This window comes from Finegoldia magna ATCC 53516, assembly GCF_000159695.1.
Classification (GTDB): domain Bacteria; phylum Bacillota; class Clostridia; order Tissierellales; family Peptoniphilaceae; genus Finegoldia; species Finegoldia magna_F.
Map to the genome: position 1 here is coordinate 265,001 of NZ_CM000955.1, position 57,671 is coordinate 322,671.

51 protein-coding genes and 1 rRNA gene (2 of these 52 running past the window's edge) are annotated in these 57,671 nt (G+C 32.7%); 6 read left to right on the top strand and 46 right to left on the bottom strand.

The annotated features are described in order from the left end of the window. The 3 genes from HMPREF0391_RS01200 to HMPREF0391_RS01210 all read right to left on the bottom strand — a co-directional run. A 16S ribosomal RNA gene (locus tag HMPREF0391_RS01200) occupies positions 1-378 on the bottom strand; it reaches 1,144 nt to the left of the window's first position. Positions 379-776: 398 nt separating this feature from the next. Beyond that, the gene (locus tag HMPREF0391_RS01205) at positions 777-1,271 is read right to left on the bottom strand and encodes a threonine/serine exporter family protein (protein WP_002834990.1); all 495 of its coding nucleotides are present in this window, start codon (positions 1,269-1,271) and stop codon (positions 777-779) included. Further along, on the bottom strand, positions 1,271-2,065 hold the full coding sequence (locus HMPREF0391_RS01210) for a threonine/serine ThrE exporter family protein (protein ID WP_035109063.1): 795 nt from the start codon (positions 2,063-2,065) through the stop codon (positions 1,271-1,273). The genes HMPREF0391_RS01205 and HMPREF0391_RS01210 overlap by 1 nt, the downstream gene beginning before the upstream one ends. Positions 2,066-2,109: 44 nt before the next feature. Here HMPREF0391_RS01210 and HMPREF0391_RS01215 point away from each other — a divergent pair, with 44 nt between their 5' ends. Then, a complete protein-coding gene (locus HMPREF0391_RS01215; RefSeq protein WP_002834992.1) occupies positions 2,110-2,613 on the top strand; it encodes a nitroreductase family protein in 504 nt (167 codons plus the stop codon). A 54-nt stretch (positions 2,614-2,667) separates the two neighbouring features. On the opposite strand, the gene HMPREF0391_RS01220 is transcribed toward HMPREF0391_RS01215, so the two are convergent. The 7 genes from HMPREF0391_RS01220 to ileS all read right to left on the bottom strand — a co-directional run bounded on the left by HMPREF0391_RS01220 (position 2,668) and on the right by ileS (position 11,147). Next, on the bottom strand, positions 2,668-3,783 hold the full coding sequence (locus HMPREF0391_RS01220) for an NADH:ubiquinone reductase (Na(+)-transporting) subunit F (protein ID WP_002834993.1): 1,116 nt from the start codon (positions 3,781-3,783) through the stop codon (positions 2,668-2,670). Positions 3,784-3,792: 9 nt separating this feature from the next. Further along, positions 3,793-4,377: an NADH:ubiquinone reductase (Na(+)-transporting) subunit E gene (locus HMPREF0391_RS01225; RefSeq protein ID WP_002834994.1), complete on the bottom strand. Its 585-nt coding sequence runs from the start codon at positions 4,375-4,377 to the stop codon at positions 3,793-3,795. Next, positions 4,377-4,991, bottom strand: coding sequence for an NADH:ubiquinone reductase (Na(+)-transporting) subunit D (nqrD, locus tag HMPREF0391_RS01230; protein WP_002834995.1), 615 nt, complete (start codon positions 4,989-4,991; stop codon positions 4,377-4,379). The genes HMPREF0391_RS01225 and nqrD overlap by 1 nt, the downstream gene beginning before the upstream one ends. Continuing rightward, positions 4,991-5,596, bottom strand: a complete 606-nt coding sequence (locus tag HMPREF0391_RS01235) for an FMN-binding protein (protein WP_002834996.1) — start codon at positions 5,594-5,596, stop codon at positions 4,991-4,993. The genes nqrD and HMPREF0391_RS01235 overlap by 1 nt, the downstream gene beginning before the upstream one ends. Next, positions 5,589-6,584 (bottom strand): RnfABCDGE type electron transport complex subunit D, encoded by a 996-nt coding sequence (locus tag HMPREF0391_RS01240; RefSeq protein WP_002834997.1) that lies wholly within the window; start codon positions 6,582-6,584, stop codon positions 5,589-5,591. The genes HMPREF0391_RS01235 and HMPREF0391_RS01240 overlap by 8 nt, the downstream gene beginning before the upstream one ends. Before the next feature lie 274 nt (positions 6,585-6,858). Beyond that, entirely contained in the window at positions 6,859-7,911 is a 1,053-nt protein-coding gene (locus HMPREF0391_RS01245; RefSeq protein WP_002834998.1) for a lysylphosphatidylglycerol synthase transmembrane domain-containing protein, read from the bottom strand. Between the two features lie 128 nt (positions 7,912-8,039). Continuing rightward, positions 8,040-11,147 carry an isoleucine--tRNA ligase gene (ileS, locus tag HMPREF0391_RS01250; RefSeq protein ID WP_002834999.1) on the bottom strand — a complete coding sequence of 1,036 codons (3,108 nt, stop codon included), beginning with the start codon at positions 11,145-11,147 and terminating at the stop codon, positions 8,040-8,042. A gap of 409 nt (positions 11,148-11,556) precedes the next feature. On the opposite strand from ileS, the gene HMPREF0391_RS01255 reads away from it, so the two are divergent. After that, positions 11,557-13,104: a cell wall-binding repeat-containing protein gene (locus tag HMPREF0391_RS01255; protein WP_002835000.1), complete on the top strand. Its 1,548-nt coding sequence runs from the start codon at positions 11,557-11,559 to the stop codon at positions 13,102-13,104. Positions 13,105-13,183: 79 nt separating this feature from the next. Here the strand turns inward: HMPREF0391_RS01255 and HMPREF0391_RS01260 are convergent, their stop codons facing one another. From HMPREF0391_RS01260 to HMPREF0391_RS01270, 3 genes are read right to left on the bottom strand one after another with little or no spacing between them, the layout of a single operon-like run. After that, positions 13,184-14,161 carry a CAMP factor family pore-forming toxin gene (locus HMPREF0391_RS01260; RefSeq protein ID WP_035109068.1) on the bottom strand — a complete coding sequence of 326 codons (978 nt, stop codon included), beginning with the start codon at positions 14,159-14,161 and terminating at the stop codon, positions 13,184-13,186. A 12-nt stretch (positions 14,162-14,173) separates the two neighbouring features. Then, positions 14,174-15,889: a CAMP factor family pore-forming toxin gene (locus HMPREF0391_RS01265; RefSeq protein WP_002835002.1), complete on the bottom strand. Its 1,716-nt coding sequence runs from the start codon at positions 15,887-15,889 to the stop codon at positions 14,174-14,176. Positions 15,890-15,945: 56 nt separating this feature from the next. Further along, positions 15,946-18,312: a lectin like domain-containing protein gene (locus tag HMPREF0391_RS01270; RefSeq protein WP_002835003.1), complete on the bottom strand. Its 2,367-nt coding sequence runs from the start codon at positions 18,310-18,312 to the stop codon at positions 15,946-15,948. 382 nt (positions 18,313-18,694) lie between these two features. Here HMPREF0391_RS01270 and HMPREF0391_RS01275 point away from each other — a divergent pair, with 382 nt between their 5' ends. Beyond that, positions 18,695-21,826, top strand: a complete 3,132-nt coding sequence (locus tag HMPREF0391_RS01275; protein WP_002835004.1) for a lectin like domain-containing protein — start codon at positions 18,695-18,697, stop codon at positions 21,824-21,826. Between the two features lie 38 nt (positions 21,827-21,864). Here the strand turns inward: HMPREF0391_RS01275 and HMPREF0391_RS01280 are convergent, their stop codons facing one another. From HMPREF0391_RS01280 to HMPREF0391_RS01380, 21 genes are all read right to left on the bottom strand, one after another. After that, a complete protein-coding gene (locus HMPREF0391_RS01280; protein WP_002835005.1) occupies positions 21,865-22,605 on the bottom strand; it encodes an amino acid ABC transporter ATP-binding protein in 741 nt (246 codons plus the stop codon). Then, positions 22,595-24,175, bottom strand: coding sequence for an ABC transporter permease subunit (locus tag HMPREF0391_RS01285; protein ID WP_002835006.1), 1,581 nt, complete (start codon positions 24,173-24,175; stop codon positions 22,595-22,597). The genes HMPREF0391_RS01280 and HMPREF0391_RS01285 overlap by 11 nt, the downstream gene beginning before the upstream one ends. 12 nt (positions 24,176-24,187) lie before the next feature. Then, positions 24,188-24,922, bottom strand: a complete 735-nt coding sequence (gene truA, locus HMPREF0391_RS01290; protein ID WP_002835007.1) for a tRNA pseudouridine(38-40) synthase TruA — start codon at positions 24,920-24,922, stop codon at positions 24,188-24,190. Further along, complete coding sequence (locus HMPREF0391_RS01295; protein WP_002835009.1) at positions 24,919-25,716, bottom strand: energy-coupling factor transporter transmembrane component T family protein; 798 nt, start codon at positions 25,714-25,716, stop codon at positions 24,919-24,921. The genes truA and HMPREF0391_RS01295 overlap by 4 nt, the downstream gene beginning before the upstream one ends. After that, positions 25,713-26,564, bottom strand: a complete 852-nt coding sequence (locus HMPREF0391_RS01300; protein WP_035109070.1) for an energy-coupling factor transporter ATPase — start codon at positions 26,562-26,564, stop codon at positions 25,713-25,715. Before HMPREF0391_RS01300 ends, HMPREF0391_RS01295 begins: the two co-directional genes overlap by 4 nt. Positions 26,565-26,573: 9 nt before the next feature. Beyond that, entirely contained in the window at positions 26,574-27,407 is an 834-nt protein-coding gene (locus tag HMPREF0391_RS01305; protein ID WP_002835011.1) for an energy-coupling factor transporter ATPase, read from the bottom strand. A 60-nt stretch (positions 27,408-27,467) separates the two neighbouring features. Beyond that, complete coding sequence (rpoC, locus tag HMPREF0391_RS01310) at positions 27,468-31,076, bottom strand: DNA-directed RNA polymerase subunit beta' (RefSeq protein WP_035109664.1); 3,609 nt, start codon at positions 31,074-31,076, stop codon at positions 27,468-27,470. Between the two features lie 16 nt (positions 31,077-31,092). Then, positions 31,093-34,647 (bottom strand): DNA-directed RNA polymerase subunit beta, encoded by a 3,555-nt coding sequence (locus HMPREF0391_RS01315; protein WP_002835013.1) that lies wholly within the window; start codon positions 34,645-34,647, stop codon positions 31,093-31,095. 195 nt (positions 34,648-34,842) lie between these two features. Further along, positions 34,843-35,529, bottom strand: a complete 687-nt coding sequence (locus HMPREF0391_RS01320; protein ID WP_002835014.1) for an acyl-[acyl-carrier-protein] thioesterase — start codon at positions 35,527-35,529, stop codon at positions 34,843-34,845. A 1-nt stretch (position 35,530) separates the two neighbouring features. After that, the gene (locus HMPREF0391_RS01325) at positions 35,531-37,351 is read right to left on the bottom strand and encodes an ATP-binding protein (protein ID WP_002835015.1); all 1,821 of its coding nucleotides are present in this window, start codon (positions 37,349-37,351) and stop codon (positions 35,531-35,533) included. Then, entirely contained in the window at positions 37,351-38,304 is a 954-nt protein-coding gene (locus tag HMPREF0391_RS01330; RefSeq protein WP_002835017.1) for a DNA double-strand break repair nuclease NurA, read from the bottom strand. Before HMPREF0391_RS01330 ends, HMPREF0391_RS01325 begins: the two co-directional genes overlap by 1 nt. Beyond that, a complete protein-coding gene (rsmI, locus tag HMPREF0391_RS01335; RefSeq protein WP_002835019.1) occupies positions 38,301-39,128 on the bottom strand; it encodes a 16S rRNA (cytidine(1402)-2'-O)-methyltransferase in 828 nt (275 codons plus the stop codon). Before rsmI ends, HMPREF0391_RS01330 begins: the two co-directional genes overlap by 4 nt. Further along, positions 39,109-39,822 carry a tRNA1(Val) (adenine(37)-N6)-methyltransferase gene (locus tag HMPREF0391_RS01340; RefSeq protein ID WP_002835021.1) on the bottom strand — a complete coding sequence of 238 codons (714 nt, stop codon included), beginning with the start codon at positions 39,820-39,822 and terminating at the stop codon, positions 39,109-39,111. The genes rsmI and HMPREF0391_RS01340 overlap by 20 nt, the downstream gene beginning before the upstream one ends. Before the next feature lie 50 nt (positions 39,823-39,872). Continuing rightward, entirely contained in the window at positions 39,873-40,043 is a 171-nt protein-coding gene (locus tag HMPREF0391_RS01345; protein WP_002835022.1) for a DUF362 domain-containing protein, read from the bottom strand. Between the two features lie 89 nt (positions 40,044-40,132). Then, positions 40,133-40,975 (bottom strand): PSP1 domain-containing protein, encoded by an 843-nt coding sequence (locus tag HMPREF0391_RS01350; RefSeq protein WP_002835023.1) that lies wholly within the window; start codon positions 40,973-40,975, stop codon positions 40,133-40,135. Next, entirely contained in the window at positions 40,968-41,786 is an 819-nt protein-coding gene (locus HMPREF0391_RS01355) for a DNA polymerase III subunit delta (RefSeq protein WP_002835024.1), read from the bottom strand. The genes HMPREF0391_RS01350 and HMPREF0391_RS01355 overlap by 8 nt, the downstream gene beginning before the upstream one ends. Then, the gene (locus tag HMPREF0391_RS01360; RefSeq protein WP_002835026.1) at positions 41,786-42,058 is read right to left on the bottom strand and encodes a cyclic-di-AMP receptor; all 273 of its coding nucleotides are present in this window, start codon (positions 42,056-42,058) and stop codon (positions 41,786-41,788) included. The genes HMPREF0391_RS01355 and HMPREF0391_RS01360 overlap by 1 nt, the downstream gene beginning before the upstream one ends. Positions 42,059-42,066: 8 nt before the next feature. After that, positions 42,067-42,393 (bottom strand): cyclic-di-AMP receptor, encoded by a 327-nt coding sequence (locus HMPREF0391_RS01365; protein WP_002837271.1) that lies wholly within the window; start codon positions 42,391-42,393, stop codon positions 42,067-42,069. Continuing rightward, positions 42,390-43,001, bottom strand: coding sequence for a dTMP kinase (tmk, locus tag HMPREF0391_RS01370; RefSeq protein WP_002835030.1), 612 nt, complete (start codon positions 42,999-43,001; stop codon positions 42,390-42,392). Before tmk ends, HMPREF0391_RS01365 begins: the two co-directional genes overlap by 4 nt. Positions 43,002-43,052: 51 nt before the next feature. Further along, positions 43,053-43,688, bottom strand: coding sequence for a 50S ribosomal protein L25 (locus tag HMPREF0391_RS01375; protein WP_002835032.1), 636 nt, complete (start codon positions 43,686-43,688; stop codon positions 43,053-43,055). Between the two features lie 86 nt (positions 43,689-43,774). After that, positions 43,775-44,014, bottom strand: coding sequence for a pro-sigmaK processing inhibitor BofA family protein (locus tag HMPREF0391_RS01380; RefSeq protein WP_002835033.1), 240 nt, complete (start codon positions 44,012-44,014; stop codon positions 43,775-43,777). An 85-nt stretch (positions 44,015-44,099) separates the two neighbouring features. Here HMPREF0391_RS01380 and tpx point away from each other — a divergent pair, with 85 nt between their 5' ends. Further along, on the top strand, positions 44,100-44,606 hold the full coding sequence (tpx, locus tag HMPREF0391_RS01385; protein WP_002835034.1) for a thiol peroxidase: 507 nt from the start codon (positions 44,100-44,102) through the stop codon (positions 44,604-44,606). A 164-nt stretch (positions 44,607-44,770) separates the two neighbouring features. Here the strand turns inward: tpx and HMPREF0391_RS01390 are convergent, their stop codons facing one another. From HMPREF0391_RS01390 to rpsF, 9 genes are all read right to left on the bottom strand, one after another. Next, complete coding sequence (locus tag HMPREF0391_RS01390; protein WP_002835035.1) at positions 44,771-46,846, bottom strand: heavy metal translocating P-type ATPase; 2,076 nt, start codon at positions 46,844-46,846, stop codon at positions 44,771-44,773. Beyond that, a complete protein-coding gene (locus tag HMPREF0391_RS01395; RefSeq protein WP_002835036.1) occupies positions 46,846-47,172 on the bottom strand; it encodes a DUF6110 family protein in 327 nt (108 codons plus the stop codon). Before HMPREF0391_RS01395 ends, HMPREF0391_RS01390 begins: the two co-directional genes overlap by 1 nt. 201 nt (positions 47,173-47,373) lie before the next feature. Continuing rightward, a complete protein-coding gene (gene trxA / locus HMPREF0391_RS01400) occupies positions 47,374-47,682 on the bottom strand; it encodes a thioredoxin (protein ID WP_002835037.1) in 309 nt (102 codons plus the stop codon). A gap of 9 nt (positions 47,683-47,691) precedes the next feature. Then, positions 47,692-49,062: a D-alanyl-D-alanine carboxypeptidase family protein gene (locus tag HMPREF0391_RS01405; RefSeq protein WP_002835038.1), complete on the bottom strand. Its 1,371-nt coding sequence runs from the start codon at positions 49,060-49,062 to the stop codon at positions 47,692-47,694. A 12-nt stretch (positions 49,063-49,074) separates the two neighbouring features. Then, entirely contained in the window at positions 49,075-50,910 is a 1,836-nt protein-coding gene (locus tag HMPREF0391_RS01410) for a polysaccharide biosynthesis protein (RefSeq protein WP_002835039.1), read from the bottom strand. 85 nt (positions 50,911-50,995) lie between these two features. After that, on the bottom strand, positions 50,996-52,057 hold the full coding sequence (locus HMPREF0391_RS01415; protein WP_002835040.1) for a branched-chain amino acid aminotransferase: 1,062 nt from the start codon (positions 52,055-52,057) through the stop codon (positions 50,996-50,998). Between the two features lie 53 nt (positions 52,058-52,110). Then, positions 52,111-52,335, bottom strand: coding sequence for a 30S ribosomal protein S18 (rpsR, locus tag HMPREF0391_RS01420; RefSeq protein ID WP_002835041.1), 225 nt, complete (start codon positions 52,333-52,335; stop codon positions 52,111-52,113). 20 nt (positions 52,336-52,355) lie between these two features. Further along, a complete protein-coding gene (locus tag HMPREF0391_RS01425) occupies positions 52,356-52,868 on the bottom strand; it encodes a single-stranded DNA-binding protein (RefSeq protein ID WP_002835042.1) in 513 nt (170 codons plus the stop codon). A 20-nt stretch (positions 52,869-52,888) separates the two neighbouring features. After that, positions 52,889-53,176: a 30S ribosomal protein S6 gene (gene rpsF / locus HMPREF0391_RS01430; RefSeq protein ID WP_002835043.1), complete on the bottom strand. Its 288-nt coding sequence runs from the start codon at positions 53,174-53,176 to the stop codon at positions 52,889-52,891. Between the two features lie 179 nt (positions 53,177-53,355). On the opposite strand from rpsF, the gene HMPREF0391_RS01435 reads away from it, so the two are divergent. Together HMPREF0391_RS01435 and HMPREF0391_RS01440 are read left to right on the top strand one after the other, a co-directional pair. Beyond that, positions 53,356-54,045, top strand: a complete 690-nt coding sequence (locus HMPREF0391_RS01435) for a hydrolase (RefSeq protein WP_035109081.1) — start codon at positions 53,356-53,358, stop codon at positions 54,043-54,045. Then, on the top strand, positions 54,038-54,571 hold the full coding sequence (locus HMPREF0391_RS01440; protein WP_002835046.1) for a biotin transporter BioY: 534 nt from the start codon (positions 54,038-54,040) through the stop codon (positions 54,569-54,571). Before HMPREF0391_RS01435 ends, HMPREF0391_RS01440 begins: the two co-directional genes overlap by 8 nt. A 48-nt stretch (positions 54,572-54,619) precedes the next feature. Here the strand turns inward: HMPREF0391_RS01440 and fni are convergent, their stop codons facing one another. From fni to HMPREF0391_RS01455, 3 genes are all read right to left on the bottom strand, one after another. Then, entirely contained in the window at positions 54,620-55,630 is a 1,011-nt protein-coding gene (fni, locus tag HMPREF0391_RS01445; protein ID WP_035109084.1) for a type 2 isopentenyl-diphosphate Delta-isomerase, read from the bottom strand. A 26-nt stretch (positions 55,631-55,656) separates the two neighbouring features. After that, positions 55,657-56,610 (bottom strand): LCP family protein, encoded by a 954-nt coding sequence (locus HMPREF0391_RS01450; RefSeq protein ID WP_002835048.1) that lies wholly within the window; start codon positions 56,608-56,610, stop codon positions 55,657-55,659. 123 nt (positions 56,611-56,733) lie between these two features. Continuing rightward, positions 56,734-57,671 carry the 3' end of an acyl-CoA dehydratase activase-related protein gene (locus HMPREF0391_RS01455; protein WP_002835049.1) on the bottom strand. Its footprint extends 3,268 nt past the window's final position, so the window shows 938 of its 4,206 coding nt (coding positions 3,269-4,206); its start codon lies beyond the right edge, outside the window — the gene reads right to left on this strand; it ends in the stop codon at positions 56,734-56,736.

Here is a 57,671-nt window from a genome sequence, read left to right on the forward strand (position 1 = left end):
ATTCCCCACTGCTGCCTCCCGTAGGAGTTTGGACCGTGTCTCAGTTCCAATGTGGCCGTTCATCCTCTCAGACCGGCTACTGATCGTCGCCTTGGTGGGCTGTTATCTCACCAACTAGCTAATCAGACGCGAGCCCATCTATGACCGATAAATCTTTGACCGTTAAAACATGTGTTTCTACGATTTTATGCGGTATTAATCCCGGTTTCCCGAGGCTATCCCACTGTCATAGGCAGGTTGCTCACGCGTTACTCACCCGTTCGCCACTCTCATTAGTAATCTTCCACCGAAGCTTCTGTTTACTAAATCCCGTTCGACTTGCATGTGTTAAGCACGCCGCCAGCGTTCGTCCTGAGCCAGGATCAAACTCTCAATTTAATGTTTGTTTGAAGCTAGCTTTTCAGCTGACTTTTGCTTTTTTTATTCTCACCGAATTATTGTTTGGTTTGTACTTCTCTCAAAGTATTTACTTTATTTAATTTATTAAGGTTCTATAGTTTGTTGTCTTAATGACAACTTTCTTCGCACTTTTGTAACGACTTTGTTAGTATATCATACTAACTTTTCTTTGTCAACACTTTTTTTGAAATGTTTTTTTAATCAAAATGTGTTTTCTTGAAATGTTACTTTAGTGAACTATTATAGTTTACTATCATCATTTCATTTTGTCAAGTGTTTTGTAAAACTTTTTTTATTTTCGTTTTACATGCATTACTTTCTTTTGAGTAATTTAAAAAGCACTTAACTCAAAGTGCTTATTTATAATATCAAGGTTTTTATTTTTTGTCAAGTGTTTTTTTGTTTTTTATTTTAAAAATTGAATTTGTTTGTAAATGCTCTATTGTATTGTGCTTTATAGACTTAGATGATAAGGATGCTACAAGTATTCCTAGTGCTATACTAGCTGCAAATAACATTGCATTTCTTGCATGTGAAAAAGCTAGTTTAGAATTTTGTTGTATAGTGTAGTACATTGTGTAATACATATCCGCACCTGGAACCAAAGATATTATCCCTGGTATTACAAAAACTGTAACTGGCATGTGAACTTTTCTTGAAGCTATCTCTCCTATTATTCCTACAGCTATTGATGCAAACAAAGCCGCGATAAATTTGTTATTTAAAATTATCGTTAAATATTTGTAAACGAACCACGCTACAAATCCAGATACCATAACTATTTTATAAGATCTTTTTGGTGAATCGTAAAATAGCGAAAATCCTAATGTGGCGAATGATGAAATGATTGATTCTATAATTATATATAACATTAGATTGCCTCCATCATAACCGCAAAATACAATATACTACCAACGCCTAGAGCTATACTCAACGCTGTAATCACTGCATTAATCATAGAACTTATCCCAGATAATAAATCTCCACTTAGTACGTCTCTAACAGAGTTTGTAATGGACACTCCAGGAACAAATGGCATGATACAACCTACGATAATACTGTTCATATCCAAAGCTACACTAAAGATTCCAAAAATTTTCAATGTAACTAAAGTTAGAAATGTCATAAACGCAACTGTAATATATGTATTAACAAATTGTGGATTTTCTTTTCTTTGAAAAAATCTGAATACTAACATTTCTAATATAGATATAAAGAAAGCTACGATAGGTTCAATAATACCACCCACTAATAAATGCGCAAATAATCCTGAAGCTGCAGATGCACCTAGGATATAAAGTTTTTTATCGACAGTTCTGTTATCTATTTTATTTATTATTTCTATTGACTCATCCAAAGTATACACATCTTTTACAAAATTTCTGGAAAAATTATTAATTTGATGAATCTTCCACAAATTTGTAGCCTTAGGAATTGTCCTTCTCATAGTTACAAGATCTCCAAAATCAAAACTCAAACATATAATGATACAAGTATAAGATACAAATACATTTATTTTATTGACTTTTTGAATACTTTTACTCATTCTAAAAGCCGTATCTTCTACACGATATGTTTCCGCGCCACTCTCAAGCAAAATTCTTGCAGTATCAGCGACTACATCCATTAAATCTTGGCAATCTTCTTTTGTTTTAACGAATTGCAAAATATCTCCTCCAGTATTAAAATTATAACATATAGGAGGCAATTATGGATATTATCAAAAACAGAAGATCGAGAAGAAATTTTACATCTAAAAAGGTATCAATAGAAGATATAAAACAAATCGTAGAAGCTGGAACCTTTGCTCCTACTGGAATGAACAAGCAAGACAACATTATAGTTGCTATCTCTGATGATAGTACAATGGAAAATTTATTAAAATCTATTAGAAAACATTTAAACAACGAAAACTACAACGGATTTTATAATTGCAAAAATATGATTTTGCTTTTAAGTCCTCACGATAATAGAAATAGAAAGTTTGACTGTGGATGCATAATGCAAAATATGATGTTAAAAGCTTGTGAATTAAATGTAGCGAATGTATGGATTAATCAGTTTTACGATTCCTATGATAGCGAACCTATCAAAAGTTTTCTACAATCTATAGACATTGATGACAATTATGAAATCACTTGTGCACTTGCTCTGGGTTATAGTGACGAAACTCCAAAAATCAAACCAAACAAATTTATAACTAAATTTATCTAAAAAAATAGATCGATTGAAACTGACTCATAATCAGTTTTCAATCGATCTTTTATTTTAGAAGTTATCGTAATAAATTCTGTCGTCAGTTACTCCAACTTCGTTCAATGCTTTTGTCAAAGATTCTATCATTCTTGGAGATCCGCACAAGTAAGCTGAGCTATTCTTTCCAGTTTCTTTGCAATATTTCTTGATTGCATCATCAGCATGTCCAGTTTCTCCTTCCCAATTCATTTCAGGAGTTGTTCTTGACAATACTGGAATAAATTTGAAATCGTACAAATCTTCTTCAAATTGTTTCAATTCATCTAACAAGAATAAATCATCTGGAGTTTTGGCTCCAAAGTAAAATCTTGCTTTTCTCTTAACATCATGATCTCTCATGTGGTTAAGTATAGATCTTATTGGTGCAAACCCAGTTCCAGCTGCTCCCAATATAATTTCTGTATCTTCATCGTGATAGTAGAAATCACCATAAGGACCATTGATAGTAACCTTGTCGCCTTCTTTAAGAACTTTGTGACAATAAGTTGTACAAATACCCTTAGTATAACCAATTAACAATTCGATATGTTTTTCATCTCTTATACTAGAAGCAATAGAATATGCTCTGAATACTTCTTCATCTGATCCTTCATATCCATCGCCTTTTGGATATTCTTCTGCTTTTAATTGTACATATTGACCAGGTTTAAATTTGATAGTTTCTCCTTCTGGAAGTTCAAATCTAAACTTTGTAATTCTATCAGTCAAAGGTAATTTTTCAACAAGAGTTGTTTCGTATTCTTTTACGTTAAATAATTCTTCTGGAATTTGAATCGAAATATCTTTTTTGACCTTTACTTGACAAGATAATCTGACACTATCGTTAAGTTCATCTTCTGTTAACATTGGTTTTTCTGTAGCAAGTACGGGACCTGCTCCATCCAAAACTTTTACTTTACAATAACCACATGATCCCTTACCACCACAAGCTGATGGAATGAATACTTTTTGGTTTCTAAGTGTAGATAATAAACTATCTCCACCATCTACTGTAAATTCTTTATCGTTATTAATAGTTAGTTTTACTTCACCATAATCTGCAATGTACTTATCTGCAAATGAAAGCAACAATGCAAATAACGCACATAAAACAGATACTACAATTGTTGTAATAATTATTTGTCCCATGATTCCTCCTTATGATATTTGAACTATACCAGAGAATCCGATGAAAGCCATCGCCATGATTCCAGTTATAATTAAAGTTAAAGGAGATCCTTGGAGACCTTTTGGTACAGATGAATCCTTGATTTTGGATCTAATTCCTGCCATTGATACAATTGCTAACATCCAACCAAGTCCACTTCCTATTGCAAATCCTACTGTTTGCAAGAAGTTGTAGTTTCTGATTACCATAAACAAACTTACCCCTAAAATTGCACAGTTTACTGTGATAAGTGGCAAGAATATTCCAAGAGCGTAATACAAATTTGGAACGTATTTTTCCAAAATCATTTCCAATAATTGAACAAATGCTGCTATTGAAATAATAAAAATTATATATCTCAAATATTCTATATTAAATCTTACAACTAATTTATATAAGAAAAAGTTGATTATAGTTGTAATCGTCAATACAAATGTTACAGCTATTCCCAATCCTGTTGCAGTTTCAATTTCTTTACTTACTGCTATAAATGAACACATTCCCAAAAAGTTTGAGAAAATCATATTTGAAGTAAAGATTGATGCAAAAAATATAACTAAAGGACTAATCGTCATTACTTAGCATCTCCTTCCTTTTTAAGATGAGCATTAGCAATCCACATAACTATAGGTAAAATGAAGAATGCTGCTGGTGGCATAACCATCATTGTCCATGGCACAAAACTTTCAGGCATTATTCTGATTCCGAATACACTACCGAATCCCAATAATTCTCTGATCAAAGCTATAAGCACAAGAACTACAGTATATCCTAAGCCTGATGCCACACCATCTACAAAACTACTTACAGGATCGTTGCTGATAGCAAATGCTTCTGCACGTCCCATTATTATACAGTTGGTAATAATCAAACCAACGTAAGGTCCTAATGTTTTACTCATTTCTGGCATGTAAGCCTTCAAGAAAATATCTACTATTATTACGAAGAACGCAATAATAAATACTTGAACCATCATACGAATGTGTTTTGGAGTTACTTTTCTAAGTAAACTAATCAAAAACGATGAACATCCTGTAACAAAAGCTAATGCAAGTCCCATAACTAAGGAGTTCATACATAAGTTTGTTACTGCTAATGTGGAACAAATTCCTATAACTTGAATAAGAACAGGGTTGTCATCAAGCAATCCATTTTTTAATAATTTAGTATATTTATTTGAATTAGCCATTATTTACCTCCATTCTTAATAAACTCATTCACATCTTCATTAATCATGTTCACAACAAATGTAGATGTTTGAGTTGCACCACTTATAGCATCAATATTTCCACCATTTGCTGGTTTATTAATTACAATTTTACCGTCAACAGGTTTTGAAATATCCAAATCTCTGTATTGGTTTTTGTATTCATCTTCTGTGATACGTCCACCCAAACCAGGAGTTTCGTCTTGTTTAATGAATTCTATTCCAACAAGTTTTTTCATATCTTTAGTTATTCCTACATATCCACTGATTGAACCCCAAAGTCCAGGTCCGTTAATAGGAACTGCATAAGCTTTTTCTTCACCATCTTGTTTTAAAATGTAAAGTTTGCTGTCTTTGTAGTCTTCTTCTACGACATTGTCTTTGAAAGTCTTGTCAATGTTTGATGCAGAAGTATCTTCAGGTAAGATATTAAATACATTCAAAATCTTATGTTTTAATTCGATATCTTGATTAAATTTTACTGTAGGAGTTGTAACTTGATTTAACAAAGCCAACGCTAATGTCAAAACTAGTGTCAATCCCAACATAAAAATTACTGGATATACGACTGATTTTTTCTTAGCCATTAACCTTGACCTCCTTATTTGATTTTGCTTTTTTATTAGCTTGAACTTTATTTACACAATAATCAATTATTGGTGCAAAAGTGTTACCAATAAGAACTGCAAACATAACACCACCTGCAAATAGTGCAAATCCTCTGATAATTACAGTTACAATTCCTATTATGAAACCATAAATCCATTTACCAATTGGAGTTTTTGCAGCAGATACAGGATCTGTTGCCATGAATACAGTACCGAATAAAAATCCTCCCATTAACATTCCATAAATAGGATTAGGAACAGAAGTTACACCCATTGCGTTAAAAATTAAACTTAATACGCAAAAACCTAGTACACTTCCTGCCATAATTTGCCAGCTTGCAACTTTTTTATAAATCAAATAAATTGCTCCAATAATAATCAAAACTTTGCAAGTCTCTCCGATAACTCCAGGAATTTGTCCCAAAAGCATAGTCGGGATTGTTTCAAATGCTGAGTTAACTTTGAAGGCTGTCATTGGAGTTGGTTGTGTCATAGAGTCCAATGATTGAGTTAAGTAAGTTCCAAATCCTCCTGGAAAACTACCTACAGCTTTGTTCCAATAAATAGTCATTTGTTGAGGAAAATTAACATAAATAAATACACGAGCCACTAAGGCTGGATTGAAAACATTTTTTGCAAATCCTCCAAAAACCATCTTCCCGAAAAATATACCAAACGCTATACCAACTGCTGAAATCCAAAAAGGAATTGATGGTGGTAATGTCATTGTATACAAACAGGATGTGACAATAGCTGCTTCAGATATTTTGTTTCTTTTGAATATCTTAGCATTAGCCAAATATTCGACAAGGCATGCAACTATTATGTTTAGCAAAAACAAAGCTAACACTCTTAGGCCATAAAAATATATCGCCACTAAAGCAATCGGCAAAAGCGCAAACATAACAGGATGCATCATTTTTTGTTTCATAAAATACTTATTATAAAACTCTTTCAAACCTTTCACCCCTTATAAAAATTTTTTATATATAAAACCCATAAAATACGGATTTATTTTCACTACTAAAAGCTTTTCATTATGTACTATAAAAAATATTTCTTTTATTTATCATATCATAAAGAGCACCAAAATCAATGATAAAATTTGTTATTTTTAATAAGTAGAATATCTTATGCCAAAGATATTGACCATATATAATATACCCATTTAACCATAAAAATAATTATCTCAGATAATTTTCTTCAATAAAAAAATCGACCTAAATTAATAGGCCGATCTGTTATTCTTGATTAAATTTTATAAGACTTTTGTTTTTCTGAAAATTTTTGCGATTAGTTTTCACCAGCAAAAAGTACAGCCCTGCAAAAGGCACTGCTAAGTAAAATGTCACAAATCTGTTTATAGCCATAATACTAAACGCCAAAGATTTTGGCATAAATGAAGAATACACAAGCATCATGCTTCCTTCGATAACTCCTACACCTCCAGGAATATGAACACTTTCAAACGAAATTGTAACCACCGCTTGGATTAGAACAAGAGTCATAAAATTATATGAATTCAATCCAAATGATTTGTACAAAATTGCAGGGATTGCAAATGAAAACAAAAGCATTGGAATTGATATGCACAATAATTTTGCAAAAACTTTTTTATTATTAATCAAAAATTTCCCGAAATTTTTGTGTTCTTCTATGGTTTTTGAAATATCTTCTTCAGATTTGCTGAATCGTTTCAGAATTTTAAATTTGGAAAATATCGTGTTGAAAAATCTAATTACTCTAGCCGCCAATTCGCTATCAAACATCAAAAATCCTATTCCGATTACCAGTACCAATTGACACGCTATTCCATATATAACCAAGTACTTAAACTCAGAAATCGACGCAATTTTTCCTACTAATCCAAAAATCATTGCTACAAAGAAAATAATTACCATGGACAAATGATAAATCCAATTAAAAGAAAGTAGTGAATTGATAGTAGTCAATGAATCAATGTTATCCGTTCTCATTGTGTGGTATTGCAATGGTTGACCAAGGCTACCACCTGGGGATATCATACTGAAAAAATAATCCGTAAATGTATATCCAAAGCACCTTTTAAATGATACATCATAACCTTGTATACTTAGAAGATATTTATACGATATAGCTTCCAATAGAAAAAACATAAACATGGTCATAACACATGCTGCTATGAAAACTGGTCCTATTTTTTTTATTACATCAAAAGCATCATCTGCTCCAATTTTATTTTTTATGAAAAAAATTACTCCTACACTAAATGCAAATACTAAAATTGCTCTTAAAATCGTGTTTTTGTTCTTCATGTTACACCTCATCTGATAAAAGTATACCATTAGTGTAATACAGTTTGCAATTAGTTTTTTTCATTGTTGACTTTTTGTATACTTTTGAAAGTAAAAAGCCTACCGAAATAAATCAGTAGGCTAATTAGTTATTTTCTTATAACTTCAATTTTAACATTTTCTCCATTCAAATCAACATCTTCCCCGTCCACATTTTCATCAATTATAATGTCAACTGTTAATGTTTCATCTTTTATGAAGTCTTCATATTGTTCAATTGCTTTTTTAATATCATCTGTAGGCTTGATTTTGATTATTATATTATCTAATACATCAAAGTCGTTTGATTTTCTCATTTGTTGAACTTTACTTACAAGCTCACGCGCATATCCTTCCATCAATAATTCATCAGTGATTTCTGTGTCCAAGATTACGAAATAATCTCCTTGCATTGTCACATCGAAGCCTTCTTTAGAGTTGATTCTTACATCAACGTAATCTCTCTTAATGTCGATGTCTTCATCGTCTAATTTAATATTCAAATCTGATTTGTCTAGTTTTGATACGAAATCCTTAGCGTTGATATCTTTCAAATAATTTCCAAAAGATTTGATGTGTTTACCAAGAATACTACCTGCAACTTTGAAGTTAGGTTTTAGTTCGTAATTCATAAATTCGGACAAATCTTTCTTGTATTCGATATCTTTTAAGTTGATTTCTTCTTTGATTAAATCCTTGAACTCTTCAATCTTATCCTTAAATCTTTCATCTAGGACTATTTTCTTCAATGGTTGACGAACTTTAATATTCACTTCTTCACGAGAAGCTCTTGCAAGTGTTACAAAAGTTCTTACCATTTCCATTTTTTCTTCTAATTTATTGTCGATTAAATCTTCATTTACCTTATCGAAATAAGCTAAGTGAACTGATTTTTCGCCAGTTAAATCGTGATACATTTCCTCTGCGATAAATGGAGTAAATGGAGCGATTAATTTAGTAAGTCCAACTAATATTTCGTAAGTTGTGTTGTAAACAGATTTTTTGTCATCATCCATCTCTGTTTTCCAGAATCTTCTTCTGTTACGTCTGATGTACCAGTTTGATAAATCTTCGATTACAAAGTTAGAAATTTCTCTGGCAACTTTTGTATATTCAAATTTATCCATATTTTCGAAGTAGAATTTTTGTAGATTTGTAAACTTAGACAAAATCCATTTGTCTATCACAGCTCTGTCTTTATATTCTACAAAATATTCTGTAGGATCTGTTTCATCAGTTGTCGCATACATTTGGAAGAAGTTGTAAGTGTTTCTGAATGATCTGAAGAATTTGCTTTCTACTTCTTGTAATCCACTTACATCGAATTTTGTTGGAATCCATGGTGGAGATACATAAAGTGAGTAGAATCTAACAACGTCCGCCCCGTATTTATCGAATAATTCTATAGGATCAATTGTGTTTCCTCTGGACTTACTCATCTTCTTTCCATCTTTATCCAAGATTAAATCATTTACCAATACATTTTTGTAAGGTGCTTTTCCTGTAATCATTGTAGAAATAGCTAACAAAGAATAGAACCATCCACGTGTTTGGTCAATTCCTTCGTTGATGAAATCTGCTGGGAACACTTTATCAAAATCATCTGTGTGTTCAAATGGCCAGTGTTGTTGCGCAAATGGCATAGCTCCAGAGTCAAACCAAACGTCAATAACATCTTTTTCTCTAGTCATTATTTCGCCACATTCTGGACATCTAATATGAACATCATCAACGTATGGTCTGTGAAGTTCTATATTTTCATCGATATCTTCAATCGCCAATTCTTTTAATTCTTTTCTTGAACCAACAGAAAGTGTGTGATTACATTTATCACATTTCCAGATATTTAATGGAGTTCCCCAGTATCTATTTCTAGAAATTGCCCAGTCTTTAATATTTTCAAGCCAATTTCCAAATCTTCCTTCACCAACGTGATCTGGATACCAATTTACACCGTTATTGTTTTCAACTAATTTATCTTTTAGTTTACTAACTTCAATGTACCATGATGGTTTTGAATAATAAATAAGTGGTGTGTGACATCTCCAGCAGTGAGGATAATTGTGTTCGATTTTTTGTTTTCTGAATAATTTGTTTTCTTCTTTTAATCTTTGCAACACTTCTGGATCTGTATCCATAACGTGTTGGCCATCCCAAGGACCGCCAACAAATTTTCCTTCTTCATCAACAGGATTGATTAATGGCAAATCGTATCTTCTTCCTGTTTGATAGTCATCTTCCCCAAAAGCTGGTGCAGTGTGAACAATTCCTGTACCATCTTCAACAGTTACATAATCTGCACAAGTCACATAAAATGCTTTTTTGTTAACATCATAAATAGGCAAAAGTTGTTCGTATTCCATATACTCCATATCTTTACCCTTTAATTCTTTGATTAAAGTGTAGTCTTCGCCTTCGTGACCCAACAAATCGTGTGCTTTATTTTTTGCAAGATAAATCTTTTCTCCGTCTTTTTCTGCCAAAATATAATCGATATCTGGATGAACTGTCAAACAAACATTTGATGGCAATGTCCAAGGAGTTGTAGTCCACGCTAAGAAATATTCATCTGCACCTTTTCTTTTGAATTTAACGTACGCTGTTGTAGTTTTGATATTTTCATAACCTTGTGCAACTTCGTGTGATGCAAGACCAGTACCACATCTTGGACAATATGGAAGGATTTTCGCTCCTTCGTAAATCAATCCGTCCTTATACATTTTGTCAAGCAATGCCCACACTGATTCAATGTAATTATTGTCCAAAGTAATATATGGATCATCCATATCCACATTGTATGCCATTCTATCTGACATCTCTTGCCATTTTTCTCTGTAAGAAAATACAGATTTCTTACATTCTTCGTTGAACTTTTCTACGCCGTAATTTTCGATTTCTTTTTTATCGTGAAGACCAAGTTTCTTTTCAACTTCAATCTCAACTGGAAGACCATGAGTATCCCAACCAGCTTTTTTGTAAACTTTATATCCTTGCATAGTCTTGTATCTGCAAGTCATATCCTTCAAAGTTCTACTTATAACGTGATGAATTCCTGGTTTTCCATTTGCAGTTGGAGGACCATCATAGAACACATATCTATTTTCTTCATCTCTACTGTTGTAAGTTTCATTCAAAAGATCAATCTCTTTCCAATACTTACTAGTAGCCTGTTCACGTTCCTTAACAGGTTTCTTAGAAAGTTCCTTAAACTTTTTCATAAAAATATCTCCTTATAAAATAATTAAAAAATCCCTCGGAAAATTAATTCCAAGGGACGAATAAACCGCGGTACCACCCTAATTGTGTAAACCTCTCATTTCTTGTAACGCCAAGTAATACGCACAGACCTGTTAGATCTGTGAGCTTCTTTCAGATGATTCAAATATTTTTTAATTTATCCCTCTCACCAAACAGGATTCTCTGTAAAATTAATCAAAATATTCCGTTCTGATCACAGCTTTTAATAGAATTATAATAATATATTTTTAATAATTTGTCAAATATTTATAAAAATTATACAAAATTTCACGTACCAATTCAGCTAAATTATTTTGCAAATGATATAATGAAATAAACAATTAATGAAATTTACATAAACACTTTAAATTTTAATATTAGGAGGACAAAATGAAACACTTTAAAAATTTTAAAATCATTGCATTAGCTTTTGTATTATCGGTTTCAATATCACAACCAACATCAGCTATAAAGCAAATCGAAAAAGTTTCAATCGAAGGAAAAAAACGATACGAAACAGCAATACAAATATCAAAAAAATCTTATCCAAAAACATCAGACACAGTTATAATCGTAAATTCAGAAAAAATCGCAGATTCGTTGTCAGTTGGTGTGTTGGCGCATAAAATAAATAGCCCTATACTTTTAACAGATCATGATGAAATTAACCAATCTACTTTAAAAGAAATTCAAAGACTGAAAACAACAAATATTATACTTGTAGGTGGCACTCAAAGTATTTCCAAATCACAAGAAACAAATCTAATAAACCAAGGTTATAAAGTAAGAAGGATTTATGGAAAAGACAGAATAGACACATCATTTTCAATCGCAACAGAACTTTCTAATCTCAACCAAACAAAACAATTTGATAATGCATTTGTGGTTCACGCTACCAAATCAATCGTAGATTCAGCAAGTGTAAGTGCAGCTGCATGTAGTATGAATAGTCCAATTTTATTTGTTGGAAATGACACAAAATCATTTGAAGAAAAATATTCAAACTATACATTCAACAACACGTATTTAATAGGTGGAGCTACAGCAAAATTATCCAAGAATTTTCCAAATTCAAAAATCATTTATGGGAAAAACAGAAATGATACGAGCTTGAAAATAGCTGACACATTCTTCAATAATTCAAAATCCGTTTTCTTAGCCAAAAACGGTGAACAAAGATTTTATGAACTTATAGACTGCGTTACAGTGGCACCATTTGCAGCAAATGAAAAATCCCCCATCATTTTTACATCAACAAAAAACGACTTAACACAATCTGAGAAAAATTTCTTCGACAAATTAAATCCCCATAAAATAACATTAGTCGGTGGTGGCCTTCATCCAAAATTTGACGAAATAATTGGAAAAACTCCACCGAAAAAAGAATACGTATTATTAAATGTATCTCAAATTAACCAAAACAAAGCCGGTTTACCGATGGGCTGTGAAGCGGCATCACTTCTGCAATGTCTACACTACAAAAATATCAAAACTGACACAAATATTCATCAATTTATAAAAGAAATGCCAATTGCAAAAGACAACAATCCAAATCATGGGTTTGCAGGCTCTCCATTTAATATTGACGAAAAAATTTATCAATCAATATTCCCAGAACCTTTAACTAAATGGGCTAACAAATACGCAAACGCAGAAAATATTTCTGGCAAATCTTCAGAATACATCAGAGAAGAAATCGCAAAAGGAAACCCTGTAATATTCTTTGCTACGTATAAATTCAGAAATCCAACATTCAAAGACTACTTCTGGGGCAAAAATGCACTCTACAACGCACACGTAATGGTAGTAGATGGCTACGATAAAAATAGAATGCACATCGTAGATCCAGCAGAAGATAAACCAAACGGATATTGGATATCTCGCTCACTTTTTGATAGCAGATACAACATCAAAAAATACGCCGTCGTTGTTAGATAATTTTATAATAGATACAACAAAAGCCACCTTACGGTGGCTTTTATATATTAATCTACTATTTTTCTAATCTTAATAAATTTTATTCATAGTAAGATTGGAATTGTTGTACTAATTGAGCTGCGATAACACTTGATGGTCTAATTTTTGCCAATTCTTCTTTTGCACGGTCAATTGCTTTACCAACTTCAACTCTCTTGTCGCCATGTCTTCTAGCTTGGATAGCTTTGTTCATAGCTTCTTTTAATGTTTCGATTTCAGTTTTTGTTGCTCTGTAATCTTCGCTGTTTAATGCTTCGAATACTGCTTGGTCTAATCTGTCGCCTAATTGATAAATTTCAGCTACAGTTGCTTGTGGTCTTAATCTTAAAGCTGTTATTTCACTGATTTCAGCGTTTAATTTTTTGATTACTGCATCAGACATATTTTTCAATTCATGATATTTTAATGATCTAGCTTTTGCTAATTTGTGATCCAAATCAGATCTTACATAGATGTTTGCAGTATCATTTAATCCAGCATCTGGGTAGCTGAGTAATTTTTGTGATAATGCTTCGAATTGTGCCATGTAAACTTTCATGTCTTCTACTGTGTGGAATGGAGATGCTGCGATTACAAATCCTCCGAAGATGTATTCAGCGATTTCTGCATGTGCTGCATCTACTTTGTATCTTAATTGAGTTGTAGCAAATCTGATTGCTCTTCCCATTCTTCCTAATAACAATAGTCTTTGTGGAATAGATGATAAGTCATAAATATCTGCTACTCCCATTCCTACAGCTGTTTGATCTATTTTTTCGCTAATTTCAAGAGAAGTTTCGTTGAATTTGTCAACCATTTCTTTTTCGTCTTCTCTTTTAACTTGGATTGAGTTAACTTCGTTTTGAATTGATTTGATTTGTCTTTTGTAAACTTCTGCTTCATCAATTCCTAATTTTTCAGTTTCTTCTGCGCCTTGAACGATTTCAAGTTTATCTTCTTGTGCATAAGATACTGCTGGTGCTACTGTTCCCAATAACATACTAGATAGTAATACTACTGATAATGCTTTTTTTAACATATTTTTCATCTCCTAATAATTAAGTTCAAATGTTTTTACTTGGTCTTTTAATTCGATTTTAACGTTGAAATCTTTAACCCATGTTCCAAATTCAAATCCGTTGTATTTAACTGATGCAACTCCGTTGTTAAAGTAAACGTCTCTTGCGATTGCTTTTTTAGTGTTTGACACTGTTACTTTTGCTGGTCCGTTGTACTTTTTACCATTTTTAGTTGCTTTGAATTCGATTGAGAATATTCCAGCTTTTCTTTCTGAAGGGTTGATTTCTGTTATTTGATATTCGTCTTTGTCAACTTTTTTGATTACGTTTAGTTTGAATTTATTAGTTACTCCGTTTTTTGTAGTTGCAGTTATTGTAGTTGATCCTTCTGCAACTGCTTCGATTGTTCCTTTTTCATTAACTGTTGCAATAGCTTCGTTGTCTGATTTGTAAGAAACTTGTTTTTCTAATGCATTTTCAGGGAATACAAATGTCTTTGATGCTAAATCAAATGTATCTCCAATTTTTAATGTAGTAGATTTTACTGAGAAACCAATATTTTTAACTTCATAAATATCTTTTCCAACTGAAGAGTTACCTCCAACTACCCCGCCACCATTTGTATTAGTGTTAAGATATTCTGAGTTTTCTCCAGTGGCTTGTAAGAATGGAATTCCTTCTACGCTGTGACCAGGTTCTACGATGTGAAGTTCAAAGTTTGATTTTGCATAACCATCTTTAGAAACTACTGTAATCATAACAGTTCCAGTTCTTAGTGGAATGATTGTTTTTCCAACGACTCTTGCCATGAATGCATTTGATGAGTAGATGAACACTTCTTTGTCTTTAACTTCGTTAGGTCTTACTATTGGGCTGATTGTTGTTGTTTTGTTGATTGAAATGGCTCCCATGTTGCCTTCTTTAAATTCGATTTTTTCAGCCTTGATTTTTGGTCCAGTAATTTTTTCCATTGCTGCGTGAAGTTTCTTAACTTGTTCGTCTAATTCACCACATTTTACTGTGATTCTAAATTGCAAACCAACAGTTTTTGAAATTTCTTCACTTAATTCTTTTACGATAAATGAATTACCAAATTTTGTTCTTGAAGCACGTACTTTTTTAGCTTCTCTGATTTCTCTCCAAACTGCAGCTTTTTTGTAAATAGTAGCTATGTCGTTTGGTCCCAAATCAGGATAAGCTAACAATTCTTGTTCCAATTGGTCAAATTTTTGGATGTAATCCATAATTTGAGCTTCACTAGCAAAAGGATTAACAGCATATAATAATCCAGTTATTATATATTCTGTTATTTTAGTGTGAGCTGCTACAACTTTGTTAGATAATTCAGTAGATGCAAATCTGATTGCTCTACCAATTCTAATCATCAATTGTACTCTTACTGGAATTGTAGATAAATCATAGATTGTGTTTTCTAATGCTCCTACAGCTTCTGCACTTCCTACTGCTTGGCGTTGTTTCATTTCAGCTACTTTAATTTCTTTGTCTAAGAAATCATGTGCTTCATAAAACTGATCCATAACTTCCTTGTACTTTTCATCAGCTGGTTCTATGTCTTCAACTGATTTTACAGCTTGTGTCAAACCTTCTTTTAATTCTGAGATTTCAAGTTTAGGTTCTTCTTGTTGTACTTCCAAAGAATCTGCGAAAACTTCACTCAAAGGTGCAACAGCTATAAAAGTCATAGCGAAAACTAAAATCATTGCTAATGATTTCTTTAAATGTTTCATATTTCCCTCCTATGAACTAAATATTTTATTTAACAATCGGCACTACCCGCTATTGATTAAAACCCAAATTTTATGGTCTCTTCGTGATTTCTTATAGTTATAGTCGCTTCGAAATCTTTTCTCCACACTCCAAATTGACCTCCGTGGAATTTAGATTGTGCATGACCTGAATTGAAATATATTGTCCTAGTTAATTTTCTATCTCCACTTTTTACTGTTAATTTTGCTGGACCAGAATATCCTCTGTCTCCTTCTTTTGCATCTATAAATACAGTGAATATTCCAGCGTGTCTTTTAGATGGTGCAAATTTTTCTACAGTAATTTCGCCTTTTTCTTTTGGTATTACAATTATGGTAATGCTTGTTTGTAATCCTTCTTTTGTTTTAATATCTACCTTTGTTCTTCCGATTTTTTTAGCAGTAATCACTGATTTTGAATCAATGTCAATTATGTCATGGTTACTTATACTAAAATCAAAATTTCTTGTAGCAGTTTGTGGATAAGTTAAAATTTTTGAATCCAAATTAAACTTATCGCCTTGTTTGATAGTGACTGATGGAACTGATACTCCCAAACTTCTAATGACTTTAGGATCTAATTCTTGATTATCAATCGGTGGTTTAGGTGGTATAACTGGGATTTCTGTATTATCCGGATCTGTTTTTGGATCATAATCATTATCCCCAATTACCTCAATCATTTTTCTATCAGGAACTCTAATTCCTTCTGGAGCTACCAATAGATTAAATCTTTGTGTAATTTTTCCATCGACTGTTTTTATCAAAATATTTGCATTTCCAACATTTACTGGATATACTGTTCCGTCGTTCTTTACAACTGCAACATTTTTATCCAATGATTCAAAAACAACTGGATCGTTGTTAAATTTTTCTGGTTGAACTGTCGCGTGAAGTTTTCCTTTCTTTTTAACGCTTATGAATCCTTGGCTACCTTCTTTCACAGTGATTGAAGTTGGTTCTTCTATTACTTCGTCAGGATCAACTTCCGGAACTGTATCTCTTGGAAGAACTTCACCAGTAGTTCCGATAGCTTTGATACAAGCATTTGCATTTTTAACTTCTTTAGTCAAATCAGTCCATTTTTCACCTTGTGATGAAACATAGGATTGACCTTCTTGTGCTTTTGCTTTTGAAGCATAATCTGCAATTGGCATTTCAATAGGCATTGGATATTTGTAATTAGAAGCTGAAGAATCCATGTATGCTACTATCGCAAATTTTTCGCCCTTTTTAACTTTGATTTGGTTGGTATCCAATGTATAATATCCAGGATATTCAATCACACCGCTGCCGATTTCTTCTCTTTTGGCTGCCAAATCATCTGTAGATTGCAAATCTCTTACAATGTACAATTTGTATTGTGTATTCATCGCAACTGTGAACAAACCAGCTTGATAAATTGTTTGATCTTCATCAGAAGTAAATACATTCGCAATGTAGCCTTGCATATTGTATCCAACACTTCTTGTTGCTCCGAAATCGTCGTATTGTGAAATTACAGCATTAGGATCTTTTCTTTGAGGAATGAAGACTGCATTGGACTTACCGCAGAAACCATCGTAATATGATACGTAATAGTAACCGCCATCCATGAAGCTTGTGCCCCAACTATTTTTTACAATCCATGCTCCATCTCCAGGAGCCTTTGCTTGGAATAAATTTTTTGAAAAATTATCATCCCATCCTACTATTGTTCCTGCGTGATCTGCTTTTCCACTTCCAGGATTGTAATAACTTTTAGTTTCTTTCTTTTCGTAATATTTTTGAGAACTTAAAGTTGTGTACACTCCACCGTATTCCATAATAGCTTGTTTGATGACATTAGTTTCATTTGCATTGTGAACATCTGGAAGATAAATTACTTTATCAATGTCGAATGCTCTTTTAACATTTGTAGGTGAAACATTGATGTAAGCATCGTAAGGATCGTCCTTTTCTAGAATCGGACCAGTTCCTCTCGCAAGATATGATGTTGCAATATCTCTGTTACCTCCATCATTTGGACCCCAATCGAATCCGTGCATGTTTCTCATGTGTTTTTCACTAAAATCAAATTCTTTGCCAAATAATTTTAAATAAGACTCCATGGAACCATATGTAGCAAATGTCCAGCAAGAACCATTTTGTCCTTGATTTTTGACTGAGGAAACTCTGTTAGTTTTTCTCAAATCATATTTTGCTGGCAATGCCGCTCTGGAAGCTGAACGAACTGAATCGTAAGATGTCTTCAATGGAGATATTATCAATTCGTCATCCTTGGAATTTTCTTTAAAACTATTTTCAACAGGACTTAATTCTAGTTTGGAATTTTTGTTTTCGTCTGCATACGTTGGACCAGTAACCATCATAGATGATATAAGAACTGTTCCTAGTAGTAGACTCAAAATTTTTTTGATTTTCATAACGCCCTCCTATTGAAATATGCTACTAGATTAATAGCCTTAATAAATATACTTTAGTTATCAAAATTATTTAGTAATAGTACATCTATTAATTTAGTTTTCGGTATTTATTGCATTAATTATATCACATAATTTCAAAAAATCTATGTTTTTAATGAAATTTTACATTAATTATTTAAAAATTTACATTAATTAACATTGATTTTAACGTACTACAGTAGAAATGTATAGATAATCACAAAATATGACATTTTATTGAATTTGTTCAAGATATATATTTATTCTTCCAAAAGTAGTATAATATAGTTGTTAATTCTTAATAGTGTTATGTATACTATTTTAATCCTGAATTAATATTTAAAATTATTGCAAGGAGTTGAATATGAAAAGAAAAAATTTATTGCTTTTTATTGCGGTTTTTACGTTGCAATCACTGTTTTCTACAAGTTTTGCAGACAGTCAAAACAAATTTAAATTAAACGATGATTTAACTGTAAAAGAAATCGATTTTTCTGAAGCGCCTCGTAATCCCGCATTTAACAGGCAAAAAAGTAGTCCAAAAACCACAAAAAACTACGGTTCAAACGAAGACCCTTTCTTGGTTAACACAAACTACGATTTGTTCAACCAAAAAGAAGACATTCCAAGGCAAAAAGCTTATGGAATTCCAGCAAACTACGATTTACGTCAACACAACAGAGTTACTCCCGTAAAAGCTCAGGGGCCAAACGGATCTTGTTGGGCGTTTGCTACGTATGGTTCTGCAGAATCGAATATGCTTACTAATGGTCAGTTCACAGATTTTTCTGAAAAACATTTGAGAAATACTCATGGTTTTGACTGGGGTCCTGATCAAGGTGGTACAAGAGCAGTTGCTGCAGCTTACTTATCAAGATGGTCTGGTCCTATTTGGGAAAAAGACGATCCTTATTCTGCTTACGATTTTAGTTCTCCTTATAATTTAATTCCAGCGAAGGAATTGAAAGAAGCTTTGTACATTCCAGATGTAAACAATAATCAAGATCGCGACAGATTAAAAAGAGCTATAATGAGATATGGCGCATCTTACACGACTGTAAACGGAGATCCAAGCTTTACCAACTTTTATTCTATGAGTCATTACAATCCTGGTTATGGTTGGCAAAATCACGCCGTAACTATTATTGGTTGGGACGATGATTATTCAAGATATAATTTCGGACTAACTCCACCTGGAGATGGTGCTTGGCTTGTAAAAAATAGTTGGGGCGATCGTTGGGGAAATCAAGGTGGATATTATCACGTATCGTATTATGATGCTCACATTGCCAAAGGAAACTGCATTTTTGTTTTAAAAGAAAAAGATAGAAATAAATCTATCTGGTATTACGACGATTTGGGAATGACTGATAGCATTGGCTACAATCAAACTGGTTGGTTTTCAAATATTTTTGGTCCCGTAAGTAGAACTAGTCAAATCGATGAAGTTGGATTCTTTGTTCCTTCAAATGGAGCCCAATACGAAATTTACGTGAACACAAATATCGGTGGAAACAGCGGATTCAACGATAAAGTTTTAGTTGCACGTGGAACTGTGGAAAACGCGGGATACACTACTGTCAAATTCAATCCACAAAGAATAAATGCCGGAGCTTATTTTGCACCAATTGTAAAACTTACAACTCCTGGTTACAGCTACCCTATTCCAATTGAATCTATGATTTACGGATATTCTTCGAGGGCAAGAGCTGGATATAATCAATCATTTATTTCTAACGATGGATATAATTGGTCTGATCTGGCAAGAAATAGAGCAAACGCAAATGTATGCTTAAAAGCTTTCACCAAACCTTATTCAGGAACCAATGTCGATCCAACACCAGACCCTGATCCAGTGGAACCTACACCTCAACCAGATGTTCCCGAACCAGATCAAGAAATTAGAGTAAATAAAATCACAGTATCCGAAGACAATATTACTTTAAGAGAGGGAGAAGACACACAAATCAACGCAAAAGTTTATCCAGAAAATGCGACAAACAAAGAATTGATGTGGTCATCTTCTAATACAAATGTGTGTGCTGTAGATAATTCTGGATTAATAAGAGCTTTAAATCCTGGACAATGTTATGTAACTGTTAAGTCTGCAGACAACCCTAGAATTTTGCAATACATCAGGGTTAACGTACTAGAAAATGAAAAGCCAAATATTGACGACAGTGTTGACAAGGATGTCAAAGTTCAAAGTATTATTATGTATCCTTCATATAAAAAAGCAAAAGTCGGCGACAAATTTAGAATTGATACTAGAATATTACCTGCAAATGCCAAAAATCGCGATATAACTTGGGAAAGTTCTGATGAAAACATCGCATCGGTAGATAACGCTATGGTTGTGTGCAACAATCCAGGTAAAGTTAAAATATTCGCCAAATCAAAAGACGGTTCAAACGTTTCAAACTTTGCTGTAATTTATGTAGAAGGTGACAGTCCAGAAAGCAAGATGGCAGTAAATATTAAATCCAATGTCTACAGAAATTCAATTTCTATTGGTAATACTAATAATATTTCCGCTATAGTTACAGATTCAAGCAAACGAAACATTAAAGATGCAAAAGTTAAATTTACGATTAACAAACCATCTAAGAAATTAATAGAAAAAGAATTGACTACAAACTATCGTGGACAATCTATACTATATTTAAAAGCTGACGAATTAGATGAAGCTGGAACTTATAATGTAAATATTACAGCGACAGATTCAAAAGGAAATACCAACGAAGATAATGTAAGTTTTGAAGTGAAAGATAACAGAGCAACTTTTGATACTAAAGTTGATTTGGACAGTACAGAAATCAAATTGAATCAAAATTCTATGATAACTGTAACTTGCAAGACTAATACAAGAAGAATTTCAGGTGCTGATGTAGTATTAAGCATCACTGATGAGAATGACAATAAACAAGAAAAAAGATTTAAGACTGATAGCTACGGTAATTGTTACTACACATTCAGACCAAAAGCTAAAGGAAGATACTACATTGAAGCCACAGTTTCAAAAACCGGATACAAAAATTCTTCAGCAAACAAAACTCTCATTGTTACAGAATCAGAAAACAAACCTGAAACAAAACAAACTGTTAAGTTGAAGTTCGAAACAGACAAAAAGTCATACAATCTTAATGATACAGCGAACATTAAAATATTTGCTACAGATGAAAACGACAAGAAAATTGCTAATTTAAAATTAAATATTAGAATTAGAAATCAAAAAGGATTTGACCAAACAATTACAAAAACGACTGATTCAAATGGTGTCGCAACAATGTTTATAAAACAACAAACTGCGACATCACCAACAGATTTCACAGCAAAAGCTTGGTGTGAATCAAATCCAAACACTTCATTTGATTTCAAGGTTTCATTTGGTAGTTCAGATAAACTTCAAATCAATTCAATCTACAGTCCTTATAATTTATACAGCAAATATAACAACAACTATGTAATTCACAATTACATTAGAAATATCAGATAAAATTAACGCCCTTTATCGTATGATAAAGGGCGTTTGTTTTAGTTATTCAAGTAATTTTTCAAGAATTCTTTAACTCTTTCGTGTTTTGGATTTGTGAACATTGTTTTTGGATCTGTATCTTCAATGATGTAGCCTTCATTCATGAAACAAACTCTTGTGGACACATCTCTAGCGAATTGCATCTCATGTGTCACGACTACCATCGTCATCCCCGTTTCTGCAAGTTTTGACATTACTTGCAATACGTCGTTAACCATCTCAGGATCCAATGCAGATGTTGGTTCGTCGAACAATAAAACTTCTGGATTCATGCACAATGCTCTTGCAATGGCAACTCTTTGTTTTTGTCCACCTGATAGCATACTTGGTTTCTTGTGTGAATGGTCGATCATTCCTACAAGTTCCAAATATTTCTTAGCTTCTTTAACTGCCGATACCTTGTCTCTTTTCAAAACTTTGATCTGAGCGACAGTGCAATTATCCATTACACTCATATTTTCAAACAAATAAAATTGTTGAAATACCATACCTACTTTGGATCTGAATTTGTTTTGATTAAATTTGGAAGAAAGTATGGATTCTCCATGATACAAAATATCTCCACCAGTTGGTTTTTCTAGAAGATTAATACATCTTAGCATAGTAGACTTACCAGAACCAGATGATCCTATAATAGATAGAACTTCACCTTTTGATATCGTGAAGTTGATATCTTTTAGAACTTCTACTCCGTTGTAACTTTTTTTCAAATGTTGTAACTCTATTATTTTATTTTCCATTGAACATTCCTCCAGTTGTAGCTTCCATTACGTATTCTCTGTTATTAGATTTCTTTTCAATAAATAATAAAAGTCTTGTCAAAGAGAATGTCAACACGAAATAGATAACGCAAGTAACTGCGTACGTTTCAAATATATTATAAGTTGATCCTGCAATTGATTTGGATACGAAGAATAATTCTGTAACACTGATTACGTTCAATACTGATGTATCTTTGATGTTGATTACAAACTCATTTCCGATAGAAGGCAAGATGTTTTTGATTGCTTGTGGCAAGATTACATTAATCATTGATTGTCCGTGTGTCATTCCCAAAGCCTTACAAGCTTCCATTTGTCCGACATCGACAGAATTAATTCCACCACGTACAACTTCTGACAAATAAGCTCCAGTGTTGACACTTACAATGAACAAAGCTGCACTAATTGGCGCCATATCAATTCCAAGATATAATTTGGCTCCAAAATAAATCAACATTGATTGTACCATCATTGGTGTCCCTCTGAATATTTCAACATAACAAGCTAAAATGAAATTAATGACTTTGTGAAGATAATAAGTGAACTTATTTTTATCTTTGTCTAATTTCATATTTCTAATAACTGCCACCAATATGCCAATTAAAAATCCTACAATTGTCGATACACTGGCGATGAACAACGTCATCAATGCACCTTTTAAGAAAAGCGATCCATATTCATTGAATATGCTTTTTACTTTTGATAAGAATCCTTGTGGTTGGTCTTTTTCCACGTTCAATCTTACCATTTCTTGCATCAACTTATCTCTTTCTTCTGGACTGATTTTTTTCAAAGCTTCGTTGATTTTTTTGGTCAAATCAGAATTTTTCTTCACCCCGATTGCAATTGAAGTATCTTCTGCTGATGTTTCAAATCCTGAACCTTTTTCAAATTCAATGTATGAAAGCTCAGCATTAGATGCTTCTGCACTCAAAGCTTGTGGTTTTTCTGAAACATATCCGTCTATCTTCTCTGCTAAAACTGCAGACAGCATTGATGGAAAACTTTCCATTGCAGGTAGTTTGTCACAATCCTTAATTTGATCGATTACTGAATAATGGAATGTGTTCAATTGACCAGTGATTTTAAAACCCTTTAAATCATTTAATGATTTTGCATTGATGTATTTACTATCTTTTTTAGTTACGATTACCAAATCAGAACTATAATAAGTATCTGAGAAATCAATTTGTTCTTTTCTTTCTTTTGTTGGGCTCATACCTGCAATTATCGCATCAACTTTTCCGCTCATAACTGCTGGTGCAAGTCCGTCCCATTCCATTTTTACTACAACTAATTTCTTGCCCAAACTATCGGCAATCTTCTTAGCTATTTGCAAATCGTATCCGTTTGCATATTCCCCTTTGCTATTTTCAATAGGATAAGCACCATTTGCGTCTGTCGATTGAGACCAGTTAAACGGCGCATAGTTTGCCTCCATTCCGATTACAAATGTATCTTTTTCGGCAAAAGATTCGGTGTCAATGAAAACAAACATCATCATTAGTATCATAACTACGCTGATGAGTTTTCTGGTAAAGTTTTTCATTTACTCCCCCTTTTAATATTCGATATCCATTAAATACAATCCACAAGGCTCAATCGTGATACCTGCAGATTGTCTGTCTTTATTTTCCAAAGCATTTTTAAGCCATTCTATGCTTTTTCTTCCTCTGGCTACATCAACCATGCTTCCAACCAAAATTCTAACCATATTTCTAAGAAAACTTTCCGCCTTAAATGTGAATACAAAATCATCATCAATTTTTTCTATTGTAATTTCATCAATAGTTCTAATTGGATTGGTATCTTCTTCCAAATCATTAACGAATGATGTGAAATCATGTTTTCCAATTAGCATATCTCTGCATTTTAGTAACAAATCAAAATCTAAGTAGTATTTTCTGTGACCTTTATAATCATTAAACCAAGGCTCCATATAGTATTTGTTACATAAAATGTATTTGTATGTTTTTGATTTCGCACTAAATCTCGCATGAAAATCCAAATCCACTTCTTCAGATTTCACTATGACAATTGAATCACTCGTGAAGTGGTTGACTCCCATTAGAAATTGATTCGCGGAAATATCTGTGTCAACAATGAAGTTACACACTTGACCTTTTGCATGAACTCCTTTATCAGTTCTTCCAGCTCCATTGATTTTCACTGGTTGATTAACCATTTTTGTCACTGCTTTTTCTATTTCTAATTGTACGGATGGCAAATCATTCAGCTTCTGCCATCCGTAAAATTTTGAACCATCATATTGAACTGTTAATTTGATATTTTTCATATTATTCTACTCACGATAATTAAAATGAATAATAATATAATAACTCCATAAGCTATGAAATCTCGTTTTTGATATGATAATTCGTTAAGCCTTGTCCTTCCTTCTCCACCGCGATAACATCTGGCTTCCATTGCAACTGCAAGTTCTCCTGCAATCTTCAAAGCATTTATAAACAATGGAACTAGAAGTGGTACGAGATTTTTCGCTCTTTTGATTATATTTCCCGATTCAAAATCTGCTCCTCTAGCCATTTGAGCTTTCATTATTTTATCTGTTTCTTCAAATAATGTCGGAATAAATCTAAGAGCTATGGTCATCATCATAGCAAATTGATGAGCAGGAAATCCAAATTTAGCAAATGGATGCAGCATTTTTTCCATAGCATCAGTTAATTCAATTGGTGATGTTGTCAATGTCAATAAACTTGTTCCTAAAACCAAAAATATCAACCTAAATGCCATAAAAAATCCCAAATTCAATCCAGCTTTTGTAACAGTAAATATTTTCCATTTCCACACAACTTCACCTGGTGTCATTAATACGTTAAGTATGAATGTCAACAAGATAATTGGAAGAAGTGGTTTAACTCCTTTGAATACAAAATTTGGTTTTATTTTTGAAATTTTGATTATAGCTATTAGGAACACCAATACAGGTGCGTATACCCAAAGTTTACTTATAAGAAATATCGCAATAATATATAAAAATACAAATGTTACTTTGACTCTTGGATCAAGCTTATGAATAATACTATCAGTTGCAAAATATTGACCAATTGTTATATCTTTTATCATGATTTTGCCTCCATAGCTTTTTTGATGCTTTCATAAGCTTGTTCAACATTCAAGCAATCCGTTTTTACATCTAATCCTTTTTCTTTCAATCTCCTCACAACTTGTGTAGATTGTGGAATGCTAAGTCCAATCTCCTTTAGCTCTTTTTCTTTGCTAAATACAACTTCCGGCTTATCGTCCATAAAGATTTGACTTTTGTCGATAACAATTACTCTGTTACAAAGTTTTGCGATATCTTCCATGCTATGACTTACCAAAATAACTGTCATGTCTTCTCTCTCAAAAAGTTGTTTTATTTGATTTAAAATCATATCGCGTCCCAATGGATCAAGCCCTGCAGTCGGTTCATCTAGTACTAAAAATTTTGGTTTCATCGCCAAAACACCGGCAATTGCTACCCTTCTTTTTTGTCCGCCAGATAATTCAAATGGTGATTTTTCTTTCATGTGTTCAACATCTAATCCAACGGCATCACAAGCCCACTCTACACGCTCTTTAATTTCTTCATCTGTAAGCCCCAAATTTTTCGGACCAAATTCAATGTCTTTGTAGCAAGTTTCTTCAAACAGTTGATATTCTGGATATTGAAATACTAGTCCAACATTTTTCCTTATATCTGTTTTTACTTTTGTTTTTGTTGATATTCCGTCGACTAATACATCTCCATCTGTCGGTTCTAATAATCCATTCAAATGTTGTGCTAATGTTGATTTACCGCTTCCAGTGTGTCCTATTATTCCAATAAATTCTCCAAGATTTATCTCTAAATTGATATCTTTGAGAGCAACTTTTTCAAACGGATTTGATTTGTTATAAATATGTTCTAAATTTTTGCATTCTATCTTCATATCTATCACCTAACATTCTCCCAAAGCTTCAACGAGTTCGTCTACAGTAAGGACATCACATCTTACATTTATATTTGATTTATTTAAAAGGTAGCTGATTTCAGTAGGCTCTGGAACATCAAGTCCTATTTCTTTCATTTGTTCTACATTTGAGAAAACTTCCCTTGGCGTTCCTTCAAGCACTACATCTCCCTCATTTATTACGATTATTCTGTCAGCATTTACACATTCTTCCATGTAGTGAGTAATGTGGATTATAGTTTTGCCCATTTCTCTTAATTTTAACACAGTATCTAATATGTCTTTTCTTCCTTGAGGATCGAGCATTGCCGTTGGCTCATCCATTAACAAACACTTAGGATTCATCGCTAGTATTCCAGCAATTGCAATTCTTTGTTTTTGACCTCCAGATAATAGCGCTGGTGAGTGTCTCTTGTACTCACTCATTCCCACAAGTTCAAGGCATTCATCTACTCTCTTGCGAAGTTCTTCTCTTGGTACTCCCAAATTTTCAGGACCAAAAGCAACGTCCTCTTCGACGATTGTCGCTACCAATTGGTTGTCAGGATTTTGGAATACCATCCCACACATTTCACGAATATCCCACAAGCTATCGTCATCTTTTGTGTTCATGTTTCCAACTAAAATATCACCTTCTGTTGGAATGTATTGAGCGTTGATGAGTTTTGCTAGTGTAGATTTTCCAGACCCGTTGTGGCCTAATACGCAGATGAATTCTCCCTCTTTAATATCTATGTTTAAGTTTTTTAATACTTTTTTTGATGAACCTTCATATTGAAAACTTAAGTTTTTTATTTCTATGATGTTTGTATCTTTTTTCATCAAAACTCCTCAATTTTATAAAAAAAGGGATGCAAATTTACATCCCTTAATTCTTAAATATTATTTATCTTCATCTTGTAATGATTCGTAGTTTCCAGATTTTACTGTAGATTCTTCCGCTTCTTCAGAATCATTTAATTGTTGTGCTTTTTCAGCTTCAATCATATCTTCTTCAGCTTTACCGTCATAATCTACTTCAATTCTGTCATATTTTGCTATTCCTGTACCGGCAGGTATTAGTTTACCAATTATTACATTTTCTTTTAAGCCTATTAAGTGATCAACTTTTCCTTTAATAGATGTTTCTGTTAATACTCTTGTAGTTTCTTGGAATGATGCTGCAGATAAGAAACTTTCAGTTGCAAGTGATGCTTTTGTGATACCCATTAATGAATGAGTTCCTGTTGCAGGAGTTTTTCCTTCTTTGACAAGTTGTTCATTTGTCATCTTGAAATCTCTAGCATCTACTACGCTGCCTGATAAGAATCCAGAATCTCCGCTTTCTTCAACTTTGATTTTGCTCATCATTTGTCTGATTATAATTTCGATGTGCTTATCGTCAATGTCTACACCTTGTAGTCTGTAAACTTTTTGAACTTCTCTAATTATATAATCACGAACACCTTCAGCTCCGTTAACTCTAAGAATATCTTGTGGATTGATGGAACCTTCTGTTAATGGTTCTCCCTTTTCAACATGATCTCCGTCGTTAACTCTAATGTGAGCACCGTAAGGAATTTGATAAACTTTTTCTTCGCCATCTTCAGCAGTTACGATAACATCATTTCTCTTTTTGTTTTCTTGAATTTTAACTGTACCTTCTATTTCAGTGATATAAGCAAGTCCTTTTGGTTTACGAGCTTCAAATAATTCTTCAACTCTAGGAAGACCTGATGTGATTCCTACTCCGGCGATACCACCTGAGTGGAAAGTTCTCATTGTCAATTGTGTACCCGGTTCACCGATAGATTGTGCAGCAATTATACCAACTGCTTCACCAATGTTTACAGGCTTACCAGTAGCTAAGTTTCTACCGTAACATTTAGCACAAACGCCGTGTTTCATCTTACATCCAAGAACACTTCTTACTTTAACTTCTTTGATACCTTTTGATTCGATTCTTTCAGCAATAGCTTCATTAATCATATCATTTTTATGAACGATGATTTCTCCAGTATCCAAATCAAGGATATCTTCGAATGCATATCTACCGATAATTCTAGATTTCAAATCTTCAACTTGTCTGTTACCGTCTTTGATTTCTTTTGCAACTATATATTCATCAGTACCACAATCATCTTCAGTTATGATTACATCTTGTGATACATCTACAAGTCTTCTTGTCAAATATCCAGAGTCTGCAGTTCTAAGCGCTGTATCTGATAGCCCTTTTCTTGAACCGTGAGTTGAAATAAAGAACTCTTGTACTGAAAGACCCTCACGGAAGTTTGATGTGATAGGAATTTCGATTGTATTACCAGCAGTATCGGACATAAGACCACGCATACCACCTAATTGTCTGATTTGGTTTTCACTACCACGGGCTCCAGAAACGGCCATTATATTCAAGTTGTTATCAGCAGGAAGGTTTGTCATCAATGCTCTAGTTACATCTTTAATACATTGTTCCCAAATTTCGATAACTTTCTTGTATCTTTCTTCGTTAGTAATATCCCCTTGAAGATAGATGTCTTGAACCATATCAATTCTTTGTTCAGCTTGTTCAATTATTCCCTTCTTAGAATCAGGAATTGTAATATCTCCCATTGATATTGTCAATGCACCAATTGTGGAGTATTTGTATCCCATAGACTTGATGTAGTCTAACAATTCAGCAGTTCTGATATTTCCATATTTTCTGAAAGTTAAATCGATGATTTTAGATAGCATTTTCTTGTCAACTTGCAAATCAACTTCAAGCGAATATGGATCTTCTTCTCTGTTCACCATACCCAAATCTTGAGGGATTCCTTCGTTGAAGATAAATCTACCAACAGTGCTTTCTACAATTTTACTTGTACCATCGTTATTCACACTGTCACGTCTAACTTTTACTATTGTTTGCAATGTTACATAATGCATAGCATAAGCTAACATCATTTCATCAATATCTTTGAAGATTAATCCTTCACCTTTTTGACCTTCTTTTCTAGTAGTCATATAGAATGAGCCCAATACCATATCTTGTGAAGGAGTTGTGATTGGCTTACCATCTTTTGGTGCAAGAATGTTATTCGTACTTAACATCAAAAGTCTAGCTTCTGCTTGTGCCTCTGGTGAAAGTGGCAAATGGACTGCCATTTGGTCGCCGTCAAAGTCCGCATTGTATGCAGTACATACCAATGGGTGAAGTTTGATAGCTTTCCCTTCAACTAATATTGGTTCAAATGCTTGAATACCAAGTCTGTGCAATGTCGGTGCACGGTTTAGTAATACTGGATGATCGACTATAATATCTTCCAAAACATCCCACACTCTGTCATTTTCTCTTTCAACTAATTTCTTAGCGTTTTTAACATTGTGTGAAATTTCTCTCTTAACTAATTCTCTAATTACAAATGGTTTGAACAATTCAAGAGCCATTTTCTTAGGAAGACCGCATTGATAGAATTTCAAGTTTGGTCCGATAACTATTACTGAACGACCAGAATAGTCAACTCTCTTACCTAACAAGTTTTGTCTGAAACGACCAGATTTACCTTTAAGCATATCTGACAAGCTCTTTAATGGTCTGTTACCAGGTCCTGTTACAGGTTTACCACGTCTACCATTGTCGATAAGAGCATCTACTGCTTCTTGAAGCATTCTTTTTTCGTTTCTTACAATGATTTCAGGAGATCCAATATCCAATAATCTTTTTAGACGATTATTTCTGTTAATAACTCTTCTGTATAAATCATTCAAATCACTTGTAGCAAATCTTCCACCTTCAAGTTGTACCATTGGTCTGATATCTGGTGGAATAACTGGGATTACATCCATAATCATCCATGAAGGATCATTCTTTGATTCGATGAATGCTTCTACAACTTCAAGTCTTCTTAAAATTCTAACTTTCTTTTGTCCAGTTGCCCCTTCAAAAGTTTCAGTTAAATTTTTGTATTCTTCTTGTAAGTCTATTTTTTGAAGAAGTTCTTTGATTGCTTCAGCTCCCATTTTGGCTCTGAAATCAACATCTTCTTCGTACTTATCACAGTATTCTTCGTATTCTTGTTCAGTTAATAATTGTTTTTCGTATAAATCAGTTTTACCTGGATCTATAACTACAAATGATGCAAAATAAAGAACTTTTTCAAGTGCTCTAGGACTCATATCCAATAACAATCCCATACGTGATGGAATTCCTTTGAAATACCAGATATGACTTACAGGAGTTGCAAGTTCAATGTGGCCCATTCTTTCACGTCTAACTTTTGATTTTGTAACTTCTACACCACATTTTTCGCATACAATACCCTTGTATCTTATTCTTTTGTATTTACCACAATTACATTCGTAATCTTTTGTAGGTCCAAATATTTTTTCACAGAATAAACCTTCTTTTTCAGGTTTTAATGTTCTATAATTGATAGTTTCTGGTTTTTTAACTTCTCCCCAAGACCATTGTCTGATTTTGTCTGGTGAAGCCAAACCAATTTTCATAGCTTCAAAAGTATTTTTTTGTACCAAGGAGCCCTCTCCTTTCTTATAGTCTATCATCGCTGCCGAATTCGCTAGAATCATCGTCTTCTTCTATCAATTCGACTTCTTCGTTATTTTCATCAAGTAATTTAACATCCAAAGATAATGATTGAAGTTCTTTAATTAAAACTTTGAATGATTCAGGAATTCCTGGTTCAGGAATATTTTCACCTTTAATAATTGCTTCATAAGTTTTAACACGACCTACAACATCATCTGATTTAACAGTTAAAATTTCTTGAAGAGTATGAGCTGCACCATATGCTTCTAATGCCCAAACTTCCATTTCTCCAAATCTTTGTCCACCGAATTGAGCTTTACCACCCAATGGTTGTTGAGTTACAAGAGAGTATGGTCCTGTTGATCTGGCGTGGATTTTTTCTGCAACCATGTGGTGTAGTTTTAACATATACATGTATCCTACAGTTACTGGGTTGTCGAAGTATTCTCCAGTTCTACCATCTCTTAACCAAATCTTTCCTGTTTTTGGATATCCTGCTTCTTCCAAAGCGTCTTCTATTTCAATGTCACTTGCACCATCGAATACTGGCGTAGCAACTTTCCAACCTAATTTACTAGCAGCAAGTCCCAAGTGAACTTCAAGTACTTGTCCGATGTTCATACGACTTGGTACCCCTAATGGGTTAAGAACTACTTGTACTGGTGTACCATCTGGTAAATATGGCATGTCTTCTTCTGGCATAATTCTTGAAACGACACCCTTGTTACCGTGACGACCACACATTTTATCCCCAACCATGATTTTTCTCTTAGTAGCTACGAATACTCTAACTACTTTGTTAACACCTGGAGATAATTCGTCGCCGTTTGCTCTTGAATAAGTTTTAACATCAACAACAACACCAGATTCACCATGAGGAACTCTCAATGAAGTGTCTCTTACTTCTCTAGCTTTTTCGCCGAATATTGCTCTCAATAGTCTTTCTTCAGCAGATAATTCTGTTTCTCCTTTTGGAGTAACTTTTCCTACCAAAATATCTCCTGATTTTACTTCAGCACCAATTCTAATAATTCCTTCATCGTCAAGATTCTTTCTCATATCTTCTCCGATATTTGGAATATCTTTAGTTATTTCTTCAGCGCCTAATTTTGTTTCACGAGCTTCTGATTCGTGTTCTTCTATATGAACAGATGTCAATACATCATCTACAACTAATTTTTCGTTTAATAACATCGCATCTTCGTAGTTGTATCCTTCCCAAGTCATGAATGCAATAAGAATGTTCTTACCTAAAGCCATTTCTCCCATGTTCGTACTTGGACCATCTGCGATTATATCATCAACATCAACCTTGTCACCTTTGTTTACAATCGGTCTTTGGTTGAAAGTTGTACCTTGGTTTGCTTTTTTAAATTTACGAATAGTGTACTTATCAACTTTTCTATCTTCATCACGAGTGATTTCAATTATATCAGAAGATACTTTTGTGACTGTACCTTTGTGTTTTGCTTTAACTACAACACCAGAGTCCTTAGCAGCCTTGTGTTCAATTCCAGTACCAATAATTGGCGCTTGAGTTGCCAACAATGGAACTGCTTGTCTTTGCATGTTTGAACCCATCAACGCACGAGTAGCATCGTCGTTTTCCAAGAAAGGAATCATAGCTGTACCTACAGATACGATTTGTTGCGGACTAACGTCCATGTAGTCAATTAGTTCTCTTGGATAAATATCATTTTCTCCGTTTATACCACGACCAGAAACTCTTTCATTTATAAATCTAGAGTTTTCATCCAATGGTTCGTTCGCTTGTGCAATTATATATTTATCTTCTTCATCAGCTGTCAAATAAACAATATCTTCAGTAACTTCACCAGTTTCTTTGTCTACACGTCTGTATGGAGTTTCTAAGAATCCATACTCATTAGTAGTAGAATAAGTTGTCATAGAAGTTATAAGACCGATATTTGGTCCTTCTGGTGTTTCTATCGGACAGATTCTACCATAGTGAGAGTCGTGAACGTCACGCACTTCAACCCCTGCTCTATCTCTTGACAAACCACCTGGTCCCAAAGCTGACAATCTTCTCTTGTGAGTAAGTTCTGCCAATGGGTTTGTTTGTTCCATGAATTGTGACAACTGACTTGAACCAAAGAACTCTTTGATTGCAGCTGTAACTGGACGAACGTTGATTAGTGATTGTGGAGTTGCCAAGTCTGGATCTTGTGTGCTCATTCTTTCTCTTACAACTCTTTCCATTCTTGATAAACCAATTCTGAATTGATTTTGCAACAATTCACCAATAGTTCTTACACGTCTGTTACCTAAGTGGTCGATATCATCAGTTGAACCAATTCCAAAGAATAAATTGAATTCATAGTTAATTGATGCCAAAATGTCTGAATGGATTATATGAATTGGAGATAATTGATGAACATTCTCTTCAATCGCTCTTCTGATTGATTTTTCGTCATCATTTTCTTCCAAGATTTTTTCCATAATAGGATAATAAACTTTTTCTGACAAATTCAAATCAGATAAATCCATATCCAAACCAAAACTATCCAAATCGACAAAGTGATTACCGATAACACGAACGCTTTGACCTTCGTGTCCGATAACATCAACAACATTTATACCTGCATTTTCGATTTCGATTGCCATTTCTTCAGTAATCAAATCTCCTGCAGTAGCTAAAATTTCTCCTGTTGATGTATCCACAACATCTTCTTTTGCTTTTTGATTAGTAATTCTATCTCTCAAAGATAATTTTTTATTGAATTTGTAACGTCCTACCTTTGCTAAGTCGTATCTTCTACTGTCGAAGAACATATTGTTAATCAAAGGTTCTGCACTTTCCAAAGATGCAGGATCTCCCGGTTTTAATTTCTTATAAATTTCAATTAAAGCACTTTCTCTGTCTTTTGAAATTTCTTTTTCGAGAGTTTTTCTTAAAATTTCAGAATCTCCCATAGCTTCAATTATTTCTTCATCAGTGTCAAATAATAAAGCTCTAAGTAATGTAGTAACAGGTAATTTTCTAGTTCTGTCGATTCTAATATTCACTACACCACTTGCATCAGTATCCATTTCTAACCAAGCACCTCTGTTTGGAATAACTGTAGATGCGAAGTTGCTGTTACCTGATTTATCAATTTCTTCGGCGAAGTAAACACCAGGACTTCTTACAAGTTGGCTTACAATTACCCTTTCAGCACCATTGATGATAAATGTACCACTGTCTGTCATCAAAGGGAAATCACCCATAAAAACTTCTTGTTCTTTTACTTCTTCTGTGTCGGTGTTAATTAATCTTACTTTCACTTTTAACGGGCAAGAATAGTTAGTATCTCTGTCTTTTGCCTCTTGGATTGTATATTTTGGATTTTCCTCAAAATAATAATCCACAAATTCCAAAACAAGACTTCCCGCATAATCTTTTATAGGACTAATGTCTTCAAAAACTTCCTTGATACCTTTTTTTACAAACCAATCGAAACTGTCAGTTTGAATACCAATAAGATTTGGAAGTCCCAAAACATTTTTGTTCCTAGAAAAGCTAACTCTGTCCGTTACTCCATACTTTTCAGTATGCATATACTTCACCCCTTATACTATCTTAAACTCCTAAATAATCTACTTTATAGCATAATTATCCATTTTTATACTGTATCTTAGAATTATATAACAACATTTTTATTTTGTCAATTATTTTTTTATTAAATTTCGGCTATTTTTCATATTTAAAATTAAAAAAACTCACAAAACAAAAAATCATTTTGTGAGTTAAATTTATTTCGTAATTTTTATTGTTGTTTTCAATACTCCATTAGAAATTAATTTGAAATAAATACTGCAATCTTTTTCTAATTTATAAATCTCTACACTTTCATCTAATTTAAGTTCTTTTTTATACACAACTTCCACTTTCTTGATTGTATCATCGTCCAGATAATTTTCAATCCATTCGATATATCTAGCATTATTTGCGTGATAATTGTAATCTATATCTGTTTTTCTTACAGTGTATTCGCCACACTTTTTATAATCGCCGTCTATTAGTTCCAAATCCTTTTCGACAATGTCATAACCATCTTCTCTTCCGTAAATCACTCCAAGTTCATCACTTATTCTCATAGGAAGCTTCTTTTCCGGATTAACAAGCAGCCATTTTGTTTTAGCTCTTACAATTAATTCACCATTTTTAAAAACATCGTAGTTACGAAAAGCGTAGAATTTTCTTGTATATGTGTGGTAAGTTTGAATTGTCAAATCGTCAAATCTTTCAGGCATGTCATGTATATCAACATCCCATTGATATATAATCCAACTTCCATTCAAATCTTTTAGTTGTTCTTTGAGTATTTCTTCTTGTTTAATGGAACATTCAAGCATATAATCGAATAACTTGTTCAATCTGATTTTTGAATTTATCCCACAAAACACGTTCATAACTTTCGTATTTAAACTAACTTTCATATTACTCCTCTCTTAAATAATAGCTTTCTCCCATGATAGATTTTTTCTTGGTAATATATCCATCATTGCTAAGCTTATTTAATTTGTTTTCCAAATCATTGACACTCATTTTTATATTGTGTCTTTCTTCGATTATCTTACAAATTCTGAACAAATCAAGAGTTATTGGAAATACGTTGTCTTCTTTTAGCATGTTGAATAATTCCATATCCGATTGATTTTTCTTTTGAACATTTATTTGTAGCATTCGATACATTTCATCAAAAGGATTTTTGAATTTCGGTTGTGTAGTGTATGCTAGTCTTATCCTTGCAAACAATGTTTTTCCGATTTGAGCTTGGGAAATGAATACATCACCATTTGATAGATATGGTAGTCTTCGTATTTCTTCTGAGGACAAATCAGTTTCTTTTCTGATAACTTCAAGGTCTTTTTCAGTTGAAATTCTAAAAATAAATTTTGTAGACAACTGTGCAATTGTAGTCTGTTCGATAGCTGCCATTCTTTGCGATGCTAATATTAGGAAAACTCCGTATTTTCTACCTTCTTGGGCGATTTCCTTGATAATTCTTCGTGTTACAGATATCTGGTCACTACCGCAGAAGTTGTGAGCTTCATCAAAAACCATACAAATAATCGGAAAATATTCGTTTGTCATAGCATCAACGTATCTTCTTCTTTTTCTATAACAAGAATTCACTGCGTACGATGCGTACAAATTTAGCATCTTTTGCGTACCTTGAATTATAACTGTTTTGCCATCTTTTAGTGCTTCGAAAAGTTTTTGCGAAGTGTTCAAGAATATATCTGTGTTCAGTAATCTATTAAATCTCCTGATAACAGCTTGAAGCGAATCCACGTTTACAAGTTGTGAAAATCTTTCATAGTATCCCGTCGTATCATCTTCCTTATCTGACAAGGCTTTGGATATGGTTGTCAAATAATCCAAAAAAGCATTTGCGCTCGATTGTGTTATTGAGTCTTTGTCAAGGATAGCTTCATAAGCAGATTTCATGGATTCTGTGAGTTCTCCTTGTGTTTCTATCAAACTGATAAGCTCATATCTGTTCAAGTCAGGAAAATTAATTCCCAAATCTTCCCCAACTTTTAAAACTTCAAATTTGTCAGAAAAATCAACCCCATAATTTTCAAGTGTCCTATCCTTAAATACCATTTGGTTGTGTGGATCAAACACAATTGTTGGAACAGATTTTTTCATTAATTCTTCAATTACTACTCTTAGCCCGTATGATTTACCAGAACCCGAACCACCAAAAATACCAATATGTGGATATTCAATCATATTGTAGTAGTTAAATAAATACACCAATTCTTCTTGATCGTGAATATTTTGATTAGAATCCATGATCTTAAGCAAATTTTTATATTCTTCAGGACAGGTTTTATAAATTTCTTCGGTGTTTTTAATAATTCCAATTTCAAGTGATTTGTCAATTGTACCAGAATAAAATAAATGTTTAATCTCATCAAATTTCGGTTTTCTGACTGTAGATCCCGCTTCAATCGCAAATGCTGGATCGTCCATCACTCTGAATTTGTAAATGTATTTGATGCCTTCAGAAATGTTGTATCCTACTACTTGAAGTTTTAGAATTTGTTCTTTGGTTATATAAGAATCGGCGGTGTTTGACTCCATAAATTCATTAACACTGTGAGTTTCTGTGACTTGACACAAAATATCCCCTTGTTTGATATCTTCCACAATCATATATTCATTGATTCTTAGTCTATCGTATTTACTAGCCACGTAACATTCGATTTGGTCGGTCATACCGACTACTCTAAAATCTAAATCATTCATTATATAACTCTTTTACTCCTTTGAGATCTAAATATCGATTGATACATTTCAGTATCCAAGTATTTCTTCGCCAAAATTTCAGCTTGTTTGTTGTCAATCCTTGTTTTCTTGTCGACCAAATCCAACAAAAACGGCACTCCTCTTGTGTTTTCATCAGACAGTGTAAGCACGAAAGAAATTATTTCATCAAAATCATCCATGTTTTGCGATGGAATGTCGATAGCTATTACGCAAGGATCCTTAGATGTTCTTATAAAAGCTTGTTCTATATCGTACTCTTTTTTTCTGGATTTATGCTCATTTACGACAAAACCTTCATTCATATCTAATACATTGAACAACGCTTCTCTATCGAAAAGCATCCCAACATCAACTCCGTTTTCTTGAAATGTGTTCATAATAATCTTCGTGCTGATTTCTTCGACAACTCCAACTAAAATAACACCTTTCTCATCACAAAGTTCGACCAAATCATTGTATAAATCTTCCGCTTCAAGGCAATATCTCATTAAAGTTCCGTCCATCATAAGTATTTTTATATCATGTTTTTTTACAGCTTCAATTGCTACGACAAGTTCTGTAGCACACAATGTTTGTTTGGAGATTTGGAATTGATCGCGTTCTGAAAATTCATCCACCAACGGACACAAAATATCCGCCTTTACCAGCGGCTCTTGGTCAGAGCTTAGAAGAGCCATTGACTGAAAAAACTCCACATAGTTCGGATAATTTGCACCGATTCTATTAACTGAGCCATCTACAACGCAAATACATCCATATTGCTTAATTTCTTTTAGCTTGTCAACACTAAATCTATCGTAAACTTTGATTTTCCCAATTTCATTTGTTATTAAATTTCTGATATCTTCTCTGCTTAATTTAGAGACACTTTTTCTACTTTTAAGTCTCTTATTTAAACGAGATACTTCATCCATCAAATCTTTTGAAATCATAATTCCAAGCTCTCTTTGTAGACATCATTTTTCTTCAATCCGTACATCTCGCTCACAATCTTCACAGCTTGCTTCTTAGATATTCCATCGTTGATAAGTTCTGTGAGTTTTTCTTTTACATCTATATCTTCATCTTCTTCGATGAGTTTATCGATCACTATTACGAATTCACCTTTTACAGTTTCGTTTTTTAACATTTCGATAACTTGAGCACACGTCCCTTTCATAACGGACTCGTGAATTTTGGTAAGCTCTCTTAAAACACAAATTTTTCTATCTCCCAAAAACTCGCTGAGTTCTTCGACTGTCGCTTCAACTCTGTGAACCGATTCGTATATTATTGTAGTCATCGCCGCATTTTTGATTTGGTCGTAGAATTTGTTTTTATCAGTGTTTTTCCTTGGCACGAATCCCAAGAATGCAAATTGCAAACTATCGAATCCACTTCTCACCAAAGCAGTTATTGCAGCACTTGCGCCCGGTAATACTTCAATATCGACATCTCGATCAATCGCCTTTTCTAGTAAAATTTGTCCTGGATCACTAATAGAAGGCATTCCCGCATCACTTACTACAGCGCAATTTATATTTTCCAACAAAATTTTGTCGATAATTTCTTCTGACCTACTTTGTTCGTTGTGCTTGTGATAACTCACAAGAGGCGTTTTGATGTCGTAATAATTCAGTAATTTCGATGTATTTCGTGTATCTTCACAATAAATCACATCCACATTTTTCAAAACGTCCAACGACCTCAAAGTCATATCTGCCAAGTTTCCAATAGGAGTTGGCACAACATAAATTTTAGACTTTTCTAATTCCATATATATTCATCACTTCTTCCGTGTAGTCTTCATCATTGTAAATAATCAGATTTTTCTCAAAAGTCAAGAAAGGTTTCTGATTTTTCACAAATTGTATCATCACGAGATTGGGCTTATCGTCAATTCTCGATTGTACAAACCTAATTCTCTTTGCTTCCATATTATATTTTCTTGCAATGCTTAATAAATCGACCAATCTCTCGCATCTATTTATCATAAACAAAGATCTATTAGATTTGAGCTTCAACTTTGCAAATTCAAATAAATCTTCCAATTTCATCTCATTATCGTATCTCGATGTTTGAAAATTAGTATTCTTATTAGAAATACCGTGGCCGTTTTTTTGATAAGGTGGGTTAACTATTATGTTGTCGATTGAATCATTTTTGATGTCGACATTTTTGAAATCGTCATTAATAACTTCGACATTTGACAAATTATTAATCGCAATAGTTTCTTCCAGCATATCTGCAACATCTTTTTGAATTTCAATTCCAATGCATTTTGATAAATTGTACAAAGTCATACATCTCAACAGCAATATCCCTGTCCCGCAACCAATATCTATAAGATTAGTGTCTTTTTTCATTTTTGCAAAATCTGTAAGGAGGATGGAGTCAATCGTAAAAGAAAATTTCTCGTCATCAACAATTATTTTTAAATCGGTTTTTGGTATAAAATGTTCTCTTTTCATATTAAAAAAATAGACCACTCAAAAATGAGTAGTCTAATTCTCCCCTAAAATTAGCAGTCTTGATGTGGAGCATCTACTGGACATACGTCAGCACAAGAACCACAATCAATACATGCGTCTTGATCAATTGTATAAATGTCCCCTTCAGAAATACAATCTACTGGACATTCAGGTTTACATTGTCCGCAAGCGATACAATCGTCAGAAATTTTATAAGCCATATTGCTTTACCCCCTTGTAATTTTAGAGCGTATTATGTATTTATGCTCTACAATCATTATTACACACTATTAGAATAAATGCAAGTGGTTTAATGACATTTATGATTACATCCACCGCACTTATTAAAATCGATTAATTCGTCTACATTTACTTGGATTAATTCTTCTGTCTCATCCTCTGTCATCACTTTTACTTTCACAGATTCCAAAAGAGTATTAGTTTCAGTCACAACTCCTTCTCCCATCTCAGTAGTAACTTTTTGACCAACGTGTGGCATTTTCTTTAATTTGCATTCATAACCTTCTTGCTCATAATTCAAGCAACACATAAGTCTTCCACAAAGCCCACTGATTTTTGAAGGATTAAGCGATAGCGATTGGTCTTTTGCCATCTTGATACTAACTGGATTGAAATTTCTCATATATCTGTTGCAACAACATCTTTGACCACAAGGGCCAATTCCTCCTGCAATCTTTGCTTGATCTCTCACTCCAATTTGTCTCAATTCTATTCTGATTCTAAAAATTCTGGCTAATTCTTTTACTAATTCTCTAAAATCAACTCTTTCATCTGAAGTAAAATAAAAAATAACCTTATTGTTATCAAATGTATATTCACAGTCCACTAACTTCATATCCAAACCGAATTCTTTAACTTTTTCTTTGCAGACTTCGATGGATTCCTTAGCTTTCTTTTTATTTTCCATATAAATATAATCATCTGCACTATCAGCCAATCTTATGATAGGTTTCAAATCAGACGACAATTCTTTTTCGTTTATCTCAAAATTTTCTTTTACAACAACTCCATACTCAATACCACGAGCAGTCTCCACTATTACGTGATCACCTAGTTTGTATTTTAGATTATTGGAATCGAAGTAATACACTTTACCAGCTTGTCTAAAACTAACACCAGTTACATCAAGCATAGTTTTCCTCCATTATATACAATAAAAGCTCTTCCATAGAAAGCTCAAAATTCGCATTAACTTTAAAATATCCCCTTACAGACTCAATCTTATCCAAAGTATCTACGATGATTCTCTCATTAGCCTTTGGATATTTCCTATACAATTTCACGAAATCTTTGTTCAAAGAAGACCCGTCCTTGGTCTTCACGAATTTCAAAAATGACGAATAAAACTCCATCAAAAAATCAAACAATACATCTGTCTCTTTTTGAAAATTGGACAAGTATTCCTTCGAATCCAACATCGTCAGAAGATTTTGTCCCATAGATTTATCCAGAATGTCCAAAGCTATCGTATAATCAAATTTTTCATTTTCTCTTTCACTTAGATAATTAATTACTTGACATCTGGAAATAATAGTTTTCAGAAGTTTATTCTTATTGTCTGTAAGTAATATAAAATAGACAAAAGGCTTTGGCTCTTCCAAATTTTTTAAAAGAGCATTTGAAGCCTCTGTTCTCATCAAATCAGCCTGTTTTATCAACACGACCTTGTTATTAGATTCAAAAGGCTTTGTGGATACAAATTTTGCAATATCTCTGATTTTATCTATGGTTATAGAATTTTTCTCAGGTTCTATTACCAACAAATCAGATAACTTATCCCTATCAAACTTCAACTTCAAATTTGAGTTACTAACAAGCAAATTGTATATCAAAGCCTCAGCATCATAATTTATTTCGTTTAAATTCCCACCATATAGTAAATATTGGTTAGAAATTTTATTATTATTGACTTGATTTATCAAAGTTTTGTTTTTCGGTAACATTAAAACTTTTTAAAATCCTCTAAATCCATAACGAAAATATTAGCCTTTGATTCATTATCAGATTCAATATCATTTTCGTCACATACTTTTTTAATCAAATCTAAAATAGATTGTTCTTTTTCTACATCAGTACCAATCAACATCGTAGTGTTTCCTTTTTTCAAAAATCCACCTGTTGATGATAATTTTGTAGAAGATATTTTATTCTCCAACAATTCTTTTGAAAGAATATGACTCAAGTCATCTTCCATAATTACAACTATAAGTTTCATAAAATCACCTAAAATCTCAAATACTTATCTACTTCTAGTAAAAATACAGTAGCTCCACCTACCATAACCTCTACAGGATATGATATGTAGTTTGTTCCTGGCATACTAACAGAAAGCATTGAAGTTGTAGTTTCTCTTGATTTGCAATCATTTTCAATGATTTCCAAACATTTATCTACATTTTCATCTTCAGTACCTATTAATAAAGTACTGTTTCCCGTCTTCAAAAATCCGCCAGTTGAAGCTAACTTTGTAATTCTAAAACCAGCTTCAGTAAGGTCTGCATTCAAATTATATACATCTTGATCTTGAACAATTGCAACAACTAGTTTCATAAAATATTTCTCCTTTTTAAAACTTTTATACATTGACTAAATACGTCTTCTACAGATTGAGTTGCATCAATAATTTCTATATTCTTTTCAGAATTTAGAATCTCTTTATATCCATTATATACCCTTTCATGGAAATTATTACCCTCTTTTTCAAGTCTATCTGCCGTATCCAAAGAAGATTTTCTCTTCAAAGTAGTAATAGGATCAACATCAAAAAACAAAACGAAATCAGGATAAACTCCATTTATAGCAAATTCGTTTATCTTCCTAACATTTTCAATTCCCAAATCTCTTCCTACACCTTGATATGCAAGAGAAGATATTAGAAATCTATCGCACAAAACAATTTTATTTTCGTTTAAAGCAGGAAGGATTGTCTCTTCAACATGTTGTGCCCTAGAAGCTGCATATAACAAAGCTTCTGTTCTGTAACCCATTTTGGTGTTTTCAGTATCAAGTATCAAATTTCTGATCTTTTCAGCAATGGGACTTCCACCAGGTTCTCTAGTTTTAATCACATCGTAATTATTTTCGATTAAATAATCGTAAACTTTTTGAATTATGGTTGATTTCCCACTGCCATCCGGACCTTCAAAAGTAATAAACATATTTTATCCTATAAAAAAAGCGAGTTAACTCGCTTTATTTTTTCTATTTTATTATTCTGCGTCTTCTTCAGTTTCGCCAACTGTTGGAACATCTGCAGATACTTCAGCATCATTATCTTCAATTACTTCTTCTTTTGGTTCAGATAATGAACATACTGCTTCTGTTTCTTCGTTAAGAACTTTTATATCAGCATTTTTGAATACATCCAAGTCTTTTACTTCCAAAGTCTCGCCAATTTGCATATCTACAACTGATACAACAGCTTCGTTTGGTAAGTTCTTTGGTAAACATTCGATTTCGATTTCGTCTAATAATTGCATTAATACTGATGGTTGAACTCTGATTTCATCTCTTCCTTCTAATACAACAGGAATAGTGAAGTTTGCAACTTCGCCCATTTTGATCGCTTTGAAATCAACGTGAACATATTGATTTTTGAATGGGTGTTTTTGAACTTCTCTGATAATTACAGTATGGTCTTCACCATCAACTTTAACATCGATTAAGCTTGAAGTTCCTGCCATTAAGTGAACTTTTCTTAATTCTTTTTCATCAACACATACATTAATTGGTTCTAAGTCTTTTCCATAAATAACTCCTGGAACCATTTCTTTTACTCTTAATTTTCTAACTGCATTTGAGCCAACTTCGTCTCTTTTTTGCATATCTAATTTATAGTTAGTCATTTATTTTCCTCCTAAGTAATCTAAAATCTCTATTAATTATACCAAATAAGTGATTTCTTCGCAACAAATTTAATATTTTAGTTAGATTAAATGACAAAATAATATAAAAATAGAATTACCAATCCTGGAATACCTAAAATACCAGCAATTAACATATCTACCAAATTGTATGGAATATGAAGATTGAAAAAGCTTAAGAAAATATTTAAAATAAAAATTCCCACAAAACCAGAAAGTGCATGAATTCCCAATTTAAAAGAAATTTTAAAAAATAGCGCCAAAATTGCAACGCTAATTAACACAATTATAATTGTAGCTGCGCTCATTAAAATCAACTCCTCTTGTTTATTTAAATAATTTTTTGGGTATAAACCATTTGTATGAAAATGAAATTATAAGGAGGTCTATAACATGGACAAAAGACAAGAAACAACATTTGCAAACAACCCTGTAACATTATTAGGAACTAAAGTAAACGTAGGTGATAAAGCTCAAGATTTCACTTGCTTAAACGCAGAATTAAAACCAGTAAAATTATCTGATTACGATGGAAAGAAAAAATTAATTTCTGTAGTACCATCAATTGATACTGGCGTTTGCGAATTCCAAACAAAAGAATTCAACAAAAAGGCTAGTGAATTTGACAACACAATTATATTTACAATTAGCTGTGATTTACCATTTGCACAATCAAGATTCTGTGCAGCTGAAGGAATCGACAACCTAATAGTCCTAAGCGATCACAAAGATTTAGATTTTGGTTTGAAATATGGTTTCGTAATGGAAGAATTCCGTCTTCTTAACAGAGGTATTGTAATCCTAGACGAAAACAACGAAGTTAAATACGTTGAATACGTACAAGAAAATACAAATCACCCTGATTACGATAAAGCTATAGAAGCCTTAAAATCACTTTAATAAATTATATCATACAAAAAATTGATAATACTTTCGAAAAGGATACAAAATATTAAAGATTAATAAACAAAAATCTCGTAACCGATTTTGTACTGCCCCCTTATTTCCGTGTCCGGATTTAAAGAGGCATTACATTTGTCGATTACGAGATTTTTTTATTTAAATTATATTTTGTATTTATTCATATTTCTACCGGCAATCATAACCGTTGATAAATTGTGAAGGAGTGCCGATGAAGTATTGGTCAATATTCCCATAACTCCTAATATTATCAAAGTTGAATTGAATCCTACGATTTGTCTATAATCAGAATCAATTCTTTTTTTCATAGCTTTTGATAATTTTACAACATCAACAAGCCCTTCTAAGCTGTCTGATCCAATCGAAATATCCGAGATTTCCTTCGCAATATCTGCTCCTTGATGCATTGAAATTCCCACATCTGCGCTAGATAATGCAACAGAATCGTTAATACCATCGCCAATCATTACAACCTTATTTCCCTTTTCTTTTTCTTGCAAGATATAGTTTTGCTTATCTTCAGGTAAAACTTGTGATTGATAATAATCCAAATCCAATAGTGAAGCAACACTGTGAGCAGAATTTTCTGCATCGCCAGTTAACATCGTGATGTTTGTAAACGACAAATCTCTCAATGATTTTACAACATCACAAGCCTCATCTCTTAGAGGATCTTCAATACAAATTACAGCGATTAATCTACCGGCAAATGCCAAGTACAATAGCGAATAATCTTCTTTTAATTTATCTATAATTTGTTTTGTTTCATCATTAATTTTTATTCCCTCATCATCAAGAATAAAATGTTCAGATCCAATCAAGGCATCCTTGTCAACAATCTTAGTTCTGATTCCGTGAGCAACAATGTACTCTGGTTTAGAGTGCATTTCTTCGTGCTTCAAATTTTTATGCTTTGCGTGTTCAACCACAGCTTTAGCAATCGAATGTGGGAAATGTTCTTCCAGACAAGCCGCTATTCTTAAGCACTCATTTTCCGAAATTTTATCGAGAGCTATTACTTTTGCTACTCTTGGCTCAGATTTTGTCAACGTACCAGTTTTGTCAAACACGATTGTATTTGCTTCAGACAAGTTTTCCAAATATTTTCCGCCCTTTACAAGGATTTTTTCTTCAGATGCTTGACTAATCGCCTTCATTACGGCAATTGGAATAGTTAATTTTAATGCACATGAGAAATCCACCATTAAGAAGGACTTAGCTTTTTGAAGATTTCTTGTGAATAAATAAGTCAATGCTGTGCCTATAAATGAATACTTCACAAGACTATCAGCCGTGTTCTCAGCTTTCTTTTGAGCGAGTGACTTGTTCTTTTCACTTTCTGAAATCAAACTTATAATATGAGATAATCTTGAATCATCGTGTTTTTTCTCCGTTTCGATTAGAATAGAACCTTCTTCAATTGCAGTTCCTGCAAATACAACACTGCCCGATGTTTTCTTGACAGGATTTGATTCTCCAGTGAATGAAGATTCGTTAACCATGGCAACACCTTTGATGACTTTACCATCAACAGGAATACTATTACCCATTTCAACTTCGACAATATCTCCAATCTCAACATCTTTAATATTTTTAATGATTTTTCCGTCATTTTCAATGACAAATACATTATCTATATTCAATGCCAAAGAATGTGCCAAATTTTCTTGAGATTTTTTCATTGTATAATCTTCTATTTCTTCACCTAATCCCAACAAGAACATAATATTCGCAGCATCTGCAAACTGTCTTGTTGCAAGAGATACAGAAATAGCTGTTGCATCCAACAATTCAACATTTAGTTTTCTATTGAGTAAAGATTTAATACCATTTTTTATAAACGGATAAGCTCTAAAGAACAATGCAACTGTTCCTATTGGAGCAGGAAGCATATATTTGAAAAAGATTCTTCGATACATCGCATTTCTCAGAATATTAAACAAATCATTTTCTGATTGTGCTTGAAAATCTACATTATCTATTGATGTATTCTCAATTGTATCCATATCTAAATCAAGAATAAACTTCGCCAATTTCGAAACACAGTTTTCATCATAACTAACAGTAATAGAATTAGTAAGAAGTGAAATCTTACATGATCTCACTCCACTAACTTCTTCTATACAATATTTAAGTTTATTAAGATTTTCTTTTTTTAAATTATCTTCATAAACAAAACGGCATCTGCCCTTTATTCTGTGGGCTATTGACGCTCTCATTATTTATTTTCTTCCTCTGTTTTATCTTCAACTTTTTCTTCAGTTTTTTCTTCTTGTTCTTCAGCTACTTTTTCGATGTCCATTTCATCGTTTTTCTTAGCTTCTTCTTTTTCTTCTCTTTCTTTTACATCTTTTGCTTCTGCAATAACATCTTCTGCAGAAACTCTAATATTTTCAACAGTTTTATCGATAGATTCTTTAACTTTTAATCCTCCAACAACTGTACTAACAGCAGCTTTTTTAGCTAGCTTTGAATTCAAAACTTTTCCACCAATAGCTCCAGCTATTATTCCTGCACCTACGCTAATTATTTTTTTGTTTATCATAATATACCTCCATAATTTTACACCTTAAAATATTTGTAAGTTTTTACATAAAATTTACAATTTCTTTATATTCTATCTCACCATTATTATACAATTTTTTTCTTAAAAATATAAGTGTTTTCTTCGATTTTTTACTTTTTAATAAAAAAAGAACTAATCTATTTGTCCTAGATTAGATCTCATTTGTTTATATTTAATTTTTTATTTTAGCATATCCAAAATATATTCTTTTTCTACCATACCTACAGTAGATTTTATGATTTCTCCATCTTCAAATACCAAAATTGTAGGAATACTCATTACTTTGTATTTTCTGGAAATTTCTTGTGCTCCATCTACATTTAATTTACAGATTTTGATGTTTTCGTCTTTGTTTTCTTCATCAATTTCTTCAATTATTGGAGCGAGTCCTTGGCATGGTCCACACCAATCTGCATAGAAATCTACCAAAATTTTGCCTTTTGCTTGAATTACTTCTTCATCAAAGTTTTCATTGTTTAAATAAATCATATTTCACCTCTAATTATTGTTATCATTGTTGTCGTTGTTGTCGTTATTTCTGTCGTTTTTATTATTATCTTGTCCATCATCTTCAGAATTTTGATTGTTTCTCTTTTTGTCAGAATTTTCTGAGTTTTCGTTATCAGAATTATCTCTGTTATTATTTGAGTTTTCACTATCCGATTTTCTCTCAGAGTTTTCTTCAGAGTTTGATGGTTCTTTTTCTTCGTTGTTTTGTTTGTCGCTATCTTCTTTGTTGTTGTCTGTCTTTGTTACATTTTCATCAGCAACTTTAAGGTATTCTTCCAATGTCAAATTTTGGTCGTGAAGAATTTTCGCCAAATCAATTCCAACATATCTAAAATGCCATGGAGCAAAGCTTAATCCTGTAGTATCTTCCTTTCCTTCAGGATATCTCAATACGAAACCGTATTTATAAGCATTGTCCATCAACCACTTGTATTCTTTTGATTTTGAGAAATCTAATTTGTATTTAAGTGTGTAATCTTCTCCTATCAAATCATATGCTAGACCTGTTTGATGTTCAGAAGTACCAGCTTTTACGAATTTTACATCTTCTACATCTTCTAACTTAGATTGTTGTTCGAATGATCTATAATCGCTCACGCTTCTTAATATTACACCGTCTTTGTTTGCATCATTAACCATTAAAGTAAATGATTTACGAGCATCTTCATCAATTCCTGGATCGTAATCTGATGGCAATGTGTAGTCACTATTTACAATCAAAACGCCTTTTATTACTTTGAATTGATTTTTGTTTTCTATATCTGACAAATCAGATTTTAAAATGTATCCTTTTTTGCCATTATACACAACGTATGAAAAATCTCCTTGATCTGAATAATACTTTACATAAGCATTGTTAGGAATTTGTTCAAGAACAGTGGATACTTTTTCGCTCTTTTCATACAAATTAGTCATTTTATTTGTCTTTGAGAACTTAACTAATGATTGAACAACTGGCTGTGGTTTTACTGGTGTTTGGTTAGTGATTGTTGTTTGTTGTTTTGGTTTTGCGTTGTTTTTATTTGTAATCTTCTTAACAGCAAAAATAATTAAAAGTATCAAAACTATTGCCACGATTGCGGAAATAATTCTTCTTCTTCTCAATTTCTTCTGTCTAGCTATTCTTTTTTGTCTAGCTATTCTTTTTCTTTCCATTTCAACCATTTCTGGAGTCAAAACTATTGTTTTGCCCATATCTTGTTCATGATTGTAACTATTTCTTTGTTTTCTCATTTCTCTACGATTTTTTTCGGCGTTTTTCTTCCTGCGTCTCATTTCGCTTTCTGAAACTCTTCCGCTTGAAAAATCGTATTTTTGATTAATATCACTGTAACTTGATTTTCTTTTATTGTCAGCCATATTCCACCTCTTTTATTGATGTTCTACATCCGGAGTATAATTTGGTACGATTTTTTGCAATTGTTCAACAATTACTAACTTTGAGTTTTGTTCTGTAGTTTTCTTCAAATCCACTAAGTCGTTAGATAATTTTTCTATATCGTGAACCACCGGTTCTTCTACAAATATCATATCATATTTTGTCTTACTTATATTATTAGCTTCAATCAAAGTTTCTTCGTAAAGTTTTTCTCCAGGTCTAAGTCCCGTAAATTCTATCTTGATGTCTTTGTCCAACTCCAAGCCTGATAATTTTATCAATTTTTTTGCCAAATCTACGATTTTTACAGGATCTCCCATATCTAATACAAATATTTCTCCACCTTCTGCCATTGCTCCAGCTTGCATAACAAGTTGACAAGCTTCAGGAATTGTCATGAAATATCTAATGATATCCTTGTGGGTAACAGTAACTGGTCCACCTTCTTGAATTTGCTTTTTGAATAGTGGAATTACTGAACCATTTGATCCAAGCACATTTCCAAATCGAACTGCTACATACTCTGTTTTAGAAATTTGATTTTTAGATTGTACTAATAGCTCACAAATTCTCTTTGTGCAACCCATTACAGATGTCGGATTAACCGCCTTATCTGTAGATATTAATACGAATTTCTTGACGTTATGAATATCGCAACAATCTATTATATTTTTCGTTCCAAATACATTGTTCAAAACAGCTGCTTGTGGTGAATGTTCCATCAAAGGAACGTGTTTGTGAGCTGCAGCGTGGAACACAACATCTGGTTTGTGAATTCCAAAAATCGCATTCATTCTATCGAAGTTTCTTATAGATTCTATAATAACATCAATTGGTGCATCAGGATCATTTCTCAAAATTTCATTTTGTATATCATAAGTAGTGTTTTCATAGATATCAATCATCACCAATTTTTTTGGTTTATATTTTAATATTTGTCTACAAAGCTCACTACCTATTGATCCACCTGCGCCAGTTACCATTACGACTTTATCGTTCAAAAATTCATTAAGAATTTCTTTGTCCAATACTACTTGGTCACGTCCAAGCAAGTCTTCGATTTGAACATCTCTTAAATCTTTCAAATCAACCTTGGAATCTATAAATTCATAATAGCCAGGCATTATTTTAACTTTTGCATTAAGTTTTTCGCATTCATTAAGAATTTGTTTCTTTCGTTCTGAATCTATAGTTGGTATCGCTAAAACAATTTCTTCAACGTTGTACTCATGTGCCTTTTTAACAATATCACTTGTGTCACCTACAACCGGAACCGACGAAATACTTTTGTTTATTTTTGTATTGTCATCGTCGATTATACACACAGGTTTGGATTTCATTTCAGGGTGATTTAACATTTCACGTACAACCAAAACTCCCGCAGCACCTGCTCCTATTACCATTGAATTAACTTGACCTGCGATAGTTTGTTCAACAGCTGATTTTTTATCAGTTTTAGTTCTTGCAATCATACGAACTATTAAAATCAATACAACTTCAAAAACAAGGGCAATCAAAAAGCTTGATCTTGGAAGAGTTGATTTTACCAAAATCAAAAACAATGAAGAACCAACACTTGCAATAGCAGTGTACACACCAGCTTTTAAGTAGTCTTCAAATGTTGCATACCTCCACATTACCTTGTACATTTTGAAAATAAAAAGTATCAAAATTTGTATTATTGTAACTACGGCTGCATATTTAAGATAGTAACTCATATACCTTGGCGGTACTTGTCCGTCAAATCTTAAAAGTAAACCTACAATATACGATATATTAATGATTATAGCATCTAAAATCCCCAATACTATGTTTCTGTATTTATTCATTTTAACTCCTCTGACAAATATTACTTATCGTATTCATTATACCATAAATACAAGATAAAATTATTCGGAAAATGACTTTTATCGTTTAAATCTCAACTCTCCAATTAAAGTTATCTTCAATCTTTCCAAATTGTAAATTAGTTAATGTTTCATAAACGTGAAGGCTAGTTTTTCCGATTTGACCATCGTTAATAATCATTTCATATTCATCATACAATAGCTTTCCAACTGGACTGATAACAGCTGCAGTTCCGGTTCCAAATATTTCTAGAAGCTCTCCATTTTTGTAATAATCTTTGATATCGTCAATAGAAATTCTTTCTTCTGAAACTTCCATACCTTCGTATCTTAGTAATTCGATAACAGATTTTCTAGTTATTCCTTCCAAAATACTTCCGTTAATCATTGGCGTTATAACTTTGTCTTTTAGCACAAAGAATATATTCATCGCACCTACTTCTTCGATGTATTTTCTTTCCACACCGTCTAGCCATAAAACTTGTGAATAACCCCTATCGTGAGCAATATCTTGGCTTTTCATACTAGCAGCATAATTTCCACCAGTTTTTGCCATTCCCATTCCGCCTCTTACAGCTCTCACATAATCTTTTTCTACATAAATACTAACAGGGCTCAAACCATTTTTATAATAAGATCCGCTTGGAGAAGCTATTATGATAAGTTTGTATTCATTACTAACCTTTACTCCTAATTGTGCATCAGTTGCAATGATAAAAGGTCTGATATACAATGAGCAACCTTCTTCTTCAGGTATCCAATCTCTTTCCAAATCGACAAATTTGTACAAATATTTCAAAACTTTTTCTTCATCGATTTGTGGAATACACAATCTATCATTGCTTTTATTTAATCTTTTTAAATTTTCTAATGGTCTAAACAAATATACTTTGCCGTCATTTTTATAAGCTTTCATCCCTTCAAAAACAGTTTGTCCATAATGAAAGACCATAGAAGAAGGATCAAGACAAATATTTTGATATGGAATTATCCTTTCATCGTGCCAACCATTTTCTTTGTCATAATCTATTACTAACATGTGATCTGTAAATATTTTTCCAAATCCCAATTCTTCACTATCAGAGTATTTTTGTTTTGGTGTTGTTGTTTTTTCGATTTTTAAACTCATTTATATCTCCTTATATGTAAAAAAAGCTACCATCAAGGTAGCTTAATTTTTTCTTATTCAGCACTGTATGGTAATAGTGCAACTTGTCTAGCTTTTTTGATAGCATCAGTTATTTGTCTTTGATGTTTTGCGTTTAATCCAGTTACTCTTCTTGGTAAAATCTTACCTCTTTCACTGATATAGTTTTTAAGCATATTTACATCTTTATAATCAATAACTTTTGTTTTATCCTTTTGGAATGGATCTATCTTTTTTCTAGGTCTAAATCTTCTTTGCATATCTTTAAAACCTCCTACTATTAGAATGGAAGTTCGTCAATATCAGTCGGAACTGCATTGTCTCCCATTCCGAAATCGTCATTACTCTTATGAATATCGTTTGAATTTTGGAAATTATTGTTTTGGAAAGAATTATTGTTGAATGATTGGTTATTGTTGTAACCTTGATAGTTACCTGAATTTGGTTGTGAATTACTTGATTCAACAAAATCAAATTGATCGACAATTACATCAGTTGTATAAATTCTTTGTCCTTGTTGGTTTTCATAAGATCCCGTTTGAATGTGGCCTGTAATCGCAATTCTATTTCCTTTATGGAAATATTGTCCAATAACTTCTGCAGTCCTTCCAAAAGCAACGCAATTGATAAAATCCGCAGTTGGTTGATTGTTGTTTTCAGCTTCCATTCTTTTTTCTTTAGATAATCTTCTATCTACAGCAACACTAAATCTAGCGTTAGCTAATTGAGTATTCGCTGAATATCTCACTTCAGGGTCTCTTGTCAATCTACCCATCAAACTAACATTATTCAAAACATTTCCTCCTCTTACGATTATTGTTCGTCAACTCTAACAACCATGTATCTAATGATTTGGTCGAATAATCTACATCTTCTTTCGATTTCCTTAACAAATTGTGGATCTAAATCGAAGTTTACAATATAATAGTATCCTTCTTTGATGTAGTTAATTTCATAAGCTAATTTTCTTTTTCCCCAATCGTGAACTTCTTCAAGTTTACCATTTTCGTCAATTACTTGTTGAATTCTTGAGAATACAGTATTTCTGTCTTCTTCTGATAATTCTGGCTTAAAGATTAGCACTAATTCATATTTATTCATATGACACCTCCTTGTGGTCTATTTGGCCCCTATCCGGAGCAAGGATTTACCTATATATATTACCATAATCTTTTAACATTTACAACAAATTTCCAAAATATTTTTTACTTTTTTTGATTTGCCATAATGGTTTTATCTATTATAATATAAATATGAAATTCATTTTAAGGAGGCATCTTATGGAAAAGAAATTTATACCAGAAGTAAAATCTAATTTGAGACACAGAATGGTACATATTCCAGAATCAATGTACAAAGCATCTGGCATAACAGTTTTAGGAAAAAGAATAAAAACTCTTGTCTTCACAACAGACATTGCAATAATAAATAATACAAATGGCCACGCCATAATGGCAGTATATCCTTTCACACCAACATTATCAATCACAAATGCTATTATAATGTCTTCAAGTCTTCCAGTTTTTGCCGGAGTAGGTGGCGGAATTACATCTGGAATTAGAAGTGTAAATATGGCATTACAAGCAGAGATGTTAGGAGCTTACGGAGTAATCGTAAATGCCCCAATGAAAAATGAGACTATTGTTCAGATGAAAAAAGTTTTAGACATACCTATAGTCGCTACAATAGTATCTGCATATGATGATATCGAAGGAAAAATCAATTCTGGTGCAGATATTTTAAATGTATCCGGTGGAAAGAAAACTGCATTTTTAGTTGAAGAAATCAGAAAAAAAGTTGGATATGAATTTCCAATAATTGCAACAGGCGGTGATAATGAGCAAAATGTTATCGATACGATCAATGCTGGAGCGAATGCTTTAAGTTATACTCCCCCAACATCAGCAGAAATTTTCCACGAAGTAATGGCAAATTACAGACAAGATATGAGAGAAAAACAAGATGAGTAAAAGTATAGATACAAAAGAGCTCATAAAAATCGCTTTGTTTAGTGCACTCATAGTAATTGGATCTTATATTATAATCCCATTATTTCCAGTTCCTATTTCCTTACAAAGTTTGTTCGCAATATCATCTGGATATTATTTAAGCAAAAAATACGCAAATATGTCGGTTTTATTGTATATTGTAATAGGTCTTATTGGTCTTCCTGTTTTTGCGGGAGGAAAAGGTGGAATGCAGGCAATATTTTCACCGAGTTTTGGTTATGTAATAGGATTTTTGGCACAAACTTTTTATGTAAAATTCAAAGACCGCAACCTGTCACAATTAAACCTTTTTATTATGTTCATGGTGTCATCACTTATAATTTACGCTTTTGGTGTGATATACATGGGAATATTTTTCAAATTATCTAATAAACAATTCGACTTGTGGAAATTATTATTCACTGGTATGATAGTGTTTTTACCTGGGGATATGTTAAAAGCTTTGGTTTTTAGTTTTGTTACGAATAGAGTAGAAAAATACATTTAAAAAAGTCATACAAGTTTGATATTAAAATCAAATTTGTATGACTTCTTTTTATTCTGTAATTTCTTTTAATTTTCCAAATATTTTGTAGTCTACATTTTTCAATTCACTGATATTTCTTGCCCCAAGCATTACCATGAGCATTTTTAGTTTATAAATCAAGCTATCCAAAAATTCCTTAGCAAATTCATAACCACCATGCATTAAATAAGATAATACTTCGCCACTCATCGCTGTCATATCTGCCCCAATAACTAGTGCTTTTACAATATCAATTGCTGTTTTTATTCCACCACTTGCAATCAAAAACAAATCGTCAGGTTTATCTTGCATGTCCAATAAAATCTTCGCCGTAGGAATTCCCCAACAGTAAAATTCAGAAAATTCCATATCGAATCTTCTATTATCTTCTATTTCAGAAAAATTTGTTCCACCAAAACCAGCAATATCAATGTATCTAACACCCAGATCGTATAAATCATAGATTGTCTTTTTGTTCATTCCGTAACCTACTTCTTTTACGATTATAGGCACATCTACATTTTCTACGATATTTTTGATGTTATCTTTAATTCCAGAAAATTCTCTGTCTCCTTCTTCCATAATCAATTCTTGAATTGGATTTAAGTGAAGGCCAAACATATCAGCATCTATCATTTCAATTGCTTTTTCAACTGATTCCAAGCTTTCTCTTGCAGAAAGATTTCCTATTACGATATTTTCATTTTTTATCAAATTTTCTCGTACAAGTTCGAAACTTTCAATCGCTTCTGATTCAACAAGAGCTATTTTTTGACTACCAACTGCCATTGGAATGTTGAACGTTTTGCACAATCTAGCCAAATCCTCATTGATGTCACAGCAGGAATCTCCGCCACCAGTCATGGCGTTTATCATGAAAGGATAGTCGATTTTCTTGCCGTTAAATTCCATCGACAAATCGATATCATTCAAATCTATTTCAGGCAGTGATGTGTGTTCCAGATACACACAATCAAATAAGTTGTTGCCCCTGTATTCTGATTTCAAATAATTTTCAATGTGTTCTTGCTTTCTTTCCACAAAAATACCTCCCAAAAACAAAACCGCTAATTATTTTGAGATTCTTCCCCATCTTCTTTTCTGTCATTATCATTAGTGGTTTGATCATCCAGTTTGTATTCAGCAAATAATCTGTCTACAATTTCTGGTAATTGTTCTTCATCCGCCATATACCAACTAATTCCATCATCTTTGTATTCTCCTGGCAGTATATAGCTATGTATTTTGCTAGATGAAAAGTTAGGAAGTTTTGTAAGATAAGCAGTCATATCCCCTAGTGGGATATTTGTCTTAACATCTCTTTTAAATATTTCAATCATCTTAGGCATTTTCGTAATATTTGCAGGACTTAATAATTGATCCATCAATGTTTTTATAAAATAATGTTGATTTTCAATTCTAGCTTCATCAGATCCACCTAATGGATGACGTGCCCTCACATATTGTAACGCTTCAGGTCCATTTAGTTTTGATTTTCCTTTTGGAATATGCATTTTTATTGTTGGAAGATTGATTTCTACTGGTGAATCAACTTCAACTCCACCCATAGCATCTACGATATGTTCAACACTATCAAAATCAACTTCAACGTAATAATCCAAATCTATTCCCAATAAATCTCTCAACGCTTTTAAAGATCCCTTCGCACCTTCATAAGCGTGTGCCGCATTTACTTTGTGAATATTTCCATTCAATCTAATTTGAGTATCTCTTGGCACAGACAGTATGTCCACATTACCAGAATTAAAGTTGACTTTACAAACCATTATAGTATCAGATCTTTGATGATCAGTTGTGCTTACTTCCTTATCAATTCCTAAAAGCACAAATAAAAATTCATCCGGTATATTTTGTTCAATTACATTGTTTTTTCCTAATTCATCGCCTTTAATATCAGAGCCAGTTGTTTTTAAGCTTCCCAAAAATTTACCAGCACCGAAATACACTCCCAAAAATAGTGCCAGCGAAATAAAAAAGACAATAACAGCTCTTTTTTTCATTCTTTCCTCCAATTACTTTCTTAATGAACAAAGCACTCGGATTTACCGGTGCTTTGTCATAACACTTATTTAATTATATCAAAAACAATGAAAATTTACACTAATTTTGATTTTTTGTAAGTTTTAATTATTAATTTTCTCTTTTGCTTGTGAAAGCATAAGCTTGATTCTGTTAATTTGATTTACTTCACTTGCACCAGGATCGTAGTCAATTGGAATTATGTTTGCTTGCGGATACAATTGCCTAATTCTCTTGATAACGCCTTTTCCTGTGATATGGTTAGGAAGACAACCGAATGGTTGAATACATACAATATTGTTAGCGTTGATATGAATTAATTCTATCATTTCCGCAGTCAACAACCAACCTTCACCGTATTGATTTCCAAGCGATACAACTTCTTGTGCATAATCTTCTAATTCTTGTATCTTAAGTGGATGAGTAAACTTCGATTTGATTAATTGGTTTCTGATGTATTTTCTATAATGTTCAATCAAATTTACTCCCATGTTACACATAAATCCTGTGAATTTGGATTTGGATAAGAAGTTTCCCTTGTGGTATTCATTTCTCAAGCAATAAAGCACAAAATCAGTCAAATCAGGCATAACCACTTCGCAGCCTTCTTTTTCTAATAAATCTTGCAAATTATTATTAGCTTGAGGAAGATATTTTACTAGAATTTCTCCGACAATACCAACTTTTGGTTTTTGTATATCCAATAATTCTATTTTTGAGAAATCTTCAATAATTTCATCTACAGTTTGTCTAAATAGTTTTGAACTTGATTTCAAAACTCTCTTTTGACATTCTTCAATCCATTTTTGCTTTAGCAAATCAGTTTGTTTTTCTTTTTCGTAAGCTCTAGTGAAATTTGATAATCTCATTATCAAATCGCCGTACAAAACAGCAACTATCATTTTTTGTAATACTAATGGAGAAAGGTTAAAGCCTTCGTTTGTTTCGATATTTTGCCAAGAAATAGCAATTACAGGAATATTTTCATATCCCGCTTCTTTTAACGCTTTTCTTATAAATCCAACATAGTTACTTGCTCTGC

Bases quoted from the DNA above. Each gene is read 5' to 3' on its own strand.
- HMPREF0391_RS01305 (WP_002835011.1), bottom strand. From the start codon at position 27,407: ATGAAAAAAGATACAAACATCATAGAAATAAAAAACTTAAGTTTTCAA.
- HMPREF0391_RS01295 (WP_002835009.1), bottom strand. From the start codon at position 25,716: ATGATAAAAGATATAACAATTGGTCAATATTTTGCAACTGATAGTATT.
- HMPREF0391_RS01275 (WP_002835004.1), top strand. From the start codon at position 18,695: ATGAAAAGAAAAAATTTATTGCTTTTTATTGCGGTTTTTACGTTGCAA.
- HMPREF0391_RS01255 (WP_002835000.1), top strand. From the start codon at position 11,557: ATGAAACACTTTAAAAATTTTAAAATCATTGCATTAGCTTTTGTATTA.
- HMPREF0391_RS01325 (WP_002835015.1), bottom strand. From the start codon at position 37,351: ATGAATGATTTAGATTTTAGAGTAGTCGGTATGACCGACCAAATCGAA.
- HMPREF0391_RS01395 (WP_002835036.1), bottom strand. From the start codon at position 47,172: ATGATAAACAAAAAAATAATTAGCGTAGGTGCAGGAATAATAGCTGGA.
- HMPREF0391_RS01390 (WP_002835035.1), bottom strand. From the start codon at position 46,846: ATGAGAGCGTCAATAGCCCACAGAATAAAGGGCAGATGCCGTTTTGTT.
- HMPREF0391_RS01315 (WP_002835013.1), bottom strand. From the start codon at position 34,647: ATGCATACTGAAAAGTATGGAGTAACGGACAGAGTTAGCTTTTCTAGG.
- HMPREF0391_RS01365 (WP_002837271.1), bottom strand. From the start codon at position 42,393: ATGAAACTAGTTGTTGCAATTGTTCAAGATCAAGATGTATATAATTTG.
- nqrD (WP_002834995.1), bottom strand. From the start codon at position 4,991: ATGGCTAATTCAAATAAATATACTAAATTATTAAAAAATGGATTGCTT.
- tmk (WP_002835030.1), bottom strand. From the start codon at position 43,001: ATGTTTATTACTTTTGAAGGTCCGGATGGCAGTGGGAAATCAACCATA.
- HMPREF0391_RS01405 (WP_002835038.1), bottom strand. From the start codon at position 49,062: ATGGCTGACAATAAAAGAAAATCAAGTTACAGTGATATTAATCAAAAA.
- HMPREF0391_RS01300 (WP_035109070.1), bottom strand. From the start codon at position 26,564: ATGAAGATAGAATGCAAAAATTTAGAACATATTTATAACAAATCAAAT.
- rpsR (WP_002835041.1), bottom strand. From the start codon at position 52,335: ATGCAAAGAAGATTTAGACCTAGAAAAAAGATAGATCCATTCCAAAAG.
- HMPREF0391_RS01345 (WP_002835022.1), bottom strand. From the start codon at position 40,043: ATGGCTTATAAAATTTCTGACGATTGTATCGCTTGCGGACAATGTAAA.
- HMPREF0391_RS01375 (WP_002835032.1), bottom strand. From the start codon at position 43,688: ATGACTAACTATAAATTAGATATGCAAAAAAGAGACGAAGTTGGCTCA.
- HMPREF0391_RS01260 (WP_035109068.1), bottom strand. From the start codon at position 14,161: ATGTTAAAAAAAGCATTATCAGTAGTATTACTATCTAGTATGTTATTG.
- HMPREF0391_RS01265 (WP_002835002.1), bottom strand. From the start codon at position 15,889: ATGAAACATTTAAAGAAATCATTAGCAATGATTTTAGTTTTCGCTATG.
- HMPREF0391_RS01350 (WP_002835023.1), bottom strand. From the start codon at position 40,975: ATGCTTGATGTAACTGGTGTTAGTTTTAGACAAGCTGGTAAAGTGTAT.
- HMPREF0391_RS01360 (WP_002835026.1), bottom strand. From the start codon at position 42,058: ATGAAACTTATAGTTGTAATTATGGAAGATGACTTGAGTCATATTCTT.
- tpx (WP_002835034.1), top strand. From the start codon at position 44,100: ATGGACAAAAGACAAGAAACAACATTTGCAAACAACCCTGTAACATTA.
- rsmI (WP_002835019.1), bottom strand. From the start codon at position 39,128: ATGGAATTAGAAAAGTCTAAAATTTATGTTGTGCCAACTCCTATTGGA.
- HMPREF0391_RS01435 (WP_035109081.1), top strand. From the start codon at position 53,356: ATGGAAAAGAAATTTATACCAGAAGTAAAATCTAATTTGAGACACAGA.
- HMPREF0391_RS01380 (WP_002835033.1), bottom strand. From the start codon at position 44,014: ATGAGCGCAGCTACAATTATAATTGTGTTAATTAGCGTTGCAATTTTG.
- HMPREF0391_RS01450 (WP_002835048.1), bottom strand. From the start codon at position 56,610: ATGAAAAAAAGAGCTGTTATTGTCTTTTTTATTTCGCTGGCACTATTT.
- HMPREF0391_RS01440 (WP_002835046.1), top strand. From the start codon at position 54,038: ATGAGTAAAAGTATAGATACAAAAGAGCTCATAAAAATCGCTTTGTTT.
- ileS (WP_002834999.1), bottom strand. From the start codon at position 11,147: ATGAAAAAGTTTAAGGAACTTTCTAAGAAACCTGTTAAGGAACGTGAA.
- HMPREF0391_RS01215 (WP_002834992.1), top strand. From the start codon at position 2,110: ATGGATATTATCAAAAACAGAAGATCGAGAAGAAATTTTACATCTAAA.
- rpsF (WP_002835043.1), bottom strand. From the start codon at position 53,176: ATGAATAAATATGAATTAGTGCTAATCTTTAAGCCAGAATTATCAGAA.
- HMPREF0391_RS01245 (WP_002834998.1), bottom strand. From the start codon at position 7,911: ATGAAGAACAAAAACACGATTTTAAGAGCAATTTTAGTATTTGCATTT.
- HMPREF0391_RS01225 (WP_002834994.1), bottom strand. From the start codon at position 4,377: ATGACGATTAGTCCTTTAGTTATATTTTTTGCATCAATCTTTACTTCA.
- HMPREF0391_RS01280 (WP_002835005.1), bottom strand. From the start codon at position 22,605: ATGGAAAATAAAATAATAGAGTTACAACATTTGAAAAAAAGTTACAAC.
- HMPREF0391_RS01285 (WP_002835006.1), bottom strand. From the start codon at position 24,175: ATGAAAAACTTTACCAGAAAACTCATCAGCGTAGTTATGATACTAATG.
- HMPREF0391_RS01410 (WP_002835039.1), bottom strand. From the start codon at position 50,910: ATGAATAAATACAGAAACATAGTATTGGGGATTTTAGATGCTATAATC.
- HMPREF0391_RS01340 (WP_002835021.1), bottom strand. From the start codon at position 39,822: ATGAAAAGAGAACATTTTATACCAAAAACCGATTTAAAAATAATTGTT.
- HMPREF0391_RS01205 (WP_002834990.1), bottom strand. From the start codon at position 1,271: ATGTTATATATAATTATAGAATCAATCATTTCATCATTCGCCACATTA.
- truA (WP_002835007.1), bottom strand. From the start codon at position 24,922: ATGAAAAATATCAAATTAACAGTTCAATATGATGGTTCAAAATTTTAC.
- HMPREF0391_RS01330 (WP_002835017.1), bottom strand. From the start codon at position 38,304: ATGATTTCAAAAGATTTGATGGATGAAGTATCTCGTTTAAATAAGAGA.
- HMPREF0391_RS01220 (WP_002834993.1), bottom strand. From the start codon at position 3,783: ATGGGACAAATAATTATTACAACAATTGTAGTATCTGTTTTATGTGCG.
- HMPREF0391_RS01320 (WP_002835014.1), bottom strand. From the start codon at position 35,529: ATGAAAGTTAGTTTAAATACGAAAGTTATGAACGTGTTTTGTGGGATA.
- HMPREF0391_RS01235 (WP_002834996.1), bottom strand. From the start codon at position 5,596: ATGGCTAAGAAAAAATCAGTCGTATATCCAGTAATTTTTATGTTGGGA.
- HMPREF0391_RS01270 (WP_002835003.1), bottom strand. From the start codon at position 18,312: ATGAAAATCAAAAAAATTTTGAGTCTACTACTAGGAACAGTTCTTATA.
- trxA (WP_002835037.1), bottom strand. From the start codon at position 47,682: ATGATTTATTTAAACAATGAAAACTTTGATGAAGAAGTAATTCAAGCA.
- HMPREF0391_RS01415 (WP_002835040.1), bottom strand. From the start codon at position 52,057: ATGAGTTTAAAAATCGAAAAAACAACAACACCAAAACAAAAATACTCT.
- HMPREF0391_RS01355 (WP_002835024.1), bottom strand. From the start codon at position 41,786: ATGTTACCGAAAAACAAAACTTTGATAAATCAAGTCAATAATAATAAA.